Raw genomic sequence first — 56,552 nt, forward strand, 5'->3', positions numbered from 1 at the left:
GACCTCGGACAGGTTGACCGTCTCGATGGGAATGCCTGCATCCGGGGTGCGCGGCAGCACATAGGCCCGGCCCGGAAAGCTGATGCGGGGGGAGCGGTCGCGCACATAGGTGGTGATGGGCACATCCTTGACCAGCTTTTCGCCCGACGCGGCGGGCAGACCGGCGCGGAAGGTCACGGTATAGCGCGATCCGTGCTGGACACCGGTGATGCAGATGCGGCTGTCATCGGCGCTGACGGCGAGTTTCGGATCGGGCAGGCGCACATAGGGCGCATAGTCCTGACCGGCCCGCACCAGCGCCTCGGAGAATTGCGCGCAGATACGGGGCTCGGCCGAGTCCGCCTCCACCTGATGCTCGGTGATGCGGAAGCCGTATTTGCCGATGGCCTTGTCCAGCGCCTCTTCGATCTCGGCGGTGTTCGAGATATCGAACGCCATGCGCAGGGGTTCGATCATCTCGCGCCCGCGGCGGTTTTCTTCGAGCCCCAGCGCGATGCGGTGCAGGGCGCGGGCGCGCAGGGCGTCGTCGTCGGCACGTAGGTAGGCGTTGATCGCGCCATGCAGGGCGCGATCGACATATTTGTCCTGTTCCGAGCCTTTCAGCACCATCGCATAGTCCCACGACCAGTCCGCATATTGCTGCCAGTGCTCGGCCGCGTCGGTCTGGGCCAGCGCCGCGCCGGTCCAGTTGATGGCGTCATAGCGGTTGCCGGCGGTCTGCGCGTCGGCGGCGGCGGTCAGCAGGGCCTCGACCGTGTATTGCCCACCGGCATGGCGCAGGGCCAAGGCGGTGGCTTCGTTCCGGGCCTGTGCAAAGTCGCTGTCGCGCAGAAAGCGGATTTCGGCCCGGCGCAGGGCGGCGCGGGCTTGCGCTTCCTCGCCGGTCTCGATCACGCGGCCAGAGATCGCGCCGTTATAAGCCTGCCGGTCGCTGACGCCGCTTTTGGGGAAACAGGCATTGGAGCGGGTGTTGAAGGTAAAGGCGACGCATTGCGGATCGTTCAGACAAAGCCGCTCGCAAGCGCCATAGCTGGTGTCGAACAGCGCCTGAAGGTCGGAGCCGTAATAATCGATATCCCGCGTCACGACGATCCGCCGGTCCGGAATGGCGGTCTGGGCCTGCACGGTGGCCGGGCCGGACAGGCCGATCAGGGCCGCGAACAGGCCAAGAGCAAAGCGACGCATGGGAAAGCTCCTTTTCGATCAATGATCGTATGGTGGCACCACCCTAGCAAACCGGCAAGGATTCGCCGGTCCGGCATTCCATACCAATTTTGTTCCACCCCGGCGCCCATGGCGCGATCGGTGCCGGGAAAGGTACAACCTTTAAGCGGTTCTTCACCCCAATCGGGCAAAGCTGGCGACGGATTCTGGAGGACCGCGTATGGATCTGGCGGAAACGCTGGCCAAGGAACGCCGCGCGCGGCTGGCGGCGGAACGCTTGCTTGAACTCAAGCAGGCCGAGCTTTTCGAGGCCAATCGAAAGCTCGGGAAACATGCGCTCAAGCTGAGCCACGAGATCAAGGAAACGCGCGTCCTCGTCGAAGAAACCAAGTCCGAGAACATGCGCGTCAAATCCGAACTGGGGCAGGTGACCGAGCAATACGAGGTCGTCACCGAACAGCTTTGGGCGGCGCTGGAAACCGTGCAGGACGGCTTTGCCATGTTCGACGCGGAGCGCCGGATGGAACTGGCGAATCCGGCCTATCTGCAAATCTTCGAGGGGCTCGAACATGTCGGGCCGGGGATTTCCTATCCCGACCTGCTCGGCACGCTGGTCGACGAGGGGCTGGTGGACCTTCAGGGCGTTAGCGCCGAGGACTGGATGGCGCGCATGCTGACCCGCTGGGACAAGGACCCGATCCCGGTGGAAATGCTGCGGCTGTGGAACGGCCAGTTCATCAAGATGCAGGATCGCCACCTGCCCGATGGCGGCGTCGTGTCACTCTGTGTCAACATGACCGAGTTGATGCGCATGTGGTCGGCGATGCAGGAAATGCCGGATGGGTTCGTGATCTACGATTCCGATGACCGGCTGCTGATGTGCAACGAACCCTACCGCGAGATGTACAAGGCCTCGGCCCCCGCCATCGTCCCCGGCGCCACGTTCGAGGAAATCCTGCGCTACGGGCTGGAAACCGGCCAGTACAAGGACGCAATCGGCCGCGAGGAGGAGTGGCTGGAAGAGCGCCTTGAGGCGCACCGCGACGCGGAATCCGAGCTGGAACAGCAGTTGGAGGACGGGCGCTGGCTGCGCATCTACGAACGCGAGACCTCGGATGGGGGGCGGGTCGGCCTGCGGGTCGACATCACCCAGATCAAGGAGGATCAGAAGCGCCTCAAGGAGGCGATGAACCGCGCCGAGGCCGCGAACAGGGCGAAATCCGCCTTCCTCGCCAATATGAGCCACGAGATACGCACCCCGATGAACGGCGTCGTCGGCATGGCCGAGCTGATGGCCGATACCGAGCTGTCGGAGGAACAGCAGCTGTATCTCGACACGATCAAATCGTCGGGCGAGGCGCTGCTGGTCATCATCAACGACATCCTCGATTATTCCAAGATCGAGGCGGAAAAGCTGATCCTGCATGCGGAGCCCTTTGACCTCGAACGCGCCATCCACGAGGTGGTGATGCTGTTGCAGCCCACCGCGCGCGACAAGGCCATCCAGTTGCTGGTGGATTACGACATGTTCATGCCGACGCGTTTCGTCGGCGATACCGGGCGCATCCGGCAGGTGCTGACCAACCTTCTGGGCAACGCGGTGAAGTTCACCGTCGAGGGGCATGTGCTGGTGCGGGTCGTGGGCTTTGACGAGGAGGACGGGCGGACCTCGATCCATGTCACGGTCGAGGATACGGGGATCGGCATCCCGGCGGACAAGGTCGACCACGTCTTTGGCGAGTTCAATCAGGTCGAGGACGAGCGCAACCGCAAGTTCGAGGGCACCGGGCTGGGGCTGGCCATCACACGGCGGCTGGTCGAGATGATGGATGGCGAGATGTGGGTGGAGTCCGAGCTGGGCCGGGGCAGCTGTTTCGGCTTCCGCATCCTGCTGCCCGCCGACGAACCCGCCGTCTACCAGTCCGCGCGCCTGCCAGAGGGGTTGAAGCGGGTGCTGGTCGTCGACGATCACTCGGCCAACCGGATGATCCTGTCGAAGCAGCTGGATATCCTCGGGCTGGAGACGGATTATTGCAGCACCGGGTCCGAGGCCTTTGACCGGCTGGCCGTGCCGCCCGACCTGATGGTGGTGGAACAGGAACTGCCGGACATGGAGGGGATCGAACTGGTCGAGCAGATGGCGCGCGCGGGCTATTCGATCCCGGTGGTGTTGCTGTCGGACCATCCCGGCCAGATCCCGGTGGCCGAGGGGGTGCACCTGCAGGCGGTTCTGCAGAAACCCGCGCCGCGCGGGGCGCTGTTCAAGGCGCTGGAACAGGTGCAAACCGTCGCCCAGCCCGCCCGGGCCGTCAGTCGGCAGACCCCGGCCGCCCCTTCAGGCTTACCCGAGGCGGCGCTGCTCGACGTGCTGGTGGCCGAGGACAACAAGACCAATCAGCTGGTGTTTTCCAAGATGGCCAAGGGGTTCGACGTCGCCTTGCGCTTTGCCAATAACGGGATCGAGGCGGTGGAGGCGTTCCGCAAGAGGCGGCCGGACATGATCTTCATGGATATTTCGATGCCACGGATGGATGGCAAGCAGGCGACGCGGGAAATCCGCGCGATCGAGGGCGACGGGCCGCATGTGCCGATCATCGCGGTGACGGCGCATGCGATGGCGGGCGACCGCGAGGGCATTTTGGAGGCGGGGCTGGACGATTACCTGACCAAGCCACTGCGCAAGGCGGAACTGGCGAAGAAGATCGCGCTGTATGCGAAAGCCCCGCACCGGGCGGCGTCGTGACGGGGGAGTGATGCCGGGCGTGCGCTCTGCCCCGGCCCCTCGCGCATCAGGCCTCTGCCGGGCGGACGAAGACGGGGCCGTCGGGCTTGCTCAGATCGGGGCGGTAGACGTAGCCGCCGCTGTCGAAATCCTGCACGGCGGCGGCGTCGGTCAGCCGGTGCTGGATGATGAACCGCGCCATCGCGCCTCGGGCACGCTTGGCGTAGAAGGACACGATCTTCGGCCCGCCCGGCTTGTCTTCCATGAAGACGGGGGTGATCACGCGCAGCTTCAGCGCCTTGAGGTCGACCGCGCCGAAATATTCCTGACTGGCGCAGTTCACCAGAACGTCGGTCCCCAGCGTCTCGGCCTGCGCGTTCAGCGCTTCGGCGATGCGCGGCCCCCACCAGTCATACAGGTTGCGCCCGCGCGGGTTTTTCAGGCGTGAGCCCATCTCCAGCCGGTAGGCCTGCATCGCGTCGCGCGGACGCAGCACGCCATAAAGCCCCGAGAGGATGCGCAAATGATCCTGCGCCCAGTCCATTTCCTCGCCGTCCAGCGACGCGGCTTCCAACCCCTGATAGGTATCCCCGGCAAAGGCCAGCGCGGCGGGGCGCACGGCCTCGCCCGAGGGCGCCTCGCTGTAATCCTGAAACCGCTGCCAGTTCAGTTTCGCAAGGTCGTCCGAGATATGCATCAGCTTGCCCAGTGCATCCTTGGACAGGTCGCGCGCGACCTCGGCCAGCGCGTTCGCCTGATCGGCGAACACCGGTTCGGTCATCGTCTCTTTGCGTTCCGCCCAGTCCAGCTTTTTCGCTGGCGACACCACCACAAGCATCGCAATCCTCCTATATGTCGGGACGGGACTTAGTCCGCTTGCGACAGGATTTCCAGAAAGGCCGGACCGAAACGGTCAGTGCGCTTGTCGCCAAGGATGCGTTCCATCGACGACAGGCAATCGGGCCGCTGTTCCGCGACCTTCGCCAGCAGTGAAGCCGAGCAACTGAGCGGCTTGTCCGTGCCATCCGCCCCGCGCATCAGGTCGGTTTGCGCCTCCAGCAGGGCATCATATAGCGAACCCGCCTTGCGCCCGGCCAGCTTGCGGCGCATCGGGTGGACCTCTTCGACGGAGCCGGTCAGAACCTCAAGGAAGGCGGTGCCGTAGCTGTCCAGCTTCTTGGCCCCGACGCCGGAAATCCCCATCAGCGCGTCCAGTGTCTGGGGGCGCTTCTCGGCCATTTCGACGAGGGTCCGGTCGTTGAAGATCATGTAGGGCGGCAGCCCGGCCTCGCGCGCCAGCGCAGTTCGGCGGGCCTTGAGCGCCGACAGCATCGGCGCGTCATCGTCGGACACCAACGCCTTGACCGCGGGGCGGCGGTCGGCGGCGCGTGTCAGTACGTCCTTGCGCAGCTTGATGGTTTCTTCGCCCCGCAGGATCGGCAGGGCGCGGTCGGTCATCACCAGCGCGCCATGGCGGTCGGCATCGGGGCGGATCAGGTCAAAGCCCATCATCTGCCGGAACACCGCCTGCCATTGTGCCTTTTTCAGGTCCTTGCCGACGCCGAACGTGGGCAATTGGTCATGGTTGCGCTGCATGACCTTGTCCGTCTCGTTTCCGAGAAGAATGTCGATCAGGTGCCCCATTCCAAAGCTTTCCTGCGTGCGCAGCGCGGCGGACAGAGCCTTGCGGACGGGTTCGGTGCCGTCGAATGTCTCGGGCGGGGTGTCACACAGGTCGCAATTGCCGCAGGTCTCGGGCGCGTCCTCGCCGAAATAGGCGAGCAGCGCGCGGCGGCGGCAGCCCAGCGCCTCGGCGAGACCCAGAAGCGCGTTCAACCGGCCATGATCGGCGGTGCGACGTTCGGGAGGCGCGTTTCCCTCGTCGATCTGGGCGCGGCGCAGGCGGATGTCCTCTGGCCCGTACAGGGTCAGCGTCTCGGCGGGCGCACCGTCGCGCCCGGCGCGGCCGATCTCCTGATAATAGGCCTCGATCGATTTCGGCAGGTCGGCATGGGCGACCCAGCGGATGTCGGGCTTGTCGACGCCCATGCCAAAGGCGACGGTGGCGCAGACGATCAAGCCGTCTTCGGTGGCAAAGCGGTGTTCGACGTGGCGGCGCGCATCCGGGTCCATGCCGCCATGGTAGAAGGTCGCCTGATGGCCGTCCTCGGACAGGGCGCGGGCCAGTCCTTCGGTCTTGTTGCGGGTGCCACAATAGACGATCCCGGCGCGGCCCCGGCGGGCGGCGGCGTATTTCAGGATTTGCGCGCGGGGGCTGTCCTTGGGCTGAAAGGCGAGGTGCAGGTTGGGCCGGTCGAAGCCCCGCAGAAAGGTGTCGGGCTGCACACCGCCAAACAGGCGCGTGACGATCTCGGCCTGCGTCTCGGGGTCGGCGGTGGCGGTGAAGGCGGCCAGTGGCACGCCCAAGGCGTTCTTCAATTCGCCGATACGCAGGTAATCCGGGCGGAAATCGTGGCCCCATTGGCTGACGCAATGCGCCTCATCAACAGCAATCAGGCCAACTCCGGCGGTGTGCAGCATCCGCTGCGTGCCGCCTGAGGCCAGCCGTTCGGGCGCGAGATACAGCAGCTTCAGCTCGCCCGCGTGCATCAGGCGCCAGACCTCGTCGTTTTCCTCTTCGGTGTTGCCGGAGGTCAGGGCCCCCGCCGCCACACCGGCCTCGCGCAAGCCGCGCACCTGGTCGCGCATCAGGGCGATCAAAGGTGAAATGACAACGGTGATCCCGCCACGCATCAAGGCAGGCAGTTGGAAACACAGGGATTTGCCGCCGCCGGTGGGCATGATGGCCAGCGTGTTGCGGCCCTGCGCCACGGCCTCGACGATCTCGCCCTGACCGGGGCGAAAGGCATCGAAACCGAATATCTCTTTCAGAAGCGCCTCTGCCGAGGCGATGTCACGGGGCATGTCTGTCGGGCTTTGTCGCTATATCTGCTCTGCGCGCGACAGTCTCATACCATGGATAGGTTGATCAAGTCAGAACAGGTCAGAACGAGTAGAAGAACCCGGCATTGGTCGTCAGAATGATTTGCAGGGCATAGAGCCCGACCAGAAAGATCAGCGGCGCAAGGTCAAGCCCGCCCATCGGCGGCAGGACGCGGCGGATGCGCGAATAGATCGGCTCCAGCAGGCGGTTCAGGCCATCCCAGATCTGCGCGACCAGCGGCTGACGCAGGTTGAGGATCTGGAAATTGATCAGCCAGCTCATGATCACATGGGCAATGACGATGAACCAGACGATGTTCAGCAGCATCATGATGATCTTGTACAGCGACTCCATCTCCGGCCCTTCCCTAGCGTGACGTTGCATCCCACCTAAGCGCGGCGTGGCAAAATCGCAAGTCTGCCGCCGCGTCTTGGTTGACGCGGCTGCCGCGGCGCAGCAACACGGGCACAAAGGAGACCTCCGCATGTACCCGTTCTTTCGCCTGTTCAAGGACATGGCCCGCGCCCGCAAACAGCCCCGGCTGGGCCTGTATGACACCCATGTCTCGCATCACCTCTGCCTGCCTTGGGACTTGGACATGTGGAACGAGCTGAACAATGGCCGGACGCTGACGCTGTACGATCTGGGGCGCATCCCCTTTGCGCAGCGCACCGGGCTGATCGACCTGCTCAAGCAGGAGAAGTGGGGCCTGACCATCGCCGGATCGGTGGTGCGCTATCGCCGCCGCGTGCGCGGCATGGACCGGATCGAGACGCGCTCGCGCCTTCTGGGGTGGGACCGGCGGTTCATGTATATCGACCAGTCGATGTGGAAGACGAATGGCGAATGCGCCTCTCACGCGGTGTTCCGCGCGGCGGTCACCGACAAGAACGGCATCGTGACCACGGACCGCATCCTTGCGGCGTTGGGCAATGACGACCCCGCGCCAGAGCTGCCCGACTGGGTCGCCAAGTGGATCGAGGCCGAAGACATGCGGCCTTGGCCGCCGCAAACGACGGCCTGAGGATGGACGGCGCCCCCTTGCCTTAACCGTCGTCACGGGGTTCTATCGCGCCCAAGGCAAGGGGACGCGCCATGGGACAGATTTCGACACGCAAGCGCATCTGGGGTTGGGCGTTCTTTGACTGGGCGCAACAGCCCTACGCAACGCTCGGCCTGACCTTCATCTTTGCGCCGTTCTTTGCCGCCGTGGCGACCGATGCGCTGGTGGCGCAGGGCGCCAGCCTCGACGATGCCAAGGTTGACGCGCAAACCATGTGGTCCTCGGCGCAGACGCTGGCCGGTTTGGTCATCGCGTTTTCCGCACCCTTCCTCGGCGCATGGGCGGATGCCTCGGGGCGCAAGCGCCCGTGGATCACGCTCTTCACCTCGCTCGCGATCCTCTGCGCCGCCTGCCTGTGGGTCCTGCAACCGGATGGCACGAACCTGATGCTGGCGCTGACGCTGTTCTGGGTGGGCTTCGTGTTCTCCGAAGCGGCGTTCAACCTCAACAACGCCTTCCTGCCCGATCTGGGCACGCCCGAAGAGGTCGGGCGCATTTCCGGCGGGGCGACGGCGTTTGGCTATTGGGGCGGCGTGGTCTCGCTGTTCCTGATGCTGCTGTTCTTCGCCGAGAACGAGACGGGCAAGACATTGATCGACCTCGCGCCAGCCTTCGGCCTTGACCCCGAGCAGCGCGAAGGGACGCGCTTCGTCGGGCCGTTCATCGCGATCTGGTTCGCTGTCTTCCTGATCCCCTTCCTGCTCTGGACCCGCGAGAACCCCGCGATCAAGCGCACCCGGCCGAAATTCCAAGAGGTGCTCAGCCAGCTTTGGGTCAGCATTTGCCGCGTGGGCAAGCAGCCCTCGACCCGCAATTTCCTGCTGGCCTCGCTGTTCTATCGCGACGCGCTGACCGCGCTCTATGCCTATGGCGGCATCTATGCGCGGCAGGTGTTGGACTGGCAGACCATCCAGATCGGCATCTTTGGCATCATCGCCGCCATTGCCGCCGCGCTCCTGTCGTGGATCGGGGGGATGGCGGATCAGCGGTTCGGGCCCAAACCCGTCATCGCCTTCTGCATCTGGTCGATGGTCGGGGTCGGTTGCATCATCGTCGGCATGTCGCGCGAACACCTGTTCGGCATCCCGCTGACCGAGGGGTCGCTGGTGCCGGACATCTTGTTCTACTTCTGCGGCGCTGCGATCGGTGGCGCGGGCGGGGCGCTATATAGCGCGTCTCGGTCGATGATGGTGCGCCACGCGGACCGGGACTATCCCGCCGAGGCATTCGGCCTGTTCGCCTTTGCGGGCAAGGCGACTGCCTTCCTTGCCCCGGCCCTGATCACCTTGTTCGGAGTGCTCACGAACTCCAACCAACTGGCATTTTTGCCGGTGATCTTCCTTTTCCTCATCGGGTTGTTTCTGCTACGCTACGTTCATCCAGACGGAGCACGCTCTACATGATCCGCACAGTTCTTTCCCTGACCTTGATCACCGCGCTGGCTGCTTGCAGCCCCGGTCCGCGCGACATTTCCGGCGAGCGCATGGCGACGCCAAAGCTTGACCCGGTGATCGCCTCGAAATCCGCCAAGCAGCTGTTCGGCTATACCGACGGCGCGTCCCGGCAGGCCGCGCAGCCGCATGGCTCCTACGCCAAGGGCTGCCTCGCCGGGGGCGTGCAACTGCCCGAGACCGGCCCGACTTGGCAGGCCATGCGGCTGAGCCGCAACCGCAACTGGGGCCATCCCGAACTGATCGACTACGTGCAGGACCTGTCCCGCAAGGCGGCGCAGCAACCGGGGTGGAGCGGGCTCTACGTGGGCGACATGAGCCAGCCGCGCGGTGGTCCGATGCTGACGGGCCATGCCAGCCACCAGATCGGGCTGGATGCCGACATCTGGATGCTGCCCGCTGACGATCTGAATCTGTCGGCCAATGCGCGGGAAAAGATCTCGTCGATCTCGACCCGGCGCAGTTCCGGCGCCTATGTGAACAACAATTGGACCCGCGCCCATCACGAAATCCTCAAGGCCGCCGCCAGCGACCCGCGCGTGGCGCGGATCTTTGTCTTTCCCGGCGCCAAGGTGCAGATGTGCAACGATGAAAAGGGCGACCGCAGCTGGCTGCGCAAGATCCGGCCGTGGTACGGGCATCACTATCACTTCCACGTCCGGCTGAGCTGCCCCAAGGGTGCGGCGGGCTGTGTCGATCAGGCCGCCCCGCCGCCCGGTGACGGCTGTGCCGATGCGCAGGACTGGGTGAACAACATCCTCAACCCGCCGCCGCCCAAGCCCGTCGATCCGAACGCGCCCAAGCCCAAGCCCAAGCGGGAACTGACGCTGGGCGACCTGCCCGGGCAATGCGCTGCCGTGCTGGCCGCGAACTGAGGGGTTTTCATGAGGTTTCGCATCAGCGCCATTGCGGCGCTGCTCGCGCTTGGCGGGTGCATTGCCGGGCTCGATCCGTCGTATGACGGCCCGAAGGCGCGGTTTGCCGGGTCCTACGAATGGCTGCCATCCGAGCATCACCTCGGTGGGTTTTCTGGCCTTGAACTGTCCGACGATGGCGCGCGGCTTCATGCGGTCAGCGACCGCGGCGGGCTGGTAACGGCGCGGATCACGCGCAAGGAGGGCAGGATCGTGGCCGTCGAGGCCGATCCGCCACGGCCCCTGACGCGGCGCGACGGTCAGCCGATCTCGGGGTTTCGGGCCGATGCCGAGGGGCTGGCGATCCTGCCCGACGGGCACATGCTGGTCTCTTTCGAAGGGTTTCACCGGGTCTGGATGTATGACGGGTCGGGCAAGGCGATCCCGCTGAAGCTGGAAAAGTGGTTCCGCGATATGGGCGGGAATTCCGGTTTCGAGGGGCTGGCCGTGGATGCGCAGGGCCGCCCGCTGGTGATCCCCGAGAAATCCGGCCAGCTGACGCGGGCCTTTCCGGTCTGGCGGCTGGACGGCGACGCCTGGCGCAACCCGTTCGACATTCCGCGCTCGGGCGGGTTCCTGCCGGTTGGGCTGGATTTCGGACCGGACGGGCGGCTGTACCTGCTGGAGCGGCTCTTTACCGGGTTCGGCTTTGCCAGCCGGGTGCGGCGCTTCACGCTGGAGAACGACCGCATCACTGCCGAGGAAACACTGATGCGCAGCGCGGTCTGGCAGCATGACAACCTCGAAGGGCTGGCGGTCTGGCGCGACGACACCGGGGCGATCCGGTTGACGATGATCTCGGACGACAATTTCCGGTCGATCCAGCAGACCCAGATCGTCGAATATGTCCTGAACGCAAAGTAGGATGGGTGATCACCCATCCTACCCCTTGCACGACTCAGGCAACCGCTATAGGGCCACCCCGTCCGAAAGGGCCAAGTCCCCGCAACCTTGCTAAAACGGGTATACCCATGACCAGCAAATACCTTCCCGGCATCCTTGCCATGGCCGCCATCGTCGTGGCCGCGAATATCGGCGTGCAGTTCCTGCTTTTCGACGGCCTCCTGACATGGGGCGCCTTCACCTATCCGCTGACCTTCCTCGTCACCGACCTGATGAACCGCGTCTACGGCGTGCAGGCCGCGCGCAAGGTCGTGCTGGCCGGTTTCGTCACCGGCGTCATCTGCTCGTTGATCGGCAGCCAGATCATGTTGCAGGGCGACGGCTATGAATACGCCGCCGTGCCGTTGCGGATCGCCGTGGCCTCCGGCCTCGCCTTCCTCGTCGCACAGCTGACCGACATCACCGTGTTCGACCGCCTGCGCGGTGGCGCGTGGTGGCGTGCGCCTCTGGTCTCGTCCGTCGTAGGCTCTGCGCTGGACACGGCGCTGTTCTTCACCATCGCCTTTGCCGCGGTCATCACCGTGTTCGGGCCGGGTGCCGACAGCGCGATCAACTGGGCGTGGGAAAGCGTTCCGTTCATGAACTTTGGCCCGGCGCTGCCGCTTTGGGTCACGCTGGCCTTTGCCGACTGGCTGGTCAAGATGACGCTGGCGCTGATCGCTTTAATCCCGTTCCGGGTGATCGTTTCGAAGGCGGCGGTAACGGAAAATTTCGCATGAAATGAAAAAAGACTTTGTGGATCACCGAGGTCGTGCCAACATGATCTTGCGTTTCAAACAGCTGAAAGGAGGTGATCCAGTGTCTATTGAGGTATTGGAGAAAGGTGTCGGAACAGTTCGAGGAACCACGACCTAGGGCAGCCCCTGGGAACGTTTGGTCCCGAATTGGCATCGCCTAACTGGCCCTGCCTCCTACGCTTCGAAGGGTCGCCTTGAGCAGGGCGACCCTTTTCCTTTTCCGGGTTCCTGTTATGTCAAACCCATGCGCATCAACGATCAGATCAGCATCGAGGATTGGGAACTGACGGAACAGTTCGTGCGATCCTCCGGCCCCGGCGGGCAGAACGTCAACAAGGTGTCGACGGCGGTCGAGCTGCGCTTCGAGGCGGAACGCTCGCCCAACCTGCCCGGCCCGGTCAAGGCGCGGCTGAAACGCCTTGCGGGGCGGCGCTGGACGAAAGAGGGCGCGCTGATCCTTCAGGTCGAGGAGACGCGGTCACAGGCCCGCAACCGCGAGATCGCCCGCCAAAGGCTGGCCGAGCTGATCCAGAAGGCCTGCGAGAAACCCAAACGCCGCATCGCGACCAAGCCGACGCTCGGGTCGAAAAAGCGCCGCTTGAAGGCCAAGAAGGTCCGCGGCGAGGTCAAGGCGATGCGCGGCAAGGTCGATCCCGATACGTGACGCGCTTGTTCCGGGGCGCTGCCGGCCCTAGAACCCGGGAAAACGCGCACAGGGACGACCACCATGACCGACACCAAAGCCACGCTTGCCGCGATCAAGGCCCGCACCAAGCTGCCCGCGATCTGCGCGCCGATGTTCCTTGTCACCGGGCCGGAGATGGTGATCGCGGCCTGCAAGTCTGGCGTGATCGGCAGCTTCCCGGCGACCAACGCAAGGACGGAGGACCAGCTGCGCGACTGGATCGCCCAGATCGATGCGGCGGTGGGCCCGGCGGACGCGCCCTGGGCGATGAACATGATCACCCATACCAGCTATGGTCGCTTCGACGCGGAACTGGCGCTGGTCGCGGAATTTCAACCCGGCATGGTCATCACCGCGCTGGGCGGCCCGCATCGGGTGACGGATGTGGTGCATGGCTATGGCGGCTTGGTCTTCGCCGATGTGAACTCGCCCCGGTTCGCCCGCAAGGCGCTGGACAAGGGCGCGGACGGGCTGGTGCTGGTCTGCTCCGGCGCGGGCGGGCATACGGGCGACTACGCGATGATGCCCTTCATCGACGAGGTGCGCAGCTTCTTTGACGGGCCGCTGATCGTCGGCGGCGGCATCGGCACCGGGCGCGCGATCAAGGCGGTGGAAACCTTGGGCGCGGATTTCGCCTATCTCGGCACGCGCTTCCTTGCGACCGAGGAAAGCCTGATCAACGACGCCTATCGCCAGATGGTCTGGGACAGCGGGATGGAGGATCTGATCGCCTCGCGCGCGATCACCGGGGCGCTGGGCAACTGGATGCGCGCCAGTGTCGAGGCGGCGGGGCTGACGCCCGAGGATATGGCCGCCACGGCCAAGATCGACTTCTCGCAGGACATGCACAATTCGGCCAAGGCGTGGAAATCGGTCTGGAGCGCGGGGCAGGGTGTCGGCACCGTCACGGGGCGCGAGACGGTGGCCGAGGTGGTGGCAAAGCTGGCGGCGGAGTACGACGCGGCCTAGACCTGTCTGTCGGCCCATCCGGCAAAGGTCCGTTCCAGCCAGACGACGATGTAATACAGCACGATCCCGAGAAAGGCCAAGGCGATCAGCACCGCGAACATCAGCGGGTAGTCGGAGTTCGTCTTGCCTGAATCGAACAGCGCCCCAAGGCCGCGCCCATGGGGGCTGACGATCTCCATCAGGTTGGTGCCGATGAAGGCGAGCGTGACGGCGACCTTCAGCGCGCCGAAGAATTCCGGCAGGGTCTTGGGCAGGGCGATCTTGCGAAAGATCGTCATGTTCGACGCGCCAAGCGCGCGCAGGATGTCGCGGTATTCCGGCTCCAGCGTCGACAGGCCGATGGAGACGGACACGGCGATCGGAAAGAACGAGATCATGAAGGCAATCAGCACGGTGTTGAAATCGTGCTGCCCGACGAAGAGCAGCGCGACGATGGGCACCACGGTCGCCTTTGGAATGGCGTTGAAGCCCACCAGCAGCGGGTAAAGCGCGTCGCGCATGATGCGCGAAAAGCCCATGACCATGCCGATCAACACGCCGACGATCACCGCAAGGATCAGCCCGACGACGGTCCGCCACAGGGTTTGCCAGCCCATGACGATGAACAGTTCCCAGTATTTCGCGTAGGCGGGCGGCAGGTCCGAGGGCGAGGCCATGACGTAGTTGGGCCAGTTGTTCGCCCAGACGAGCAACTCCCACAGGCAGAGGAAGACAAGGACGGCGATGATCGGCGCAAGGAACGCGCGGCTGGTCAGGGCATTCATGCGGCGTCTCCTTCGCTGGCGCGGCCTTGGGCCACGGCGATCTGGTGGCGCAGGGTGGCCAGTTGGTCGGCGGATTTGGCGGTGTAGAGGTGGTCGAGGTCGCGCGGGCCCTCGGCCTGCACATCCAGCACGTATTGCGTGGTGGCGGGGCGGCCCGACAGGACGACGACCTGATCGGCGAGGAAGATCGACTCGCGCAGGTCATGGGTGATGAGGACGCCGGTGAAGGGCTCCTTTTCCTTGACCTTGTGCATGGTCTGCCAGAGGTCCTCGCGCGTGAAGGCGTCCAGCGCGCCGAAGGGCTCGTCGAGGATCAGCACCTCGGGCTGGTGGATCAGGGCGCGGCACAGCGAGGCACGCTGGCGCATGCCGCCGGACAGTTCCGACGGGCGCTTATCCTCGAACCCCGACAGGCCGACCAGCGACAGCAGGTGGCGGGCGCGGTCCTGTTGCTCGGCGCGGGTGAGTTTCGTCTGGACGATCTCCAGCGGCAAAAGGACGTTTTGCAGGATCGTCCGCCATTCCAGCAGGACGGGGTTTTGAAAGGCCATGCCCACGGTCGCGCGCGGCCCGGTGACCGGCTTGCCATGCAGCATGACGGTGCCGGTGTCGGGCTTCATCAGGCCCGCGATCAGCCGGGTCAGGGTGGATTTGCCACAGCCCGACGGCCCGACCACGGCTGTGAAGCCGCCCTCGGGCACGGAAATGTTCAGGTCATTCAACACCGGCAGCGGGCCGCTTGCGGTCTTGTAGGCGTGGGTGACGCCTTTGATCTCTATCAGGGCCATGGGGGCTTTCCGGGCAAGGGGCGGCGGGCCGTTTCCAGCCCGCCGAACAGGTCACTTCAGCGCAAAACCGCCCTCGGGCAGGTAGGCGTCGGTGAAATACAGCGCCGCGTCTGGCGCGTTGGTGAACTCATAGGTCAGGGCGATCTGCTCCAGCGCGGTGTCCATCCGCGCCGCGTCGATCCCGCCAAAGCCGTTCGCGGTGGTCCAGTCGGTCACCACATTGGCGTCGATTGCCAGTTCCAGACGGCGCTTTTCCAGATCGGCATCCGCTGCCGGGTTGCGCTCGATCAGCGAGGCAATTGCCGCATCGGGATCGGCAATCGCGTCTTTCCAGCCAGCGGCCACGGCGGCAAGGAAGCCCTTGACCAGCTCAGGGTTCTCCTCGGCAAAGGTGGTGTTCACGATCACCGCGTTGCCGTACAGCGCCAGACCGTGATCGGCCATCAGGATGGTCGAGATGTCATCCTCTGGCACGCCCAGACGGACGAGGTTCAGGTAGGACGAAAACGAAAAGCCGGTGATCGCGGCGACCGCACCTTCGGCCAGCATCGGTTCGCGCGTGGGGAAGCCCACGGGCTCGACGGTGATCTTGTCCACGTCCAGCGCGTTTTCCGAGGCAAAGATCGGGAACTGCGCCCATGCGCCATCGGGGGGCGGGGCACCCAGCACCTTGCCTTCGAGGTCCTTGGGCGCTTCGACGCCCAGCGACTTGCGGCCAACGATGGCGAAGGGCGGCTTGTCATAGACCATCATCACCGCGGTGACGGGCGCGCCGGGGTTCTGGTCGAGAAACTTGATCAGGCTGTTGATGTCGGCAAAGCCCACGGGGAAGGCACCGGTCGCGACCTTGGGGATCGCGTCGAGCGAGCCCTGCCCGGCGGAGATTTCCACCGACAGGCCGGCATCGGCGAAATGGCCCTTGTCGATGGCTGTGAAATAGGGGGCGGCGGGGCCTTCGAATTTCCAGTCGAGGGCAAAGGGCATCTCGGTTTGCGCGGCGACGCTGGTCGCCAGCACGATCCCGGCAAGGCCGGTCATGGCACGGTGCAGCATGGGGTCTCTCCTATTGTCCCGAAAGGGGATGCACCGGATATGACGGGTGTGCTGCGGAATTGGGCAGAGGGCGGACGGGCACTGTCTGTCGGATTCGACGATAAATGCCGGATTTTCAGGCGCCTCGGGCGCAGACGCCTGAAACTTGGGCAATCAGGGAATCCAGCTGTCATATAGTGGATGGCTGGCATCCAGCGGCAGGTCGACGGACAGGCCGGTGCGGCCCGAATGGTAGCAGGCGGTGACGAATTCGAGACTGCGCCGCCCGTCTTCCTGCGTGACCTCGCGCCCCGGCTTGCCGTCCAGCGCATCGGCCAGCGCGGTGAACATGCCCTCATAGCCGGAGCGGGCATTGGTGACGGTGCCCAGCACCGCGTCGATCTGCGTCTGATCGGTCGGGGCGCGGGCGGTAAACGTCCAGCCCTTTTCGGCCAGCGCGTAAGGCGCGTGGTCGGATTCGACGGTGAAGCCCTCGAACATCAGGCGCAGGCGGCTGATATTCCCGGCGCAGCCCAACGTCACCGATGATGTCAGCACCGCACCCGACTCCATGCGGATCGACAGGGCGGCGCAATCCTCGACCTCGATCTGGTTCACGCGGGTGGCGGTTTCGGCATAGACGCGGGCGACCGGGCCGATCAGCCATGTGAACAGGTCGTGGATGTGGATGGCGTGCCCCAGCAGCGCGCCGCCCTGTTCGCCCGCCCATGTGCCGCGCCAATCCACGGCGTAATAGGCGGCGTCGCGGTCCCAATGCGTCTCCAGCGACCCGGCATAGCAGCGCCCCGCCAGCCCGGCATCGATCAGCGCGTGCAGTTGCGCGGTGCCCAGCCCATAGCGGTATTGGAACACAGGCGACAGGGTGCGCCCAGTCTCGGCCTGCTTCGCCGCCAGCGCGTCGGCCTGTTTCAGCGAGGTCACGAGGGGCTTTTCGCAGATCACATCCTTGCCCGCGTCGAGCGCATCCATGCAGGCCTGAAAGTGGAGATGGGGCGGCAGGCAGATATCGACGATGTCGACCTCCGGGTCGGCCAGAACCGCGGCAAAGTCCGACGTGACGCCGACACCGTCATACTTGGCCGCGACGCCTTGGGCGCGGTCCGTGTTCAGATCGCAGATGGATTTCACGCGGAAGCGGTCGGGCAGGGCGGCAAAGCCGGCCATGTGCTGTTCGCCAATCCCGGCGCCGACGATGACAACGGTTCTGGTCATTGGGCTTCGGCCTTCATCTGGGCGGTGATCGCCACTTCCATCGTGCGGAAGGTATGGGCTTGGCTACAGGCGGTTTCGGTGCGGTCCTGCACATCGGCCACGAGGCGCGGGAAATAGGGCAGATCGGCATCGGAACAGTCGATATGACGGTTTTCGCTGCCGTTCACGAGATATAGGTTATCGGTGCGGTGGGGCTGGCCAATGTCGGTGTATTTGCGGCATTCGATGGTGCCCTCGGTCCCCAACAGGAACAGCCGCCCGTCGCCCCAAGTGGGCAAGCCGTCGGGGGTGAACCAGTCGAGCCGCAGGTAGCCGTGGCCCTTGTCGCCGACCAAGGTCATCTCGCCAAAGTCCTGAAAGCCGGGATGGTCGGGCATGGTGGTGTTTTCCACCAGCGCGTGGCCCACGGTGACAACGGTCGAGCCGGTGAAATGCAGGAACTGGTCGACCTGATGGCTGCCGATATCGCACAGGATGCCGCCATAGCGTTCGCGCTGGAAATACCAGTCGGGGCGGGTTTTGAGGTTCTGCTTGTGCGGCGCGAGCGTGACGACCTGAATGACGCGGCCAATCGCGCCTTGGTCCACCAGTTCGGTGGCGCGGGTGGTGGCGCGCACCTCGAACCGTTCAGAGAAGTTGACCGACCAGATGCGCCCGGTGCGGGCCTGACACTCCTTGATGGCGTCGAGTTGCTCCAGCGTGGTGCAGCCGGGCTTGTCGACCATCACATCCTTGCCCGCCTCCATCGCCTCGATCGCCAAGGCGGCGCGGTCGGCGGGCACGGCAGAGATCAGGACCATCGTGACATCGGGGTCGTCCAGAATGGCGCGCCGGTCGGCGACTTTTTCCAGATGGGGAAAGACTTCGTTGAACTTGTTCTCGGTGACGGCGGGGCCGTCCGTCCAGTAGTGGGTGCAGGTGCAGCCTTGGGCCGTCATGTTGGACAGCATGCCAAAGATATGTCCGTGGTCGATGCCAAGAACGCCAAGTTTGAAGGGCATGAGGGGGCCTCTTTGTGGGTCGCGTCCCGGGCGAAGACCCGGGACCTCTGGGTCGATCAAGGTGGAGGCCCCGGGTATTCGCCCGGGGCGCGTGGGTTATAGCTGTGTCGTGCGGCCTGTCCGGGCCGATGTTTCAAGCGCGTCGATCAGGGCATGGACCTGCAACGCCGTGCGGCCGGGGACCAGCGGGGGGCGGGTGTCGCGGATGGCCTCTGCGAAGTCCTCGATGACGGCACGGTGCCAGTCGGAGGTAAACGCCATCGGATCGGCGCCCGCGCCGGATGTGGCGGCGGCGCCCAGCGTCTCGGTCCGGCCATCCTGCCAGTGCAGGTGCAACTCGCCGGCTTCCAGATGGGCCGAACCTTGCGCGAAATGCAGGGTGATCGTCTCGCCCCGCCCCGGAAAGCTGGCGGTGGAGGCAAAGACCTGCCCCACCGCGCCATTCGCAAAGCGCAAGCCCGCGCAGACGAAATCCTCTGCCTCCATGTCGTGAAAGCCGGTGGTGGCGGCCATGGCCGTGACGTCGCGCACCGGGCCGGTCAGCGACAGCATCAGGTCGAGCGTGTGGATCGCCTGCGAAATCAGCACGCCGCCGCCGTCGCGGGTATAGGTGCCGCGCCCCGGCTCGTCATAATAGGCCTGCGGGCGCCACCACGGCACGTTGACCTCGGCGGCGCGCAGCGGGCCAAGCTCGGCCATGACGCGGCGCAGGTCGGCCACGACGCGCCGGGCGCGGTGTTGCAGGACGATCCCCAAGGGCACGCCGCGCGCCTCGCACATCTCGACCAGCGCAGTGGCCTGGGCCAGGGTCCGTTCCACCGGCTTTTCCATCAGGATGGATTTCCCGGCGGCGCTGAGCGTGTCGACGATCTCGGTGCGGGCATTTGGGGGCGTGGTCAGGATGACAAAATCAACGTCCGACTGCGCGATCTCGTCAACACTGGCCGCTTGCGCACCCAGATCGGGCCACGCGGCGCGGAACGCCTCGCAACTGGCGTCGGACCGCGCATGGATCAGCGACAGGTAGATGTCGCTGTTCATCAGCGCGTCGCCATAGGTCTTCGACACCATGCCAAGGCCGATCAGGGCGCATTTCATCGTAAACCGTCCTTTGTGTCACTGGCGTGGGAGAACTCCAAGGCCACCTCGTCCGGGCCGAAGATATGGAAATAGGTCGGGTCGAAGGTGACGCCGATCTTTTGCCCGCGCTGCAAGGGGATCTGCCGCGCCTGCTGAACGGTCAGCGTCTCGCCATTGTCGAAGGCTGCGTAAATATAGGTGATCGCGCCCAGCTGTTCGTAGTTCTGCACGGTCACCTGATCGTCGCCATGGCCATCAAGCGACACGCCGATCGCCTCTGGCCGGACACCCAGCGTGACCTTGTCGCCGGTGCCGGGGCGGGCAACGGGCACGTCGCTGACCACGCCGCAATCCAGCCGCAGGGTCTGGCCGTCCAGCACCCCGTTCAGGAAGTTCATCTGCGGCGCACCGATGAAGCCTGCGACGAACTTGTTCGCGGGATGGTTATACAGGTCCAAAGGCCGCCCGACCTGCTCGATCCGGCCACCGCGCAGCACCACGATGCGGTCGGCCATGGTCATGGCCTCGACCTGATCGTGGGTCACGTAGATCATCGTGTTGCCCAACTGGGCGTGCAGGTTGGAAATCTCGACCCGCATTTGCAGGCGCAACTCGGCATCGAGGTTCGACAAGGGTTCGTCGAACAGAAAGATGATCGGCTCGCGCACGATGGCGCGGCCAATGGCGACGCGCTGGCGCTGGCCGCCCGACAGTTGACCGGGGCGGCGGTCCAGCAATTGGTCGATCTGAAGCAGCTTGGCGGCGTCATCCACCCGCGCGTTGATCTCGGCGCGGGGCATATTGATGTTCTCAAGGCCGAAGCTCAGGTTCGCGCGCACCGACATATGCGGATACAACGCGTAGCTTTGGAACACCATCGACAGGCCCCGCTCGGACGCGGGGACGTTGTTCACGCGGCGATTTTGCAGCAGGATATCGCCCGAGGTCGGGTCATCCAGCCCGGCGATCAGCCGCAAGAGCGTGGACTTGCCACAGCCCGAGGGCCCGACGAAAACGACGAATTCGCCCTCTTCGATTTGCAGGTCGATGCCGTGGATCACATCGACGGCGCCAAAGCTTTTGCGGATTTGGCGCAGTTCCAGCGCGTGGGTTTGGTCGGTCATTTCAGCCCCGTTGTGGCGATGCCGGTGGTGATGAAGCGTTGCAGCCAGACGAAGACAAGCGTGATCGGCAACAGCGTCACCACGGTCATGGCGAGGATGTAGTGGAAGTCGGTGTTGAACTCGCCCGCGAACTGGGTGAGGCCCAGTTGCAGCGTGTGGGCGTTCGGGTCGGAAATCAGCACGATCAGCGGCCAGAGGAAATCATTCCAGCGCCAGATCACGGACAGGATCGCCAGCACGCTGAGCGCGGGCAGCGACAGGGGTAGGACGATCCGCCAGAAGATGCGCCATTCGCTGGCGGCGTCCATGCGCGCGGCCTCCAACAGCTCATCGGGGATGGTCAGCATGTATTGCCGCAGCAGGAAGACCCCCGTGGGTGTCGCGGCGGCGGGGATGATCACCCCCCAAAGCGAGCCGAAGATGCCAAAGGACCAGACCACGAAGAACAGCGAGACAAGGATGATCGAGGACGGGATCAGCAGCGTGGCCACGATCAATATGGTAAAGGTCAGCCGCCCCCTGAACCGGTATTTCGACAGGGCGAAAGCCGCCATGGCGTTGATCAGGAGGGTGATCAGCGTGGCGACCACCGTGACGAAGACCGAGTTGTAGAGATAGGTCGGGAAGTTGAAATTCTCCTGCCCGTTCCGTTTCAGCAGCGGGTCGAGGTAGTTTTCCGTGGCGATGCGCACGACTTCTTGCGGTTCGAGCGTGTCACGCGGCACGCCAAAGACCTCGTCGGGGTTGTCCAGCGTTGCCACGTCGGTCACGGACCGGGTCGGGCCGGCCTTGTAGACCAGCGTTTCGGTGCCGGTTTCGTCCGTGTAGATCCAAACCGGTTTCTCACCCACGCCGGGGATATCGGTTTCGACCTGCGCATAGGGCAGCAGGCGGGTGTCGAAATTGTCCACCGCGCGTTCCGGCTTGATCGAGGTGAAGAAGGTCCACGCGACCGGCACCAGCACGATCAGCACGCCGAACAGCAGATAACTGTAGGCGAGGAAATCCTGCATGCCGAACCTGTCGGCGGTGTCGCGATTGCCCTTTGTGCGGGTCAGGAAGGTTCCGATACGGCTCATGTCACAGCTCCGACTGGCGCCGTGTGATCCACAGCTGGAAGAAGGTGAACACGGCGATGATCACCGCCATCAGGACCGACCCGGCGGCGGCTTCGCCGTAATCGGGTTGGCTGTTGGTAAAGGCGACCTCGTAGATGTTCTGGACGATCATGTAGGTTTCGCGCCCCGGCCCGCCGCCGGTCAGCAGGTAGACCTCGTCAAAGATCTGGAAGCTGCGGATCAGCGACAGCACGATGACCACGGTCAGGGTGGGCATGACCAGCGGCAGCGTGATCTTGCGGAAGGCGCGGAATGGCTTGGTCGAATCCATCTTGGCGGCCTCGTACAGGTCGCGCGGGATCGCTTGCAGCCCGGCCAGCAGGATCAGCATGTAGAAACCCATATGCGACCAGCAGAACACGAAGACCAGCCAGAAGAACGGCCACCCGGTGTTGGGCGTCACCAGCCAGTTGTTCGGGCGATAGCGGCCCATGTCGAATACGGTCGAGAACTGGATCGACAGCAGCATGACGGCAGACAGTGCTGCGGCGACCAGCAGGGTGATGCGCGCGGTGCGGCCGCCTTGGGCCACGACCCAGAGCAGCCCAAGCGCCAGCACGCAGCCAAGCCAGAAGCTGCCACCCATTTCGATCAGGCTCATCGGGTTGGCCCATGTCACCAGCAGGGCAAAGATCACCGCAAAGACGGTGGTCCATGCCAGCGAGGGTTCCTGCCCGCTGCGCAGCGCGCGTTCGGTGACGACGATCAGGATCACGGCCAACAGGATGGTGGCCATCATGTCAAAGCCTGTCAGCCCGGCCAGCGCGTTCAGCCCGCCCTGAAGCTCCCCCAAGGTCGAGTTCAGCACGCCTTTGCGGTTCAGCACCCAGTTCCAGATATTGGCGATCACCACCGGTGACAGCATCACGGGGTAGAAGAACATCGCGCGCCAAAACCCGCGCCCCTTGATGTTGCGATTGACCACCAGCGCGGTCAGCAGCGCCACACCGCACATGATCGGCACCTGAATGGCGACGAACCACAGCGTGTTATAGAGCCCGGTGAAAAAGTTGTAGCCCGCGTTCGAGCAGGTCTTCGGCACGAGGTAATCTTCGCAGGTGAAGATTTCGGCGTATTTCTCCAGCCCGATCCACGGGCGGTCGAACAGGATGATCGACGAGCCGCCGGTAAACGACACGTAGAAGTTCAGGATCATCGGCGAAAAGGTGAACAGGCCGAAGATCAGCATGTTGGGCAGCAGCAGCGCATAGGGCACGCCGCCCCGGCCAAACAGGCTTTGCGCCAGTTCCACGGGAAACCCCAGCAGGTCCATGGCAAAGCGCCCGGTCTGCGTCACGCGGTAGCGTCGGGTGGTCAGCAGCCAGATCGCGCCGCCGCCGATCCAGGCCAATAGCAGACCAAGCATAAGGCTGGATGCCAGCGTCATGTCACGTCCAGATCATCAGGGGGAAAGGAAAGGCGCCGGAGAGGTCCCCGGCGCCCGTGTTCGGTCAGCCTGCGCTTATTTCACCGCTTCGCGGATCTTATCCAGCGCCTCGTCGACGGTCAGGTCGCCATTCAACGCCGCCGACAGGTATTCGACGGTGGAGTTGTAGACCTTGAAGCCTATCGGGCTGCCCTGAAGCTGGTAGGCCTGCGGGGTCTGCTCGGCGGCGACGGCGGCCATCTTGGTGAAGGCATCCAGACCGTCGGCGACGTTCTGGCTGGCGCCCGCGCCGGTATAGTCCAGCCCCTCTTCCTGAAGGGTCGCATGCGCGGGGATCGCGTAGGTGCGGGTGTACCACTCACGCGCCTGCTCAAGCTCGCCCATCCATGCGACGAAGCCCGCCGCGGCGGCTTCCTTCTCGGCATCGCCCGACTTGAACGCGACCAGACCCGCGCCACCCGGCATCACGCCGCAGCCAGCGGGGCCGCAGGGCACCGGCACCACGGTCCAGTCGAAGTTGTCGCCCACGTTGCTTTGGACGTTGCCGGTGTTCCACGAGCCGGACATGTAGAAGGGCACGTCCTGACCAAAGAACATCTCGTTGCCATTGGCATATTTGGACCCGGACACGGCGGGCCAGACATCCGGCGGCATCAGCCCTTCCTTGTGCCAGTCGACCAGCATCCGGGCGAATTGCTCGTACCCTTCGTCGATCACGAGGTTGCCTTCGTCGTCGAAATACTTGGCGCCGTAGGACATGGCCGGCCCGGCAAAGCGGTGGCCCGAACGGTCCATCACCATCCCGGCATAGGACCCGGTTTCCTCCATCACCTGACGGGTGGCGTCGGCCCAGTCTTCCCATGTCGCACCGGGGCCGGGGACCTCGACACCGGCCTCTTCGAACATGGTCAGGTTCACATAGGGTCCGGTCACGGTCATTTCCGTGTGGAAGCCATAGATGCCGCCCTCATTGCCCGCGCGATACCACGGCAGGACGGCGCCATAGGCAGCTTCCCATGCGGCGGCATCCACATGCGGGGTCAGGTCGACATAGTAGGGATGCATGCCGCCGAGGTCGGTGACAAAGGCGATATCTGGGCCGGTCCCGGCCTCCAGCTGAACGGGCAGCTGTTCGCGGATGACGTTGTAGCCCACCGTGTTCAGCGTGATGTTCACGTCGGGGTTGATTTCCTTGTAGCGCTCGGCGAACTCGGCGATGATGTTGGCCTTGCCGTCCACGTCCGAGATCATGAAATCCAGATCGACTGCAAAGGCCGGAACCCCGGTCAGGGCCGCCACAGAGACGGCTGTCGCAAGACGCAGGTCACGTGTCAGTTTCATTCTTGGGTCTCCTCCCATTGGCTTGTTTTGGCTGGGGGCTTGCACCCCTTCCAACACTAATATTTTAATTCTCCCATCTGCGACCTTCCGTCCAACCGGGCGTCAGGTCAAGGGGCGCGGGTCGGAATTTCTGCACCAGCCCGCCGCAGACAGAGCGTGCAGGCAACTCGGAAATAGGTCAATCCTGTATCAATTTTATCGGACGCGAGGGAAACGATGGCCGAATGGCGCACAGTAGCAGAGGGCCAGCCGATCCTGCGCTGGCAGATGAGCCAGCCAGAGGCGCGGCTTTTCCCGGGCGCCGCGCGGCCCATGCCGGATACGGTGACCTACCGCTTCGTCAACGGTTGGGTGGCGACCGGCGACCTGCCCTGCCGCGAGGCGTTGAAGGCGGGGTTGCCGGGGCGCGCGGTGGCCTGCCCCGAGGGGCCATTCGACGCGTTGGCGGTGGGTTTCGACGGGCGGGACCTCGATTTCTCGCGATTCTGCCATCTGCCGACGTTGATCGCGCGGGGGTTCCGATGCGTGGTGCGCGGCGCGCCGGTGCGGCTGCGATTGCGGACCTGTGGCGGGGTGCGTCTGTGGCTGGACGGCGCGCCGGTGGCGGTGTTCGAGCCCTTCACCCGCAACACGCCCGCCGAAACCGTTGTCGATCTGCCGCTGACCGGCGCGGCGCAGGTGCTGACCCTGCGGCTGGAGGACCTGCATGAACGCGACACGACCTGCTTTTTCTCGCTGGAGGTGATCGACGGCACGCTGGACACGGCGCTGCTCGGCGCGGTCGATTCGGCCCGGCTGGACGAGGCGGCGCAGGTGCTCGGCAGCTTGCGCACCGACCGGGTGTTCTACAGCGACGGGCAGGCGGTGCGGCTGATCGCCGATCACCCACCTGCGCAGGACATGGCGTTGGTGGTGCGCGGGCTTGGCCCCTTTGGACGGGGCGGGCTGACGGTCGATCCCGACACGCTGCGCGATGTTGCGGTGACGCTACCGCCGGAGGGCGCGGTCACGCTCGCCGCGCCAGAGGACCTTTCGGCGGGTTGCCTGTCGTTGAAGATCGAGACGCAGGTGGACGGCGCGACGCTGACCCGGCCGCTGGGCACGACGGTGCTGCGCAAAGGGGTGCCGCTGACCGGCGGCTGGCCCGCGCGCCAGCGCCGCGCGCTGGAGCTGATCGCCGACAGCGACGGGTTCGAGGCGACGGTGGCCTTGTGCCGGGCCGCGCTGGGGCGGCAGAGCGTCCGCATGATCGAGGCCTGTCTCGACACGATCGAGGCGCGGTTTGACTGTTCGGACTTCACCATCCTGCCGCTGCTCTGGCTGTATCGCGACTTTGCCGAAACGCTGCCCGAGGCGCTGCGCGCCCGGATGAAGGCCGCGTTTCTTGGCTATCGCTACTGGCTGGACGAGCCGGGCAATGACGTGATGTGGTTCTGGTCGGAAAACCACGTCCTGTGTTTTCACACCGCGCAACTGATCGCCGGAGAGCTGTTCCCCGACGCGGTTTTCCCGACCTCGGGACGGACCGGCGCGCAGCAGGCCGAGATCGCCCGCGCACGCCTGACCCGCTGGTTCGCCGCCATCGACGAGGACGGGCTGTGCGAGTGGAACTCTGCCGCCTATTACCCGATCGACCTGCTGGGCCTCGTGAGCCTGTTCCACATGACCGGCTTTCGCGCGGATGCGGGGCGGGTGATCGACCGGGTTCTGGTCATGGCGACGTTGCATACGCTGGGTGTGCCTGCAGGGGTGCAGGGCCGGTGCTATGAGAAAGAGCTGCTGGCCGGGCCGCATACGGAATTGGGCTCGGTCTTGGCGCTGGTCTGCGGGGGCGGTTTCGTGCCGGGCTATGACCGGGCGGCGGGGCTGTTGGCACTGTCCGACTACCAGCCGCCGGACCTTGCTGCGCTGGTCGCACCCGCGCGCCCGCTGCGCGCTGCCTATACTCAAGGGCACGGTCACGCGGGCCGAATGACCCTGTGGAAAAGCGCCGAGGCGCAGTTGTCCACGACCCGCCCGCCATCGCCGGGGGGCAAGGGCCATCAGGCGCAATGGCTGGACGTGCAACTGGCCCGCCACTCGATGGCGCGGCTCTGGATCAACCATCCGGGCGAGGCGCGCCCTTGGGGCGAGCGCCGCCCCTCGCTGCTGGCGGGCAGCGCGGTGACGCCCGCCGTGGCACAGGACGGGCCGCGCGCGCTGATGGTCTATGACCTGCGCAAGGACTGGACGGATTTGCGGTTCGCGCAACTGTTCGCCGCGCCCGAGGCGTTCGGCGACGTGCAGCGCGCGGGCGATTGGCTGATCTTTAGCGATTGCGTGGGCGTGTGGTGTTCGACCTCGCTGGAGGTCATGACCGACGGGTTCTATCGCGGGGCGCTATGGCGGGCGCATTCGGATCAGGTTGGGTTTGCCGTCGTGATCCGTCAACCCGGCGAGCCGGACTTTGCCGACCGGCTGATGCAGACGGCTCCGGGCTTTGCGGACGGGATCGTGACGCTGGACGACCTGTCGCTCGACAGCGCCGGGATGTTCCAGAAAGACGGGCAAGTGCAGCCCTTTGCGCCGCTATCGACCACGCCGCATGTGGCGTGGGAGGATGAGGAATGGATCCCGTGGGAGGATGGACATGGACCAGATTGACGAGGCGATCCGCCTTTTGGCGCAGGGCTTTGCCAGCCTGAAGGGGATCGGCGCGACCGAAGCCGCGTCGGATGAGATCCTGTTCGACGAATGGGATTGGGAGGTTGGCGTGGGCCTCTACGGTGCCTTCCGCGAGGCGCAGGCGCGCGGGGACGCGGCGGGCTTGGCCCGGTTGGGGCGCTGGTATGACCGGCAGATCGCGCGCGGCCTGCCTGCGCGTCAGGTCAACTCCACCGCGCCAATGCTGGCGCTGGCCTGCCTGACCGAGGTCGCGCCGCGTGACGACCTTCGTGCGCTGTGTCTGGACTGGGCCGAGTGGCTGATGACCGACCTGCCCAAGACCGAGGAAGGCGGGTTCGAGCACGTCGTCAAAGAGGGCCGCCGCCCCGGCCAGCTTTGGGATGATACGCTGGTCATGGCGGTGCTGTCCCTCGCCCAGACGGGCCGGATGTGCGACCGCCCCGACATGGTCTCCGAGGCGCATTACCAGTTCCTGACGCATCTCCGCTTTCTCGCCGACCCCGAGACCGGGCTGTTCTTTCACGGTTGGACCTTCGAGGGACGGCACAACTATGCCCGCGCGCGCTGGGCGCGGGGCAATGCATGGGTGTCGATTGCCATCCCCGAGCTGTTCCGGATCGCGCCGCCCACCGACCCTGCCGTGCGCCGCTACCTGACCGAAGTCCTGCGCACCCAACTGACCGCCGTCGCGCGGCTGCAACGGCCTGACGGCATGGTTCATACGCTGCTCGACGACCCCACCGGCCCGGTCGAGGCCTCGGCCACGGCGGGTTTTGGCTATGCGGTGCTGGCGGGGCTGCGGGAAGGGCTGTTGCCAGAGGCCATGCGCGCGGTCGCGGACAAGGCACAAGGCGCGATCCTGTCCCGCGTGGGCGACGACGGCATCCTTGCCGATGTGTCCGACGGCACGCCAATGGGCGACACATGGGCGTTCTACAATGAACTGCCCAACGTCGCCGCGCCCTATGGGCAGGCGCTGGCGCTGTTGTTCCTGACCGAAGTGCAGCGCTAAGCGCGCGGCCCAACCCCAAGCGGCGTGGCCGGTGTCTGATCCGGCACGCGCCCATAGGCATGCGGCAGAGAGCAGGTCTTGAGCTCGGGCAGGACGCGTTTGGCGAAATGCTCGGCCTCGTCCAGATGCGGATAGCCGGAAAAGATGAAGGCCCGCATGCCCATCTTCTGATAGCGCTCGATCTTGGACAGGACCTGATCGGTCGACCCGACCAGCGCCGCCCCGCAGCCCGACCGTGCGCGCCCGACGCCGGTCCACAGGTTGGGCTCGACATAGCCGAACTTGTCTGCCAACTCGCGGTTCTTCGCCTGATGCGAGACACCCAGAGAGGTCGAATCCAAAGCCCGGTCACGGATCATCCGCCCGTAGTCATCGTCCAGCTTGGACACGATGTAATCGGCGTATTCACGGGCCTCGGCCTCTGTGTCGCGCACGATCATGTGGACGCGCAGGCCGTAATCCAGCGTCCGGCCCTGCTGGTCGGCCACCGCATGCACCGCCTTCATCCGCTCGGCCAGCAGGTCCTCGGTTTCGGGCCACATCAGGTAGACATCGCAATGCTCGCCGCACAATTGCAGCGCGTCGGGCGAGTAGCCGCCGAAATACAGCAAAGGCCCGCCGGTCTGATAAGGCTTGGCCGGGGCGGTGGTCAGCCCCTCGAAATTGTAGACCTCGCCCGCAAAGTTGATCTCATCCCGGGTCCAGGCTTGTTTGAGGATCTGCACCACCTCGCGCGAGCGTTGGTAGCGGTACTTGCTGTCGGCCTTCTCGCCGGGGAAATCCGACGAGATGATGTTCACCGTCAGCCGCCCTTGCAGCATGTGATCGAGCGTGGCGATGGTCCGGGCCAGCATGATCGGCTGCATCTCGCCGCAGCGCACGGCGGCCAGCATGTTGATTTTGTCGGTGATCGGCGCGCAGCCCGCGACGAAACTCAGCGTGTCCTGCCCGACCTGATATGAAGATGGGCACAGGATGTTGCGAAAGCCCAAGGCTTCGGCCGTCGTCACGATCTTTGAACAATGCGCCCAGCTGGACCGCAGCGCGCCGTCGGGCACGCCAAGGAACTGGTAGTCGTCGGAACAAAGCGCCGAGAACCACGACACTTCGGCAGTGTCCAGATCGGGCGAGGTGATGGGCACAACGGTCATGGCAGGTCCTTCGCGATGCGGAATACCCCTTGCGTAGCAAGCGCGTTTAGGTAAATCAATAGTGTATCAATTTGCGCGCGGGAGAATGGAATGCGATACGGTGTGATCGGTTGCGGCATGATGGGCCAGGAACACCTGCGCAACATCGCCCTGCTGGACGGGGCCGAGGTCGCCGCCATCTTCGAGCCGGACGCAGACATGGCGGCGCGCGCGCAGGCGCTGGCGCCGGGGGCGCGGATGGTCGGGTCACTGGACGCGCTCTTGGCCGTCGAGGCGCTGGATGCGCTGGTGATCGTCAGCCCCAACCAATGCCACGCCGCGCAATTGCGCCAGATCGCGGCGCAGCGCGCGCTGCCGGTGCTGGTGGAAAAGCCGCTTTTCACCGACCCCGCCGACCATGGCGCGCTGCGCGCGCTGGCGGCGGACTATCCCGCGCCGATCTGGGTCGCGATGGAATACCGCTACATGCCGCCGATCGCTGCGCTGGTGGCCGAGGCGCAAGAGGCAACGGGTGGCGTGCAGATGCTGACCATCCGCGAACATCGCTTTCCCTTCTTGGACAAGGTGGGGAACTGGAACCGCTTCAACCGCAATACCGGGGGCACCTTTGTCGAGAAATGCTGCCATTTCTTCGACCTGATGCGGCTGATCCTCGGGTCGGATCCGGTGCGCGTGATGGCCAGCGCCGGGCAGGCGGTGAACCATCTGGATGAGCAATATGGTGGCGAAGCGCCCGACATCCTCGACCACGGCTATGTCATCGTCGATTTTGACTCGGGTGCACGGGCCATGCTGGAACTCTGCATGTTTGCCGAAGGGGCAGAGTACCAAGAGGTCATCTCGGCGACCGGCCCCAAGGGCAAGATCGAGGCACTGGTGCCCGGCCCGACCCGGTTCTGGCCCGACCAACTTGGCGCGCCGCCGGAACCGCGCGTCATCGTCAGCCCGCGCGACCCGAAAGGCCCGCAGGAACGGGTGATCCCGGTGGATCCCACCCTGCTTGAAGCCGGGGATCACAACGGGTCGACCTATTACCAGCACCTGCGTTTCCTGCACTTGCTGCGCGACGGTCAGGGCGTGCCCGAGGTGACCGTTCAGGACGGCACATGGGCGGTGTTGATGGGAATGGCGGCGCAAATCTCCGCGTCCGAGCACCGCGTCGTGTCGATGTCCGACCTGCTGTAGGTCGGGCCACGGCCCGACACGCCGAGCCAACGACCGAAGGGAGGCAGGCGAGACAATAAGCGCGCGCCAGCGCCCCTTTGGATGACAGCCGCCTAGAAGCGGTCGAGCAGCCGTTCGAGGTAGTTCCGTTCCTCTTCGGACCGATCCGCCTCACCGGAACGGCGGCGCAACTCGCCCAGCAATTCCTCGGCGCGGCGATACACGTCCTCGCCCTGCAACAGCCCCTCATCGGTGCCGACCCGGCCCGAGGTGCCCTGATTGCGGCCCAGCGGGTCGCGTTGCTCTTGCGGATCACCCCCCTCGGCAAAGCCCTGCTCCCCGGCGCGCTGCTGCTGCGCCTGTTCCTGCATCGCCTCGCCCAGATTGCGCAGACCCTCGCGCAAGGCCTCCATCGCCTGGCTCTGCTGGTCGATGGCGCGGCCCAACTCGCCCTCGCGCAGCGCATCCTCGGCGCGGTCCATCGCGCCCTCGGCATCTTCGAGCGAGCGCATCGCGCGTTCGCCTGCCTCGGTTCCCTGACCGGGCAGGTTGCGGCGCTGGCGGGACAGCTCGTCGCGCAGGGCCTGCTGGCGATCCGCCAGCGAATCTTCCAGCGACTCGCCCCCTTGGCCCTCGGCCTGTTCGCCGCCCTGACCTTGACCGGGGCCTTGCTGACCCGGCTGTTGCTGGCCCTGTCCCGGGCCGGGCTGCTGGCCCGGCTGGTTCTGTTGACCCTGCTGCTGACCGGGTTGCTGGCCGTCCTGACCTTCGCCGCGGTTCAGATCGCGGAAGGCTTCGTCCGAGAGTTCCTGCTGATCGCGCAGGGTTTCCGACAGACCTTCCATGGCCTGCTCTCCGGGCGATTGACCGCCCTGACCCTGGCCTTGGGTGATCTGCATGTTCTCCATCATCTCCTGGAATTGGCGCATCGCCTCCATGGCTTCGTCCATGCGGCCCTGTTCCATCAGTTCCTGAATCCGGTCCATCATGGCTTGGATGTCGTCCTGCGACATCTCGATCATGTTGTTCGGATCGCCCTGTTGCGGCTGCTCGCCGTTTTGTTCGGCCTGCCGCTGCTGCTCGCGGCTCAGCTGGCGCATGTAATCCTGCGTCGCCTCGCGCAATTCCTGCATCAGCTCGGCGATCTCGTCCTCGGAGGCACCGTTCCTCATCGCCTCTTCGAGCCGCTCTTGCGCGCGCTGCATCCGCTGGCGGGCATCCTCAAGATCGCCCTCTTCGAGTTCCAGCGCCAGATCCCACAGCGCCTGCGACAGCTCCTCGACCTGTGCATCGGTCAAACCGTATTCGGACAGGGACTCGATCCGGTCCAGCAGGGTGCGCAGGCGCAGCGCCTGCACGTCCTTGCGGAACAACTCGTCACCCCGGTTCGTCACGGCGCGCAGCACCTGCGCGATCATCGCGGCGTTGTCGCGGTTCCACAGCAGCGCCTGACGCTGCTCGATCACCGCCCGCGCCACCGGGTCAAAGAAGCGACGGCCCGGCAGGTTCAACGCCTCCGGTTCGCTCAGCGCCTGCTGCCCGCGCGCATCCTCGACCGAGAGTTCCAGCTTGACCGGAAGGTTCGCCCAAGGGTGCTGCGAGAAATTGGCAACCAGCGGTTCACTGAACTCCGTCCGCCCGCCGGTGACCGGCATCGGCAAGGGGACCTCCAGCACTTCTCGGGTCTCGGGCGCAATCGCGCGGCCATAGCGGCGGTCGACCGCGTCCAGATCCAGCACAAAGCGTGCCGTGCCGGCCACCACCCCGTGATCGTCCGAGGCATGGAATGGGATCGAGGATTCGCCCTCGTATTTGACTTCGATTTCGCCGTCGCGGCGCACGCTGGGGGCCTGATCGGGGATCATGGCGATCTGCCAGGCGCGCCCGCCCTCGCCGTCGATGGCCAGCCGGCCCGAGCGCAGCACGGCAAAGTCCTGAATGGTGGCGGCGGCGAGGTCTTCGGTCTGGTCGCGATCCGACACGTCCTCATCGATGCTCAACGCACCGACCTCGCCATAAAGCCGCAGAGCAATCTCGGACCCTTCGGGCACGTCCAGCGACGGGGCGGTGATGTCGTTCAGGTAAACCGTCGGTTTGCCCGTATAGCCGGGGGGCTGCATCCAGCCCTCCCATGTGGGACCGGTGGCCAGACCATCGCCACCGCCGCCCATGACGGCCACGGATTGCACGCTGCCGATGGAGCCGAATACCAGCGCGGTTGCCAGCGTCACAAGCCCGACATAGCGCAGCGCATAAGGGTCGGCGCGGTTCTGGCGCAGGTCCGGGGCAACGACACGGGCATTGTCGAGCGAGCGCAACATCCGCTGCCGATGCGCCGCCCAGACCGCGACCGAGGCATCGTCCTGCTTGCCGACGGCCTGACTGTCGAGAAGCGCTTGAAACGGATTGTTGGGCAGGGTGCCATCGACCCGGAACATCGCCTCGCGTCGTTTCGGCAGGCGAAAGCGCCGCACCCCCCAAATCGTCGCCGCGATGGCCAGAACGGCGAACACCCCGGCCAGCACCCAAAGCATGTCGATCCCGATCAGATCGTGCAGGCCCAGCATCAGCGCGCCGATGACAAGACAGATCAGCGTCCACAAGGGCCAGAACGCCCGGGCCACCTGTTCCGCCACCATGCCCAGATGGGTCAGCGTCAGGATATTGCTCAGACGTTCGCGCAGATCGGCGCTGAACAGCGACTTGTCATCAGGCATCTCAGGCTCCCGGTCGTGACCCCGGGCGCAGGATAGCGCCTAGAGCCATTCCGGAAGGTTATCGCGATTGATGATTTCGTCAAAGGTCGGGCGCGCCCGGATGACCGAGAATTGATCGTCTTTCACCAGAACCTCGGGGATCAGGGGCCGGGTGTTGTATTCCGAGGACATCACCGCGCCATAGGCCCCGGCGCTGCGGAAGGCGACGAGGTCATCGGCCTGCAGCGGCGGCATTAGGCGCCCCTTGGCAAAGGTATCGCCGGTCTCGCAGACCGGGCCGACGATGTCATACGGCGTCAATTCGGTGGCGGCCTCGGGTTCGATCACGGGGACGATCTCGTGATGCGCGTCGTACATGGCGGGGCGGATCAGGTCGTTCATCGCCGCATCCAGAATCAGGAAATCGCGCCCCTCGCCGTTCTTCACATAGATCACCTTGCTGACGAGAATGCCGGCATTGCCGACGACCAAACGGCCCGGCTCGATCTCGATCTCGCAGCCCAGATGGCCCAGCGTGCGCTGGATCAGCGCGCCATAGTCGGAGGGCAGCGGCGGCGCCTCGTTGCTGCGCGCATAGGGGATGCCCAAGCCACCACCAAGGTCCAGACGGGTGATCTCGTGCCCGTCGGCGCGCAAGGCTTCGGTCAGGTCGGCGACCTTTTGATAGGCCTGTTCAAAGGGTTCGAGCTGGGTCAACTGGCTGCCGATATGCACGTCGATGCCGACGACCTTCAGCCCCGGCAGGCGGGCGGCCTCGGCATAGACCTCGCGGGCGCGGGAAATCGGAATGCCGAACTTGTTCTCGGACTTGCCGGTGGCGATTTTGGCGTGGGTCTTGGCATCGACATCGGGGTTCACACGGATGGTGATCGGGGCGACGGTGCCCAATTCGGTGGCGACCTGCGAAATCGCCCGCATCTCGGGTTCCGATTCGACGTTGAACTGACGGATGCCGCCGGTCAGCGCGGCGCGGATTTCGTCCGCCGTCTTGCCGACACCGGAAAACACGATCCGCTCACCGGATACGCCTGCAGCAATCGCCCGGGCATATTCGCCGCCCGAGACCACATCCATCCCGGCGCCCTCTTGCGCCAAGGTCTTGAGGATCGCCTGATTGGACGCGGCCTTCATCGCGTAGCAGACCAGATGCGGCCCCCAAGACAGCGCCTCGTCAAACAGACGGAAGTGGCGGACGAGCGTGGCGGTCGAATACAGGTAGAAGGGCGTGCCGACCGTTGCTGCGATCTCGGCTATGGAGACGTCTTCGGCGCGCAGCGTGCCGTCCTGATAGATGAAATGGTCCAAGGCGGTCTCCTCGCGCGGTTTGCGCCGATGTAGCGCAGCTGTCCGGCGGTGGGAAGGGGGCGCTGCCCCCTCGGCCTTCGGCCTCACCCCCGAGGTATTTTGAGACCAAAGAAGATGCTGCGACGGTCTGAGCTTCTTTGGTCCACAAATACCTCGGGGGTTTGGGGGCAGCGCCCCCAAGGCGATTCAGATCGGCCGGGAGCGGAAGAAGAGGTAGAGCGGCAGGCCGCAACTGACTCCGATCAGGAAGGTGGCCGGGATGGCCAGCAGGGCGAGCCAGTTGCGGCGCACCGCGACCTCGGCCAAAATCCAAAGCGTCAGGGTGATGGCAGCGATGGTCAGATCCCAGGTCAGGCCGGTGGTGGAGTCGTTGACATACCACGCATCGATCATCAGCCCGATGTCCCAGTTGTTGGCCATCAGGTACTGCGAGAAGTAATACATCGGATGCACCGCGCCCCAGAAGGCGAGCGCCAGCCAGAGTGCGCGCAGCAGCATCAGCCGGTGATCCCGATTTCGGCTTTGCCGGTGATGGAGATGCCGGGTTTCGGCGCATCCGGGCGTTCGGGTTCGCCATCCGCGCCGCAAGCGGCGAGGGTCAGCAGGGCAATTGCGGCGATGTATTTCATACCAATTCCTTCCAGCGGGCCACCTGTTCGCGCACGCGGGCGGGGGCGGTGCCGCCATAGCTCATCCGGCTTGCGACGGAATTATGCACGCCGAGCACGTCAAAGATACCCATCGTGATCGTGTCCTTAACCGATTTCATGTCTTCGAGGCTCAGGTCGGGCAGGTCGCAGCCTTTCTGCTCGGCCATGGCGACCAGCGCGCCGGTGACGTGATGCGCCTCGCGGAAGGGCAGGCCGGTTTCGCGCACCAGCCAATCGGCGAGGTCGGTGGCGGTGCTGAAGCCGCTGGAGGCGGCGGCCTCAAGCTGGGGCGTGTTGGCGGTCATGTCCTTGACCATGCCTTCCATCGCGGCCAGCGCCAGCATCCAGTTGTCGGCAGCGTCAAAGACCTGTTCCTTGTCTTCCTGCATGTCCTTGGAATAGGCGAGCGGCAGCCCCTTCATCACCATCATCAGCGCGACATTGGCGCCAAAGATGCGCCCGATCTTGGCGCGGATCAGTTCTGCGGCGTCGGGGTTCTTCTTCTGCGGCATGATGGACGAGCCGGTCGAGAAGCGGTCCGACAGGGTGACAAAGCGGAACTGGGCCGACGACCAGATCACCAGTTCCTCGGCAAAGCGGGAGAGGTGCATCGCGCTGATGCTGGCGACCGACAGGAACTCAATGGCGAAGTCGCGCGCCGACACGGCGTCGAGGCTGTTCGCCATCGGGCGGTCGAAGCCCAGCGCCTCGGCCGTCATGTGGCGGTCGATGGGGAAGCCCGTGCCCGCCAGCGCCGCCGCACCAAGGGGCGATTCGTTCATGCGCACACGCGCATCGCGGACACGGGACAGGTCACGCCCGAACATTTCCACATAGGCCATCATGTGATGGCCCCATGTCACCGGCTGCGCGGTTTGCAGATGGGTGAAGCCGGGCATGACCCAATCCGCCCCTGCCTCGGCCTGCGCCAGAAGCGCACGGATCAGGGCCAGCAGGCCTTGTTCGGCGGCGTCCAATTGGTCGCGCACCCACAGGCGGAAATCCGTCGCCACTTGGTCGTTCCGGGACCGACCCGTGTGCAGACGCCCCGCCGGTTCGCCGATCACCTCTTTCAGGCGGGCCTCGACATTCATGTGGATGTCTTCCAGCGCGGTGGAAAATTCGAACGTGCCGCCTTCGATCTCTGACAAGACCGTGAGCAAACCTTCCCGAATGGCCTTTGCGTCGCTATCACTTATGATGCCCTGCGCGGCCAACATCGCGGCGTGGGCCCTCGACCCGGCGATATCCTGTGCCGCCATCCGCTGATCGTATCCGATCGAGGCGTTGATCGCCTCCATGATCGCGTCCGGCCCGGCGGCAAAGCGGCCGCCCCACATCTGGTTCGAGGTCTTGTCCGACATATCGCGTCCTTCGGAGGGAATATGAAAAATCTTTGTCTTGCGGCTCTGTATACCGGCCTGCTGGCGCTTGCAAATCCGGGGCTGGCCGATGTCGACGCGGCCAAGGCCGCCGTGGCCGGTGACATGAAGAAGCTGAGCTTCTCCGACCCGCAAGAGATGGGCGATGGCGCGTTCATCAGTTTCGAAGGCGAACCGATGAACATCGCCGACAGCAATGGCAAATGGCGGCTGGTGAATTTCTGGGCGACATGGTGTGCGCCCTGTCGGCATGAAATGCCGATGCTGTCCGAGTTGCAGGCCGAGATGGGCGGGGATGCGTTCGAGGTCATCACCATCGCCACGTCCCGCAACGCGCCACTCAAGATGAAGGCGTTCTTCGACGAGATCGGCGTCGACAACCTGCCGCTGCACCGCGATCCGCAAAGCCAGTTGGCCCGCCAGATCGGGGTGATGGGCCTGCCGGTGACGCTGATCCTGAACCCCGAGGGGCAAGAGGTGGCGCGGCTGACCGGAGACGCCGATTGGGCCTCGGACGAGGCGAAGGCGGTGATTTCCGCGCTGATCGGATCGCAGCCTGACAGCTGAAACGGTTGTGGAAAACGGGAAAGGGGCGGCCCGGAGAGGAGCCGCCCCTTTGTCCTTGGGCGCTGGAGAGAGAGAAGAGAGAGACAGCGCCCTGAGAGAGTGAGAGATCTGAGCGAGAGAGCAGAGAGAGAGTTTCGAGAGACCTTCAGTTCATGGCGATGCGGGTGCGCTTGACCTTGCGCTTTTTCTTGCCCTTGGCCTGCACCCAGCCGCCCTCCGACGCGCCCAGCGTGTCCAGTGACAGAACGCCTTCCCGCTCCATCCCGTTCAGGCCGTATTCGGTGTAGCGCAGACCGTTGCGGGTCGGCTCTGTCACGCGGACCTTGCGCTCGGCAAAGCCATCGGGATGCGTAACGACATACGAACATTCCCCCAAAACCCGGGCGCAGTTATGCGGGGCAAAGCGGGTCACGGCACCATCCGCCGCGATGCTTTCCACCACGTTGCCCGTCGCGGTCACCTTGTAGCTGCCAAGAAAACCTGCGTTTTGTCCCTGACCCTCGAACACGTCGAAGACGTGCAGCATGCCATCGAAGCCGCGCTTGACATGGCTGGTGGCCGACACGCGATCCTTCATGACCATGACCGATCCCGCACCCAGACGATCCACCTTCCAGGTGATGTCCGCATGGGCCGCAACTGCTGTGAAAGACAGGGCGAGGGCGATCATGATGTGGCGCATTGTCTGCTCTCCGGGTCGTCGGCCCCCACCGACATGAATAGATTTGGGCCAAATCTGGGCGCGGTGCAACGCTTTCGTGCCACAATCCCGTCATTGTCCCCGGCTGGCGTGGCAATGCGGAGTTATACGAAAAACCGTTTCCGTGATCTCGCGCAATACGGCGGGCATCCGGTCGAATCGCGTGTGAATTCGGGCAAAAACATGGGCGGTCCGGCGGTCAAACGCGCGAATCATGACCGGGGGCTTTCGGCTTTGCGGCGCAAATGTGACGCAACGCGCCCCTTTGACAGGCTGCCCGCCGCGCGCAAGACTCCGATCCAGGAGGAGACACATGCCGCTGCATTGGCTTGTCATCTTGGTCGTGACCGGTATCGCCGGGATCGCCCTGATCACGCATCGGCTGGGCTGGTCCGCGCCGCGCCGCTTCACGACCGAGGCCGAGGCCCGCGCCGCATGGGCGCGCGAGTTCCCGGACCTGCCCGCAGGTACGGTCGCCCTGACACGGCAAGGCGCGGCGGCGCTGGTGATGACGGCGCAGGGGCCGGGGCTGGTTTGGCCGATGGGGGCGGACAGCGCGGCGCGGCTGCTGACCGGGGCCAAGGCGCGACCGACGACAAAGGGGCTGGATCTGCACTTGCCTGACCCGTCCGCGCCGCATCTGCGGCTGGTGCTCGACCCGGACGAGGTCAAATCCTGGGCGCGCGTCATAGACGGAGGAGACACATGGCTGAGCTGAGCTACCCTGACGTGACGCAACTGGCGGTGCCCGTGTTCATCGCGGCGATCCTCATCGAGGTCTGGTGGATTTCATCGAAGAAGCGCGGCGGCCGGTACGAGACACGGGATGCGGTCACGTCGCTGATCATGGGCGCGGGCAGCGTCGTGGCAGGTATTCTGCTGGGCTTTGTCGCGTGGGGGTTCTTCAGCGCGCTGTGGGCCGTGACGCCGTTGGACCTCGGGACATCGGTCTGGGTGATCGCGCTGTGTTTCGTGCTGGACGACCTGCGTTACTACTGGGTGCACCGGTTCGGGCACCGGGTGCGCTGGGTCTGGGCGAGCCATGTGAACCACCATTCCAGCCAGCATTACAACCTGACCACGGCGCTGCGACAGACATGGACGGGCACGTTCACCTTCATGATGGTGCTGCGCGCGCCGCTGATCCTGCTGGGGTTCCACCCGGCCATGGTGCTGTTCGTGGGCGGGCTGAACCTGATCTACCAGTTCTGGATTCACACCGAGGCGATCACCAAGATGCCGCGTTGGTTCGAGGCGGTGATGAACACGCCGTCGCATCACCGCGTTCATCACGGGCGCAATGCGCGCTATCTGGATGCGAATTATGCCGGTGTGTTTATCGTCTGGGACAAGATGTTCGGGACATTCGTGCCGGAGCAGGACGAAAAGGTGGATTACGGCCTTGTTCGCAATATCGGCACGTTCAACCCGCTTCGCGTGGCCTTCCACGAATGGCAGGGCATCTGGCGTGACGTGACCCAACAGGGTCTGACATGGCGCGAGCGGCTGATGTATTGCGTCGCTCCGCCGGGCTGGAGCCATGACGGATCGCGCGACACCTCCGAGACGATCAAGGCCAAGCATCTGGCCCGCAATCCGCAGGACAAGGGCACGCCCGGGTTTTCCTGAGGTAGGATGGGTGATCACCCATCCTACTTGCGGTCGCCCGGTTTTCCCGACTTTCCGCGCCCGGAAATTTCAGTCATCCTATGTTCAAATCGATTTCCCAAGCCGGTTTTTGCAACCATAAGTCTTGTAACGCATTCGTGAGCTGACCATATGTTCTGTATACAAACGCATACAACCTGAAAACCGATGATGACATTTCTTGCGGAAGGCTTCTTTCCGTTCACCCTTGCGCTTGCGCTCTTGTTTGGCCTGCTCCTGCTGGAACTGGTCTTTGCCCTTTTGGGCGGGACGTTGCTGGGCGCGGGCGGCGAGGTCGACGCCCCCGAACTGGATGTCGACGCGCCCGATCTTGGCGATCTCGACATCGATCTGGACCTTGACGGTCTGGACATTGACGCCGCCGATCTGGAACTGCCCGATCTAGATGCTGCCGAAGGCATCGACGCGCCGGAAGCCCCCAGCGGCATTGCCGCGTGGCTGGGCTTTGGCAAGATGCCCGCGCTGATCTGGCTGGCCTGCGTGCTGATGGTCTTTGGCCTTGTCGGCTTGGCCGTGCAGGTCGCGGCCTTGCGCCTGTTGGGGTGGGTTCTGCCGGCCTCTCTGGTCGCCATCCCGGCCATCGTCGGTGCGCTGTGGTTCGCCAAGCAATTCGGGGCGCTCTTTGCGCGCCTCTTGCCCAAGACCGAAACGCAGGCGCTGTCGGAACGCCATCTGGGCCGCCGCTCTGGCGTCGTCAGCCAAGGCACCGCCTCCCGTGGCCGCCCCGCCGAGGTCCGCGTGACGGATCGCTACGGCAACATCCATTACCTGCGCGCCGAGCCGCTTCGCGACGAGGCCGTTATCCCGCAGGGCACCGAAGTGCTTGTCCTGCGTCACAGATTTGAAGGCGGCTACCTGCTGGTGCCGCTGCCCACCGCCGATTGATTGGAGACACGATGGAAATCACACTTCTCATCACAGCCGTGGTGGCGTTTCTCGCCTTCCTGCTGTTCATCGGGCTGGTTCTCGCCCGCCTGTATCGCCGCGCCACGCGCGAGGTCAGCCTTGTCCGCACCGGTGCGGGCGGCAAGAAGGTGATCATGGACGGCGGCACCTTGGTCGTGCCGCTGCTGCACGAGGTCAGCCCCGTCAACATGAAGACCCTCCGGCTGGAAGTGAAACGCGATGGCGAGGCCGCGCTGATCACCCAAGACCGGATGCGCGTCGATGTGGGCGTGGAATTCTACGTCTCGGTCAGCCCCACCGAAGAGGGCATTGCCCGCGCCGCGCAGACCCTTGGCGCGCGCACCTTCGACATCGACCAGTTGCGCGAGATGATCGAGGGCAAGCTGATCGACGGTCTGCGCGCCGTGGCCGCGCAGATGACCATGGACAATCTGCACGAAAACCGCGCCGACTTTGTGCAGGAGGTGCAGAACACCGTCTCCGAAGACCTGACCAAGAACGGCCTGTCGCTGGAATCCGTCTCGCTCACCGCGCTGGACCAGACCCCGTTCGAGGCGCTGGATGAAAACAACGCCTTCAACGCGGTCGGTATGCGCCGTCTGGCCGAGGTGATCGCGAACTCCAAGAAAGAGCGCGCGCAGATCGACGCCGAGGCCGAGGTTGCCGTGCGCCGCGCCGGGATGGAGGCAGAGCGTCAGCGCCTTGCCATCGAACGCGACGAAAAGCAGGCCAGCATCGAACAGATCCAGCAGGTTCAGACGATGCAGGCCGCGCAAGAGGCCGAAATCGCCGCCCGCCGCGAAGATTCGCTGCGCGAGACCGAACGCGCCCGCATCGCGCGCGAAGAGGCGATCCGCAACGCCGAGATCCTGCGCGAAAAGAACATCCGCGAGGCCGAGATCACCAAGGAACGCGAGTTGGAGGTCGCCGATCAGGAACGCCAGATCATCATCGCGCAGAAGTCCGAGGAAGAGAGCCGCGCCCGCGCCTCCGCCGATCTTGCCCGCGCCGAAGCGACGAAAGCGATGGAAGCGGTGACCACCGCCAAGCAGGTCGCCGAGGCCGAGCGTCTCAAGCAGATCGCCCTGATCGAAGCGGCGCGTGAGGCCGAGCGTGAGGCTACCAAGGTCCGCCTTGCCGCGCAGGCTGAAAAGGACGCGGCGCAGGACCGCGCCGAGGCCCGCCGCGAAGAGGCGCAGGCCGATGCCGACGCGATCACCATCCGCGCCGAGGCCAAGAAGAAGGACATGCTGGCCGAGGCCGAGGGTACGCGCGCCATCACCGATGCCGAAAACGCCCTGTCTGCCGAGCTGATCGCGATGAAGATCCAGTTGGCGCGGATCGAGGCCTTCCCGCGTATCCTCGCAGAGGCGGTGAAACCGGCTGAAAAGATCGACACGATCCGCATCCACCAGATCACCGGTATGAACGGCGCGAATGGTGGCTCGGGCGGTGGCGACAAGCCCCCGGTCAATCAGGCGCTTGACTCGATCATGGGCATGGCCGTGCAGATGCCCGCGCTGAAAAAGCTGGGCGAGGATCTGGGTCTGTCGATGGACGGCACGCTGGCGGGGCTGATCGACGACACCCCCAAACCCGCGAACGAAGCGAAACCTGCTGCCGGGCAGGACGGCGAAATCGCGGAGTGACATGGCGGAGGGCGGGGGTTCTCCCCGCCCTCCCTCGCCTTACCTCGGACGGCAGTAGGGGCCGTTGCCGTGGCGGGCCACGTCGAGATGAATGTGATCGCGGTGAAACCCGTCCGAGCCCGGCCCAAGCACCGTACCAAACGTCCCGCAAGCCTCGGCATGCATCTTCTTCAACGCCTTGCCACGCTTGCCCCCGCCCCAATCCGTTAGAACGGTCAGTTCTGTCCCGTCCTGCAGGATGAAAGCCGAGATATCGATGGCATTGCCCTTCCCATGCTCGGAAATCCGCGCGCCGGCCTGATGATTGCGCGTGCGGCAGGCATAGCTGGCCGCTACCTTCAGCCCCGCCAGCTTGCCCAGTTTCTTCGTCGCGGGCTTCGCCGACCGGTCGACCCATGTCTTCAGCTGACGCGCCGTGGTGCAGTTGATGACCGCCGGTTGGCTGAGCGCGACGCCAGAAACCATGCGCAGGCTCACCGCATTCTCGATGCCGCAAGCGCCCTCGCCGGGCACGTCGCCGATCACTTCGCCCACCAGCGCGGGATCGCCGCACAGCCCGCCGCCCGCGTAGCTTTGCTCACCGGACCCGGCAAAGGCGTTTTTCAGGAACCCTCGGACGCCGTCCAGATCGGATTGCGCCTTGGGCGCCTCGCGGCCACCGCCGCAGGCCGCCAGAGCCATGCAAAAAAGGATCGCTTTTCTCACCGGTCTACCTTCACCCGCCCGAAATCCGGTTTATCCGTATCCTGACCGGCCTCCAGAATGCTACGGCGGATGGCGCGGGTGCGGGTGAAATAGGCATGAAGCTGCTCACCGTCGCCCGTTCGGATGGCCCGCTGCAAGGCGAACAGCTCTTCGGTGAAGCGGCCCAGCATTTCGATCGTGGCGTCCTTGTTGGTCAGGAAAACATCGCGCCACATGGTCGGATCGCTGGCGGCGATGCGGGTGAAGTCGCGGAACCCGGCGGCCGAGAACTTGATGACTTCTTGATCGGACACACGGCGCAGGTCGTCGGCCACGCCCACCATCGTATAGGCGATGAGGTGGGGGATGTGGCTGACCACGGCGCAGACCAGATCGTGATGCTCCGGGTCCATGCGTTCCGTGTCGGCGCCAAGCGCCTTCCAGTAGGTTTCGACCTGTGCCACGGCGTCGCTGTCATCCACCGGCACGATCAGGCACCAGCGGCCATCGAACAGCGTGGCAAAGCCCGACTCCGGCCCGGAATGCTCGGTTCCGGCCATCGGATGGGTGCCGACGAAATGCACGCCCTCGGGGACATACGGGGTGACCTCGTCGATGATGGTCTGCTTGACCGAGCCGACGTCGATCACCGTCGCACCGGGTTTCAGATGCGGGGCGATGGCCTGCATCACCGCGCCCATCGCGCCCACGGGCGTGGCCAGCACGATCAGGTCGGCATCCGCGACGGCCTCTTCGGCGCTGTCACAGACCTCGTCGCACAGGCCGATCCGGCGGGCAGTGTCGCGCGTCGCCTCGGACCTTGCATAGCCCGCCACGGTGCCCGCCACGCCGCCGCGTTTCATCGCCCAGAACATGGACGAGGCGATCAGCCCCAGACCGATCAGTGCGACCTTGCCATAGACCTGCGTCATCGCTCACCTGCCTTGAACTGGCCGATGCAATAGGCCACGCGCCGCACGCTGGGTTCATCGCCCACGGTGATCCGCAGGCAATTCGGCAGGTTGTAGCCCGCCACGCGCCGCACGATCAGCCCCTGCTTTTGCAGATACAGATCACAGGCCTCTGCCTCGGACTGCGAGGCAAAGCGCGCCAGCACGAAATTCGCGCATGACGTATCGGTTGGCACGCCATGTTCCATCAACTGTTCCGACAGGATGGCGCGCAGGCGGGTGTTTTCGTCCCGGCACTTGTCGGCATAGGCGATGTCGCGGATGGCGGCCTCGGCGGCGGCAAGGGCGGTGTTCGACAGGTTGAAGGGCCCGCGCAACCGGTTGAGCACGTCGATGATGGCTTTAGGCGCATAGCCCCAGCCGATCCGCAGCCCGCCCAGACCATAGAGTTTGGAAAACGTCCGGGTCATCACCACGTTGTCGCGCATCTCGACCAGCTTGGCACCGCCATCATAGCCCTCGACATATTCCGCATAGGCCCCGTCGAGCACCAGCAGACACTGATCCGGGATGCCTTCGGCCAGACGCTCGATCTCGGCCATGCCGATCATCGTGCCGGTGGGGTTGTTCGGATTGGCGATGAACACCAGCCGGGTCTTGTCGGTGCAGGCCTCAAGGATCGCGTCCACATCGGTGACGCGCTCGCGTTCCGCGACCTCGACCGGGGTGCCGCCCGCCGCCAGCGTGCTGATCTTGTACATGGCAAAGCCGTGCTCGGTGTGGATCACCTCGGTGCCCGGCCCGACATAGGCCTGACAGAGAAAGGTGATGATCTCGTCCGAGCCCACGCCACAAATGATCCGATCCGCGTCCAGCCCGTGGATCTCGGCAATGGCCGCGCGCAGGTCGGCATGGTCGGTGGACGGGTAGCGGTGCAGCTCATGGACCGAGCGCCGCACGGCCTCCTGCGCCGCCGGGCTGGGGCCAAACGGGTTCTCGTTCGAGCTGAGTTTCACCACATTGGTGACGCCCTCGACCTTGGATTTGCCGCCTTCATACAGCGCAATGTCCATGATACCGGGCTGGGCTTCGATCTTTGTCATGTCGCTCTCCTGCACGGGGTGTGATTACCCGCATGGGACGCACAAGAAAAGCGGGAAACCTGACTTCCCTTCGTGGTCCAGACCCTTAGCATGGCAGCAATTGTTTTTCGGGACCGGGTTCATGTTCAAGCATATTGTCGGGGCGATCGTGTCGCTGATGGTCTTTGTCGTGTCTGCCGGGCTGCTGGTGTCCGGGGATTACCGCCCGCGCGTGGTGCTGAGCCTGCTGGCCAGCGACCTGTACCAAGGGCGTGAGGCCGAGTTGATGGAACTGGCCGAGGCAAACCGGATCGACCTGACGGTGACATGGGTCAATGCGCGGCGGATGCGCACGGCGATCCGGATGGGGATCTACACCGATGCGATCTGGCCCGCCTCGTCGCTGTGGATCGAGGGGGCCGACCTGTTGCATGTGACCCCCGTTATGAGCGACCCCGTCGGGCTGGCCGTGGCGCAGCCGATTGCCGAGGGGCTTGGCTGGACCGGGCGCACCGATCTGACGGTAGACGAGGTCTTCGAGGCCGCGCGTTCGGGTGCCTTTACCCTGACCCTGCCGTCCCCGAGCCAGACCGATATCGGTGCGCTGGCCTATCTGGGGGCGATGCAGGCGGCATGGGGCAGCGAGCCCCTGACGACCGAGGCACTGGCGTCGCCGGGCTTGCGGGACGCGCTCCGGGGCATGCTGGCGCAGGTCGACCGCGCGCCGGCCGAGGCGAATTGGCTGCGCCTTCCAGCTGCGGCGGGCCGCATGCAGGCGGTGTTCGCCACGGGTGCGCAAGTCTCGGCCTACAATAGCGTGTCGGATGTGCCGCTGATCCTGATCCGACCCGCAGACATGCAGATCGTGGCCGATGCGCCCATGGCCTTCGTGCCGGGCCATGACGCCGCGCAGGAAGCGGCGTTCCTGACCCTGCGCGATGCGCTTGCCGGGCCAGCGGACCCGGTCGCCCTGCCGCCACTGGATGTCGCGCTGGAGGCGTTGGACCTGTACCAGACCACGCTGCGCAGGCCGTCTTTGACGGCCTGGCTGGTCGATGCCTCGGGCGAGGGGGCGGACTGGGCCAAGGGGGCGCTTCAGGGGCAGTTCAACCCCGAGCAACTGGCCGTTGCCGGGACACAGGCGACGGCGCGTGACGTGTCCATCGTGATTCCCTTTGCCGAGAATATCGGCGCGCCCATCGTGGTCTCGGGCAACGACCCGACCGATATGGCCCATGCGCGCCGCCAGATCGCCAGCCTCGCGGCCCAGCCGGGTGCGCGCGACCTTTGGTACGCGCTCTACGAGGGTTTCGAGGCGATGACCCCCTATCAGCAGGGGCACACCTTGGGCGACCACCTGCCCGCGATCATCGTGATGAGCCGGGGAGGCTCGATCCCCGACACGCGCGAGGCGCTGTTTGCGCATCTGGCGCAGGTGCCGTTTTCCCGGCAGGTGCCGGTTCAGGGACTCTGGGCCGAAGGCACGCCGCCGCCCGCGCTGGTCGAGATCACGACCGTCACGGGTGGCCAATTGATCGACGGCACGGTCGCCACCACGCGGATCGACGCGTTGAACGCCGCCCGGGCGGGGAATTAGACGACCACGTCCATCGCTTCTTGTTGACCGACATCGAAGACGCGCTTGTAACGCGCGATCTCGTCCTCGGGGCCCATCGCCTTGTTCGGATTGTCGGACAGTTTCACCGTCGGCTTGCCATTGGCGCTGATCGCCTTGCAGACAAGGCTGAACGGCGCCAGCGCGTCATCCGGCGCGAGACCCCGGAAATCATTGGTCAACAGCGTGCCCCAGCCAAAGGACACCCGCACGCGCCCGGCGAACTGTTCGTACAGTTCGAGGATCTTGTTCTCATCCAGCCCGTCGGAAAAGATGATCAGCTTGTCGCGCGGGTCCTCGCCCCGGTCGCGCCACCACTTGATGGCGATCTCGGCGCCGGTGGCGGGGTCGCCGCTGTCGATGCGGATGCCCGTCCACCCGGCCAGCCAGTCGGGCGCGTTCCTCAGGAAACCCTCCGTCCCGTAGGTGTCGGGCAGGATGATGCGCAGGTTGCCATCGTGTTCCTCGTGCCAGTCGGCGAGCACGTCATACGGCGCGCGGGCAAGCGCGGCGTCATCCTGCGCCAGCGCGGCGTAGACCATGGGCAATTCATGGGCGTTGGTCCCGATGGCCTCCAGATCGCGGTTCTTGGCGATCAGGCAGTTCGAGGTGCCGACGAAGCTGGAGCCCAACCGTTCCAGCATGGCCTGCACACACCAGTCCTGCCACAGGAAACTGTGGCGCCGACGGGTGCCGAAATCGGCGATGCGCAGGCCGGGATTGGCGCGCAGCCCCTCGATCTTTTCCCACAGCTTGGTCATGGCGCGGGCATACAGAACCTGAAGCTCGAACTTGCCCATATCATTCAGCACGGCGCGACCGCGCAGCTCCATCAGCACCGCAAGGGCGGGGATTTCCCACATCATGACCTCGGGCCACTTGCCCTCGAAGGTCAGCTCGTACTGGTCGCCGACGCGCTCCAGATGGTAGGCGGGCAGGCGCAGGTTTTCGAACCATTCCATGAAATCGGGGCGGAACATCTGGCGCTTGCCGTAAAAGGTGTTGCCGCGCAGCCATGTGCTTTCGCCGCGGCTGAGCGACAGCGACCGGATGTGATCCAGCTGTTCGCGCAGCTCGCCCTCGTCGATCAGCTTGGCCAGCGGCACGTGGGACGACCGGTTGATGAGGCTGAAGGTCACGTTGGTGTCCGCCTTGTTGCGGAAGACCGACTGGCACATCAGCAGCTTGTAGAAATCCGTGTCGATCAACGATCGGACGATCGGATCGATTCTCCACTTGTGGTTCCAGACCCGGGTGGCGATGTCCAAGATGGTGTCCCCTTCGCAGCGTCAGGTCGTGATACGCCATCGGAAGACGGGTTTGAAAGCGGTTTTTCCACAGGGCCAGCCTGTATCAGCGCCGCCAGAAGCTGTTTTCGCCGCACGGGTTTCGCAAGGAAGTCATCCATCCCCGCATCGATGCAGGCCTCGCGGTCCGAGGCAAAGGCATTGGCGGTCAAGGCGATGATCCGCGGTTGCGGCATGTCCAGCAACCGGATGGCGCGCGTGGCCTCGAGCCCGTCGAGCTTTGGCATGGACATGTCCATCAGGATCACGTCCGGGGCGATGTCTGCGGTCATCTCCACGGCCTCGCGGCCATTTTCGGCCTCGTGCAGGTCCACCTCCTGATCGCGTAGAAAGCGGCGGATCAGCAGGCGGTTGGTTGCGTTGTCCTCCGCCAGCAGGATCGACATGCCGGGCGGAAGGGTCAGCGTATCGGCGTCCTGCCCCGCGACCAGTTGATCCGTCTGCCGGGCCCGGCCCAAGCGCAGGGTCAGCCGAAAGCACGATCCCTGCCGGTCGCCGGGCGGCAACAGGACGATATCGCCACCCATGCGCCGCGCCAGCGCGCGCGAGATCGGCAGGCCCAGCCCGGTGCCGCCGAACCGCCGCGTGGTTGCGGCATCCGCCTGTTGGAATTCCTCGAAGATCTGCTCGGCGCGCTCTGGCGGCACGCCGATCCCGGTATCCTCGACATCCACCGTCAGGCGCCAGCCCGAACCGTCGCGTTCGGTTGCCGCACGCAGCGTGACGCTGCCGGTTTCGGTGAACTTCACCGCATTGCCGAGCAGGTTCACGAGGATCTGCCGGACTCGCCCGGCATCGCCCAGTGCCAGCGGGGTGAGCCGGTCAGTTCCGATCCTGATCAGGTCGAGCCCCTTTTCATCCGCCATCGGCCGCAGCAACTGGGCGCAATCGTCGATGCATTGGCCCGGCGAAAATGGCAGCGCCTCGAAGGCGACCTTGTCGGCGTCGAGCCGCGACAGTTCCAGCACGTCGTTGATGATGGTCAGCAACGCGTTCGAGGCGCTGCGGATCGTGTCGACATATTCGCGCTTTTCGCCCGACAAGGTCGAATCGGCGAGGATATCGGCCATGCCGATGATCGCGTTCAACGGGGTCCGTATCTCGTGGCTCATGGTGGCGAGAAAGATCGACTTGGCGCGGGCGCCATCTTCGGCGCGCTGGATCGCTTCGGCCAGTTCGCGTTCGCGGCGGATTTCCTGCGTCACGTCGCGCTCGACGGAAATCAGCGTCTCGACCGCGCCATTCGGGCCAATGACGGGGACACGGTTGATATCCAGCCAGATCGCCTCCCCATCCTTGCGATAGTTCAGCATCCGCGCCCGCCAGCTGCGCTTTTCACGCACAGCGGCCACGAAGCCATCGGACACCTCGCGATCGCTGCGCGGCCCGCCCAGCAGGTGCCACGGCTTCTGACCGACGGCCTCGTCCCTCGAATAGCCGGTCAGCTTGGTAAAGGTGTCGTTGACCCAGAGGATGCGCAGGTTCGGGTCAAAGATGATGACGCTGTCATTGGCATGTTTGGCCACGAGACTGAGTTCGCGCATTTCCTTCTGGCTGCTGGCGAGTTCCTGATTGGCGGCATCCAGATCGGCCGCCGCCGACAGCAGCGCCAGTTCCTTGCGCGTGCGTCGCCGCCAGGTGGTGACGGTGAACGTCACGAAGGTGACTGTGATGAACCCCATGGTCAGGGCGATCAGCATGTTCGTGGCCTGCATGCCGCCGATCTGACCGGCACTGCGGATATCGACGATGAAATAGCCGATCACCGTCAGCGCATAGATGCACAGCCGCGCATAGGCGGCGGTGCCGTGATGCGTCAGCGTGAACCCGGCATTGATCGACGCCGCCATCAGCAGGCAGAACGACAACTGGACGGCGGCATCGGACTGGTCCTGAAACAGCATCATCTGCATCGCGACCGAGATCGTGACCGCCTGAAAAATGGCCGAGGCCGTGGACCATCGCAGGACCCGTTTGATCGGTGTGCCCCGCGCCAAGGCCCGCTGGCCATGGTGCAGTACGAGGATATCCACCAGTTCCCCCAGCACGGCCAGCCCGCCCCCAAGCATCGCCACCAGCGGTGAAATCACCAGTCCGACAAAGATCGTGGCAAGCAACACGGGCACCTGCCGGACCGGGAATTCCCGAATGCGCACATGGGCATAGCGCCCGAACAACGCCGTCCGGCCAAAGCGTTCCTCGAACGCGGTGTGGGTGGTGTCGTCGTCCAGCGGCTGGGCGGGTGGCATGCTGACCCTCTTTCAGGTGGAAAGAGGTGTAGCGCCCGAGGGTTTAGAAATGCCGAATCCCGTCAGACCAATTTCACACCGGCCGCGCGCATGCCGTCCTGCGCGGCTTTCAGTGACCCGTCGAGGTCGATGGCGCGGCAAAGCTCTTGGCGCACGGTCACGTCGAAGCCCAGTTTCGCCGCATCCACAGCGCTGAAATTGACGCAGAAATCGGTGGCCAGCCCGACCAGCATCAGGGTGTCGATGCCGCGCGTGCGCAGATAGCCTTCGAGGCCGGTGGGGGTTTCGTGGTCATTCTCGAAGAACGCGCTGTAGCTGTCGATCGCCGCGCGAAAGCCCTTGCGCAGGATCAGGTCGGCGCGGTCGACCTCCAGCGCCATGTGGAACTGCGCGCCGGGGCTGGCTTGGACACAGTGATCGGGCCACAGCACCTGCGGGCCGTAAGGCATCTGGGTCAGGCTGAACGGCTCGGCCCCGTCATGCTGCGAGGCGAACGAACTGTGCCCTGCCGGATGCCAATCCTGCGTCAGGATCACGGCGTCGAATTCGGCCATCAGGGCGTTGATCGGCTGGACGATCTCGTCGCCACCCGCCACGGCCAGCGCGCCGCCGGGGCAGAAATCGTTCTGAACGTCGATGACAAGCAATGCGTGCATTTTGGCCTCCATTTGCCGGAAGCCTAGGGTGCAAGCGGGGGAATTGCCAGAGCGGGACTTTGCCGCTATGTCCGCCGCTTTGGCGATGGGGGCGATGATGGCGCGGCTAGGTCTGGATTTCGGAACGTCGAACACGGCGGCAGGCGTCAGCGTCAATGGCACGCCCTACGTGATCCCGCTGGAGCCGGGCGAGCAGACCTTGCCCACGGCGGTCTTCGTCGACTTTGCGGCACAACGCTATGTCTACGGCTCGGTAGCGGCGCGGGCGATGCGCGAAGGGGCCGAGGGGCGCTTCATGCGGGCGTTGAAGTCGATCCTTGGCACGCCGCTTGCGCGCGAGCCGCGCCGCGTGCTGAACGAACGCATCACCCTGATCGAGGTCATCGCGCGCTTTCTGGCGGAGATCAAAGCACGGGCCGAGGCGCATACGCATATGACCTTCGACACGGCGCTGTCGGGCCGCCCGGTCCGGTTCCATTCCGCGTCCGATGAACGCGATGCGCAGGCCTTGGCCGACCTGACCGAAGCCTACAGGCTCGCGGGTTTCAAGGCGGTGGATTTTCTGCCCGAACCCGAGGCAGCGGCCTTGGCGGCGGATGCGCAGGGGCGGTTCCTGATCGTCGATATCGGCGGCGGCACGTCCGACTTTACCCTGTGCGACCGGGACGCGCAGGGGGTCAAGGTGCTGACCAGCACCGGCCTGCGTCTGGGCGGCACGGATTTCGACAAGGCTTTAAGTTTGGCCAAAGCCATGCCCCTGCTGGGTTACGGGGCCGAGATCGGGGCCGAGCTAGGCTCTCGCACCCATACCGCGCCGCGGTCCCTGTTTCAGGACCTCGCAAGCTGGGAAAAGATTCCCTTTGTCTATGATGCAGCGCTGTTGCGCGATGTGCAGCGCTGGGTCCGGCTGGCGCCCGATCCCGCGCCGTTCGAACGGCTGGCCGAGGTGTTGGAAAGCCATCTGGGCCATGACGTGGCCTATGCGGTCGAGGCCGCAAAGATCGCCGCGAATGACGCCGACAGCGCCCGGATCGACTTGCGCGTGATCGAAAAGGGGCTGTCGGCGGACCTGACCCATGCCGTGATGACAGAGGTCCTGTCCGGCTTTGCCGACCAGATCGCCGCGCAGGCGCTGGCGACGCTGGAGCAGGCCGGATGCGCGCCCGAGACGGTCGATCAGGTGGTCTATGTGGGCGGGTCCTCGGCGCTGACGGCGGTGCGTCAGGCGATGCAGGCCGCACTGCCCGAGGCGCGCGCGGTCGAATCGGAACGGTTTACCGCTGTCGTGCATGGCTTGGCGCTTGCGGCAGAATAACGTCTTGTCCGACGCCCCGCGCGGGCGTATCGGAACGCCCATGTTTACCGTCTGCGCTCTCTATCACTTCACCCGCTTTCCCGACCCCGCCGCGCTGCAAGCCCCGCTGCTGGACCTGTGCCGCGCGCATCAAATTACCGGCACGCTGTTGCTGGCCGGTGAGGGGATCAACGGCACCGTCGCCGGGCCACGCGCCGGGATCGACGCGCTGCTGGCACATATCAAGGGCCTTCCGGGTTGCGATGACATCGTCTGGAAGCTGTCCACGGCGTGCGAGCGCCCTTTTGCCCGGATGAAGGTCCGGCTGAAGCGCGAGATCGTCACGATGGGCCAGCCCGACGTCGATCCGCGCGCCAAGGTCGGTCATTATGTCGAGCCCAAGGACTGGAACGACCTCATCCTGTCCGACGATGTGGCCGTGATCGACACGCGCAACGATTATGAAATCGCCATCGGCACCTTTCAGGGCGCGGTCGATCCGCAGACCGAGACCTTCCGCGAGTTCCCCGAATGGTGGGAACAGAACAAGGAGCGCTTTCACAACAAGCGTATCGCTATGTTCTGCACCGGCGGCATCCGCTGTGAGAAATCCACCAACTGGCTGCTGCAACAAGGTGTCGAAGAGGTCTATCACCTCAAGGGCGGTATCCTGAAATACCTCGAAGAGGTGCCGCAGGAGGACAGCACTTGGGAAGGCGAATGCTTTGTCTTTGACGGGCGCGTGTCGGTCGGGCATGGGCTGGTCGAGGGGCCGCATCTGCTGTGCCACGCCTGCCGCAAGCCGATCCTGCCCGAGGACCGTGACCGCCCCGAATATGAACACGGCGTGTCCTGCCACCTGTGCATCGACGAGACGTCAGACGAGGACAAGGCGCGCTTCCGCGAGCGGCAGAAGCAGATCAAGCTGGCCCATGAACGTGGCGAACGCCACCTGCACGCCGACGTGCCCGAAGACCTGCCCGAGGAACTGTAGCCCATGTATATCGTGTCCCTGATCGCGCGCCCCGGCACGCTGGAGCCCGCCTTGGTCGAGAATCTGCGCAACGCCTTTGGCGGCGGTGACGCGGTCTGGCTGTCCGTGGATGAGGCGGCGGAGTTCTCCTTGCCGGTTGTGCCGTCGCATTTCGACGAGGTCCGCGCCTCGCTGCTGGATCAGGTCGACCTGAACGTGCTGCCCGCCGAGGGCCGCCGCAAGCGGATGCTGCTGGCGGATATGGACAGCACGATGATCCAGCAGGAATGCATCGACGAGTTGGCCGAGGTCGCGGGCGTCGGCGCGCATGTCAAGGACATCACCGCGCGCGCCATGAACGGCGAGTTGGACTTCGAAGGCGCGCTGACCGAGCGCGTGGCGCTGCTCAAAGGGCTGGATGAGGGCGTGATCGATCAGGTCATGGCCGAGCGCATCACCTTGATGCCGGGCGGCAAGACCCTTCTGGCGACGATGCACGCGGCGGGCGGGCATTGCGCGCTGGTTTCGGGCGGGTTCACCGCGTTCACGGCGCGGGTGTCCGAACTGCTGGGCTTTGACGAGAACCGCGCGAACACGCTGATCGTGGCGGATGGCAAGCTGACCGGAGAGGTCGGGCGGCCCATCCTCGGGCGCGAGGCCAAGGTACAGGCCTTGGTCGAGATTTCCGCGCGGCTGGGGATCACTGAGGCAGAGGTTCTTGCCGTGGGTGACGGCGCGAATGATCTGGGCATGCTGGGCCGCGCGGGTCTGGGCGTGGCGCTGCACGCCAAGCCCACCGTGCAGGCGCAGGCGCAATGCCGGGTCAACCACGGCGACCTGACGGCGCTGCTATATCTTCAGGGCATTTCGAAAACGGATTTCGTCGCGTGACCTAAAGTAGGATGGGTGATCACCCATCCTACCCCAACTCGGCCACCGGACAGATCCGTCCCGTCACCAACCCGTCCCAGTTCTTCACTTCCGGGGTCAGGAACCGCGCCACATCCGGGTGCGCCGCGTCCAGAACCCCGAGTCGCACCAACAGCGCCGCCATCACGCATTCCGAGGCCCGCGTCGCCCCATCGGCAATTTTCAGCGCAATTCCGATGCCCCGCTGCGGCAGGATCGCGATGAAAAACCCTTCGGCACCGGTCTTCACAGCCACCGGTTCCCGCGCCGCGCGCATCAGAAGCGTGCAGGCCCGACCCTCGCCCGCGACCAGATCGGGGTGCTTGATCATCGCCTGCACCAAGGCCGCCGCCGCCCGCGACAGCGCATCCTCACGCCGATGCGCCGTGGCGAAAAAGCTCATCGCCCGCGCCATGCCGTGCAATGTCGAGGCAAAATTCGGGGCCGAACAGCCGTCGATGCCGAAACCGGGCGAGACCTCATCTGTGACCGCCTCGAACAGTTCCTTGCAGGCGGTCTGAACCGGGTGGCTTGGGTCCACGTAATCCGGCCCGGCGCCCAAGTGTTTGGTCAGAGTCAGGAAACCAGCATGCTTGCCCGAGCAGTTGTTGTGCACGCGGCTAGGGGATTCGAAATCCCGGATCATCTGCAGTTTCAAAGACTTGTCCCGCGTCACCTGCGGCCCGCAGATCAGGTCCCCATCGCTCAGCCCCAGATCGGCCAGCCACGCGTTCACCGCCGCCACATGCAGCGGCGCGCCCTCGTGCGAGGCGCAGGCCAAGGCGAGCCGTTCGGTCGACAGGCCATTGGCGGCACCCGATGCCACCAGCGGCAAGGCTTGGATCATCTTGGCGGACGAGCGCGGCAGGATCACGGCCTGCGGGTCTCCCCATGCCTCCATGATCTGTCCCGCGCCGTCGCAGATCACCGCGTGCCCGGCATGCAGGCTTTCAAGGATCGGGCCGCGGTAAACCTCGACCAAAGGAACGGCGGATACGGTCATGGGCTCTCCTCTCTTCACCTCTAAGCGATATTCTGCCAACGGGGCTTTCGCCTTGCGGTTCTTTCAGGCTATTGTCCAGCCGTCGAGAGGAAATTCCCTCGCCGCGAGAAGGGCCGCCAAGGCCGGGTGCGGGACAGTGTTTGAGGCTAAGGACAGCTGGAGGCTGCGAATATGATTTCAGGTCTTGGGCGGATGATGGGTGCGGCCGCGTTTTGTCTGGCCGGTCTGGCAAGCGTTGCCAGCGCACAGGAATCCAGCACAAATCGCGTGGATGCGATGACCGACTGGTCGGTGTTCGAGGGCAACGAGCCCCGCGAATGCTGGGCCGTCACCACGTATAAGGAAAGCGTGAACACCAAGGATGGCCGCGTCGTCGCCGTGACGCGCGGGGAAATCCTGCTGATGGTGTTCTATCGCCCGAATGCCGGTGTGACCGGGCAGGTCGCCTTTACCGGCGGCTATCCGTTTGCCCCCGGCTCGACCGTGAACGTCAATGTCGATGGCACGGAATTCGAGCTGTATACCGAGGGTGAATGGGCGTGGCCGTCGACCCCGCAGGAAGACGCCAAGCTGATCACCGCGATGAAGCGCGGCTCGAATGCCGTCCTGACCGCCGTGTCGGCGCGCGGCACGACGACCAAGGACACGTTCAGCTTGCTCGGCTTTACCGCCGCTGTCGAGGACGCGGAGAAGCGCTGCCAATAACGGTGGTTTGATCGTGATGCGACAAGGGCCGGTTTCGATCGGCCCTTTGTGTTTTTTGCCGAATCCTGTATAGCGCAGGCTTCTTTTCCCGAGGATGGTGCCATGAGCGATACGCCGATCACCCAGGACGTGCTGACGATCCCCCGCAAGCTGCCGGAGGGATTGAAGAATCTCGTCGGTCTGACGCGGGACGAACTGCGCGAGGCCCTGATCGAGATCGGTACGCCGGAAAAGCAGGCCAAGATGCGGGTTAACCAGATCTGGCAATGGCTGTATCACTGGGGCGTGCGCGACTTTGCCGACATGACCAATCTGGCGAAGGACTACCGCGCGAGGCTCGCGGCGAACTTCGTCATCGCCTTGCCGGAAATCGTGTCCAAGCAGGTCTCGGCGGATGGGACGCGCAAGTATCTGGTCAAGATCGCCGGCGGTCACGAGGTCGAGACCGTCTACATCCCCGAGGAAGATCGGGGCACGCTTTGCATCTCGTCTCAGGTGGGCTGCACGCTGACCTGTTCGTTCTGCCACACCGGCACGCAGAAACTGGTCCGCAACCTGACCGCCGGGGAAATCGTCGGTCAGATCATGCTGGTGCGCGACGATCTGGGCGAATGGCCGGAGCCGGGCACCGGGACGGGCGAGAATGGTCCGCGCCTGCTGTCGAACATCGTGCTGATGGGCATGGGCGAGCCGCTGTATAACTTCGATAATGTGCGCAACGCGATGAGGATCGCCATGGATGGCGAAGGCATCGCCCTGTCGCGCCGCCGGATCACCTTGTCGACCAGTGGCGTCGTGCCGGAAATCGCCAAATGCGCCGAGGAAATCGGCTGTCTGATGGCGGTCTCCTTTCACGCCACCACCGACGAGGTGCGCGACAAGCTGGTGCCGATCAACAAGCGCTGGAACATCGAGACGCTGCTGAACGCGCTGCGCGAATATCCCCGCCTGTCGAATTCCGAGCGGATCACCTTCGAGTATGTCATGCTCAAGGATGTGAACGACAGCGACGCCGACGCCCGCCGTCTGGTCAAGCTGATCCAGGGCATCCCGGCCAAGATCAACCTGATCCCGTTCAATGAATGGCCCGGCGCGCCGTATCAGCGCAGCGACTGGGAGCGGATCGAGAAATTCGCCGACATCGTCTACAAGGCCGGTTATGCCAGCCCCATCCGCACACCGCGCGGCGAGGATATCATGGCCGCCTGT

At 64.8% G+C, this 56,552-nt stretch carries 50 protein-coding genes (2 of these 50 only partly in view); 22 read left to right on the forward strand and 28 right to left on the reverse strand.

Annotation, left to right across the window (positions count from 1 at the left end; all coding sequences use genetic code 11):
* Positions 1 to 1,185: the 5' end (the start) of an alpha-2-macroglobulin family protein gene (locus D8Z78_RS07325; protein WP_121629484.1), read on the reverse strand. 4,239 nt of this gene lie to the left of the window's left edge; the window shows 1,185 of its 5,424 coding nt (coding positions 1-1,185); its start codon is at positions 1,183 to 1,185; the stop codon falls past the left edge of the window.
* Positions 1,186 to 1,384: 199 nt separating this feature from the next.
* Here D8Z78_RS07325 and D8Z78_RS07330 point away from each other — a divergent pair, with 199 nt between their 5' ends.
* A complete protein-coding gene (locus D8Z78_RS07330; protein ID WP_121629485.1) occupies positions 1,385 to 3,907 on the forward strand; it encodes a response regulator in 2,523 nt (840 codons plus the stop codon).
* A 46-nt stretch (positions 3,908 to 3,953) separates the two neighbouring features.
* Here D8Z78_RS07330 and yaaA read toward each other — a convergent pair whose 3' ends face one another.
* The 3 genes from yaaA to D8Z78_RS07345 all read right to left on the reverse strand — a co-directional run bounded on the left by yaaA (position 3,954) and on the right by D8Z78_RS07345 (position 7,184).
* Complete coding sequence (gene yaaA, locus D8Z78_RS07335) at positions 3,954 to 4,724, reverse strand: peroxide stress protein YaaA (protein WP_121629486.1); 771 nt, start codon at positions 4,722 to 4,724, stop codon at positions 3,954 to 3,956.
* A 29-nt stretch (positions 4,725 to 4,753) separates the two neighbouring features.
* The gene (gene recQ / locus D8Z78_RS07340; RefSeq protein WP_206169649.1) at positions 4,754 to 6,811 is read right to left on the reverse strand and encodes a DNA helicase RecQ; all 2,058 of its coding nucleotides are present in this window, start codon (positions 6,809 to 6,811) and stop codon (positions 4,754 to 4,756) included.
* Between the two features lie 79 nt (positions 6,812 to 6,890).
* Positions 6,891 to 7,184 (reverse strand): YggT family protein, encoded by a 294-nt coding sequence (locus D8Z78_RS07345; RefSeq protein WP_121629487.1) that lies wholly within the window; start codon positions 7,182 to 7,184, stop codon positions 6,891 to 6,893.
* Between the two features lie 130 nt (positions 7,185 to 7,314).
* Here D8Z78_RS07345 and D8Z78_RS07350 point away from each other — a divergent pair, with 130 nt between their 5' ends.
* The 7 genes from D8Z78_RS07350 (at position 7,315) to D8Z78_RS07380 (ending at position 13,552) form a co-directional block, all read left to right on the forward strand.
* Positions 7,315 to 7,854, forward strand: a complete 540-nt coding sequence (locus D8Z78_RS07350) for an acyl-CoA thioesterase (RefSeq protein ID WP_121629488.1) — start codon at positions 7,315 to 7,317, stop codon at positions 7,852 to 7,854.
* Between the two features lie 71 nt (positions 7,855 to 7,925).
* Positions 7,926 to 9,296: an MFS transporter gene (locus tag D8Z78_RS07355; RefSeq protein ID WP_121629489.1), complete on the forward strand. Its 1,371-nt coding sequence runs from the start codon at positions 7,926 to 7,928 to the stop codon at positions 9,294 to 9,296.
* Positions 9,293 to 10,219 (forward strand): penicillin-insensitive murein endopeptidase, encoded by a 927-nt coding sequence (mepA, locus tag D8Z78_RS07360; protein WP_121629490.1) that lies wholly within the window; start codon positions 9,293 to 9,295, stop codon positions 10,217 to 10,219. Before D8Z78_RS07355 ends, mepA begins: the two co-directional genes overlap by 4 nt.
* Before the next feature lie 9 nt (positions 10,220 to 10,228).
* Positions 10,229 to 11,122 carry an esterase-like activity of phytase family protein gene (locus D8Z78_RS07365; protein ID WP_121629491.1) on the forward strand — a complete coding sequence of 298 codons (894 nt, stop codon included), beginning with the start codon at positions 10,229 to 10,231 and terminating at the stop codon, positions 11,120 to 11,122.
* Between the two features lie 107 nt (positions 11,123 to 11,229).
* Entirely contained in the window at positions 11,230 to 11,880 is a 651-nt protein-coding gene (locus tag D8Z78_RS07370) for a queuosine precursor transporter (protein WP_121629492.1), read from the forward strand.
* Between the two features lie 262 nt (positions 11,881 to 12,142).
* The gene (arfB, locus tag D8Z78_RS07375; protein ID WP_121629493.1) at positions 12,143 to 12,562 is read left to right on the forward strand and encodes an alternative ribosome rescue aminoacyl-tRNA hydrolase ArfB; all 420 of its coding nucleotides are present in this window, start codon (positions 12,143 to 12,145) and stop codon (positions 12,560 to 12,562) included.
* A 63-nt stretch (positions 12,563 to 12,625) separates the two neighbouring features.
* Complete coding sequence (locus D8Z78_RS07380; protein ID WP_121629494.1) at positions 12,626 to 13,552, forward strand: NAD(P)H-dependent flavin oxidoreductase; 927 nt, start codon at positions 12,626 to 12,628, stop codon at positions 13,550 to 13,552.
* On the opposite strand, the gene D8Z78_RS07385 is transcribed toward D8Z78_RS07380, so the two are convergent.
* The 10 genes from D8Z78_RS07385 to D8Z78_RS07430 form a co-directional block, all read right to left on the reverse strand.
* Entirely contained in the window at positions 13,549 to 14,316 is a 768-nt protein-coding gene (locus tag D8Z78_RS07385; protein WP_121629495.1) for an ABC transporter permease, read from the reverse strand. The two genes, D8Z78_RS07380 and D8Z78_RS07385, sit on opposite strands and share 4 nt — an antisense overlap.
* Positions 14,313 to 15,104: an ABC transporter ATP-binding protein gene (locus D8Z78_RS07390; RefSeq protein WP_121629496.1), complete on the reverse strand. Its 792-nt coding sequence runs from the start codon at positions 15,102 to 15,104 to the stop codon at positions 14,313 to 14,315. The genes D8Z78_RS07385 and D8Z78_RS07390 overlap by 4 nt, the downstream gene beginning before the upstream one ends.
* 51 nt (positions 15,105 to 15,155) lie before the next feature.
* Positions 15,156 to 16,157 (reverse strand): ABC transporter substrate-binding protein, encoded by a 1,002-nt coding sequence (locus tag D8Z78_RS07395; protein WP_121629497.1) that lies wholly within the window; start codon positions 16,155 to 16,157, stop codon positions 15,156 to 15,158.
* 153 nt (positions 16,158 to 16,310) lie between these two features.
* Positions 16,311 to 17,369 carry a Gfo/Idh/MocA family protein gene (locus D8Z78_RS07400; RefSeq protein ID WP_121629498.1) on the reverse strand — a complete coding sequence of 353 codons (1,059 nt, stop codon included), beginning with the start codon at positions 17,367 to 17,369 and terminating at the stop codon, positions 16,311 to 16,313.
* A complete protein-coding gene (locus D8Z78_RS07405) occupies positions 17,366 to 18,370 on the reverse strand; it encodes a Gfo/Idh/MocA family protein (protein WP_121629499.1) in 1,005 nt (334 codons plus the stop codon). The genes D8Z78_RS07400 and D8Z78_RS07405 overlap by 4 nt, the downstream gene beginning before the upstream one ends.
* A 96-nt stretch (positions 18,371 to 18,466) precedes the next feature.
* Positions 18,467 to 19,468 carry a Gfo/Idh/MocA family protein gene (locus tag D8Z78_RS07410; protein WP_121629500.1) on the reverse strand — a complete coding sequence of 334 codons (1,002 nt, stop codon included), beginning with the start codon at positions 19,466 to 19,468 and terminating at the stop codon, positions 18,467 to 18,469.
* On the reverse strand, positions 19,465 to 20,574 hold the full coding sequence (locus D8Z78_RS07415; RefSeq protein ID WP_121629501.1) for an ABC transporter ATP-binding protein: 1,110 nt from the start codon (positions 20,572 to 20,574) through the stop codon (positions 19,465 to 19,467). The genes D8Z78_RS07410 and D8Z78_RS07415 overlap by 4 nt, the downstream gene beginning before the upstream one ends.
* A complete protein-coding gene (locus D8Z78_RS07420) occupies positions 20,571 to 21,653 on the reverse strand; it encodes a carbohydrate ABC transporter permease (RefSeq protein WP_121629502.1) in 1,083 nt (360 codons plus the stop codon). The genes D8Z78_RS07415 and D8Z78_RS07420 overlap by 4 nt, the downstream gene beginning before the upstream one ends.
* Before the next feature lies 1 nt (position 21,654).
* Positions 21,655 to 23,079, reverse strand: coding sequence for a carbohydrate ABC transporter permease (locus D8Z78_RS07425; RefSeq protein WP_240672036.1), 1,425 nt, complete (start codon positions 23,077 to 23,079; stop codon positions 21,655 to 21,657).
* Positions 23,080 to 23,154: 75 nt separating this feature from the next.
* The gene (locus D8Z78_RS07430) at positions 23,155 to 24,420 is read right to left on the reverse strand and encodes an ABC transporter substrate-binding protein (RefSeq protein WP_164932909.1); all 1,266 of its coding nucleotides are present in this window, start codon (positions 24,418 to 24,420) and stop codon (positions 23,155 to 23,157) included.
* Between the two features lie 216 nt (positions 24,421 to 24,636).
* Between D8Z78_RS07430 and D8Z78_RS07435 the strand changes: the two genes are divergently transcribed.
* Positions 24,637 to 27,063 (forward strand): hypothetical protein, encoded by a 2,427-nt coding sequence (locus D8Z78_RS07435; RefSeq protein WP_121629504.1) that lies wholly within the window; start codon positions 24,637 to 24,639, stop codon positions 27,061 to 27,063.
* Positions 27,050 to 28,096: a beta-galactosidase BglB gene (gene bglB, locus D8Z78_RS07440; protein WP_240672037.1), complete on the forward strand. Its 1,047-nt coding sequence runs from the start codon at positions 27,050 to 27,052 to the stop codon at positions 28,094 to 28,096. Before D8Z78_RS07435 ends, bglB begins: the two co-directional genes overlap by 14 nt.
* On the opposite strand, the gene D8Z78_RS07445 is transcribed toward bglB, so the two are convergent.
* A complete protein-coding gene (locus D8Z78_RS07445) occupies positions 28,093 to 29,247 on the reverse strand; it encodes an LLM class flavin-dependent oxidoreductase (protein ID WP_121629506.1) in 1,155 nt (384 codons plus the stop codon). The genes bglB and D8Z78_RS07445 overlap by 4 nt on opposite strands.
* A 90-nt stretch (positions 29,248 to 29,337) precedes the next feature.
* Here D8Z78_RS07445 and D8Z78_RS07450 point away from each other — a divergent pair, with 90 nt between their 5' ends.
* On the forward strand, positions 29,338 to 30,432 hold the full coding sequence (locus tag D8Z78_RS07450) for a Gfo/Idh/MocA family protein (protein WP_121629507.1): 1,095 nt from the start codon (positions 29,338 to 29,340) through the stop codon (positions 30,430 to 30,432).
* Between the two features lie 92 nt (positions 30,433 to 30,524).
* Here D8Z78_RS07450 and D8Z78_RS07455 read toward each other — a convergent pair whose 3' ends face one another.
* The 5 genes from D8Z78_RS07455 to argH form a co-directional block, all read right to left on the reverse strand.
* Positions 30,525 to 33,128: a DUF4175 domain-containing protein gene (locus D8Z78_RS07455; protein WP_164932910.1), complete on the reverse strand. Its 2,604-nt coding sequence runs from the start codon at positions 33,126 to 33,128 to the stop codon at positions 30,525 to 30,527.
* Between the two features lie 39 nt (positions 33,129 to 33,167).
* Entirely contained in the window at positions 33,168 to 34,433 is a 1,266-nt protein-coding gene (lysA, locus tag D8Z78_RS07460; protein WP_121629508.1) for a diaminopimelate decarboxylase, read from the reverse strand.
* Between the two features lie 186 nt (positions 34,434 to 34,619).
* A complete protein-coding gene (locus D8Z78_RS07465; protein WP_164932913.1) occupies positions 34,620 to 34,934 on the reverse strand; it encodes a DUF2834 domain-containing protein in 315 nt (104 codons plus the stop codon).
* Positions 34,931 to 35,062, reverse strand: coding sequence for a hypothetical protein (locus tag D8Z78_RS25215; RefSeq protein ID WP_255446341.1), 132 nt, complete (start codon positions 35,060 to 35,062; stop codon positions 34,931 to 34,933). The genes D8Z78_RS07465 and D8Z78_RS25215 overlap by 4 nt, the downstream gene beginning before the upstream one ends.
* The gene (gene argH, locus D8Z78_RS07470; protein WP_121629510.1) at positions 35,059 to 36,447 is read right to left on the reverse strand and encodes an argininosuccinate lyase; all 1,389 of its coding nucleotides are present in this window, start codon (positions 36,445 to 36,447) and stop codon (positions 35,059 to 35,061) included. The genes D8Z78_RS25215 and argH overlap by 4 nt, the downstream gene beginning before the upstream one ends.
* Positions 36,448 to 36,468: 21 nt before the next feature.
* On the opposite strand from argH, the gene D8Z78_RS07475 reads away from it, so the two are divergent.
* A complete protein-coding gene (locus tag D8Z78_RS07475; protein ID WP_121629511.1) occupies positions 36,469 to 37,032 on the forward strand; it encodes a TlpA family protein disulfide reductase in 564 nt (187 codons plus the stop codon).
* Between the two features lie 145 nt (positions 37,033 to 37,177).
* Here D8Z78_RS07475 and D8Z78_RS07480 read toward each other — a convergent pair whose 3' ends face one another.
* On the reverse strand, positions 37,178 to 37,714 hold the full coding sequence (locus D8Z78_RS07480) for a hypothetical protein (protein ID WP_121629512.1): 537 nt from the start codon (positions 37,712 to 37,714) through the stop codon (positions 37,178 to 37,180).
* 331 nt (positions 37,715 to 38,045) lie between these two features.
* Between D8Z78_RS07480 and D8Z78_RS07485 the strand changes: the two genes are divergently transcribed.
* The 4 genes from D8Z78_RS07485 to D8Z78_RS07500 all read left to right on the forward strand — a co-directional run bounded on the left by D8Z78_RS07485 (position 38,046) and on the right by D8Z78_RS07500 (position 41,955).
* Positions 38,046 to 38,450, forward strand: a complete 405-nt coding sequence (locus D8Z78_RS07485; RefSeq protein ID WP_121629513.1) for a hypothetical protein — start codon at positions 38,046 to 38,048, stop codon at positions 38,448 to 38,450.
* Positions 38,438 to 39,361 (forward strand): sterol desaturase family protein, encoded by a 924-nt coding sequence (locus tag D8Z78_RS07490; protein ID WP_121629514.1) that lies wholly within the window; start codon positions 38,438 to 38,440, stop codon positions 39,359 to 39,361. Before D8Z78_RS07485 ends, D8Z78_RS07490 begins: the two co-directional genes overlap by 13 nt.
* Before the next feature lie 189 nt (positions 39,362 to 39,550).
* Positions 39,551 to 40,285, forward strand: a complete 735-nt coding sequence (locus D8Z78_RS07495; protein WP_240672038.1) for an OB-fold-containig protein — start codon at positions 39,551 to 39,553, stop codon at positions 40,283 to 40,285.
* Between the two features lie 11 nt (positions 40,286 to 40,296).
* Entirely contained in the window at positions 40,297 to 41,955 is a 1,659-nt protein-coding gene (locus D8Z78_RS07500) for a flotillin family protein (protein WP_121629516.1), read from the forward strand.
* Between the two features lie 39 nt (positions 41,956 to 41,994).
* Here D8Z78_RS07500 and D8Z78_RS07505 read toward each other — a convergent pair whose 3' ends face one another.
* Genes D8Z78_RS07505 through hisC form a run of 3 tightly spaced genes read right to left on the reverse strand, consistent with a single transcriptional unit; the run spans position 41,995 to position 44,653 of the window.
* A complete protein-coding gene (locus D8Z78_RS07505) occupies positions 41,995 to 42,636 on the reverse strand; it encodes an extensin-like domain-containing protein (RefSeq protein WP_121629517.1) in 642 nt (213 codons plus the stop codon).
* Positions 42,637 to 42,656: 20 nt separating this feature from the next.
* Positions 42,657 to 43,571 (reverse strand): prephenate/arogenate dehydrogenase family protein, encoded by a 915-nt coding sequence (locus tag D8Z78_RS07510; protein ID WP_121629518.1) that lies wholly within the window; start codon positions 43,569 to 43,571, stop codon positions 42,657 to 42,659.
* Entirely contained in the window at positions 43,568 to 44,653 is a 1,086-nt protein-coding gene (gene hisC, locus D8Z78_RS07515) for a histidinol-phosphate transaminase (RefSeq protein WP_121629519.1), read from the reverse strand. The genes D8Z78_RS07510 and hisC overlap by 4 nt, the downstream gene beginning before the upstream one ends.
* Before the next feature lie 121 nt (positions 44,654 to 44,774).
* Between hisC and D8Z78_RS07520 the strand changes: the two genes are divergently transcribed.
* Entirely contained in the window at positions 44,775 to 46,229 is a 1,455-nt protein-coding gene (locus tag D8Z78_RS07520; protein ID WP_128910745.1) for a substrate-binding domain-containing protein, read from the forward strand.
* Here the strand turns inward: D8Z78_RS07520 and pncB are convergent.
* The 3 genes from pncB to pncA form a co-directional block, all read right to left on the reverse strand.
* Positions 46,226 to 47,515, reverse strand: coding sequence for a nicotinate phosphoribosyltransferase (gene pncB / locus D8Z78_RS07525; RefSeq protein ID WP_206169650.1), 1,290 nt, complete (start codon positions 47,513 to 47,515; stop codon positions 46,226 to 46,228). The two genes, D8Z78_RS07520 and pncB, sit on opposite strands and share 4 nt — an antisense overlap.
* Positions 47,452 to 49,803 carry a PAS domain-containing hybrid sensor histidine kinase/response regulator gene (locus tag D8Z78_RS07530; protein WP_121629522.1) on the reverse strand — a complete coding sequence of 784 codons (2,352 nt, stop codon included), beginning with the start codon at positions 49,801 to 49,803 and terminating at the stop codon, positions 47,452 to 47,454. Before D8Z78_RS07530 ends, pncB begins: the two co-directional genes overlap by 64 nt.
* Before the next feature lie 62 nt (positions 49,804 to 49,865).
* On the reverse strand, positions 49,866 to 50,459 hold the full coding sequence (pncA, locus tag D8Z78_RS07535; protein ID WP_121629523.1) for a bifunctional nicotinamidase/pyrazinamidase: 594 nt from the start codon (positions 50,457 to 50,459) through the stop codon (positions 49,866 to 49,868).
* A gap of 67 nt (positions 50,460 to 50,526) precedes the next feature.
* Between pncA and D8Z78_RS07540 the strand changes: the two genes are divergently transcribed.
* The 3 genes from D8Z78_RS07540 to serB are packed head-to-tail and all read left to right on the forward strand — an operon-like array spanning position 50,527 to position 53,617.
* The gene (locus D8Z78_RS07540; RefSeq protein ID WP_240672039.1) at positions 50,527 to 51,774 is read left to right on the forward strand and encodes an Hsp70 family protein; all 1,248 of its coding nucleotides are present in this window, start codon (positions 50,527 to 50,529) and stop codon (positions 51,772 to 51,774) included.
* A gap of 40 nt (positions 51,775 to 51,814) precedes the next feature.
* Positions 51,815 to 52,747, forward strand: a complete 933-nt coding sequence (gene trhO / locus D8Z78_RS07545; protein ID WP_121629524.1) for an oxygen-dependent tRNA uridine(34) hydroxylase TrhO — start codon at positions 51,815 to 51,817, stop codon at positions 52,745 to 52,747.
* A gap of 3 nt (positions 52,748 to 52,750) precedes the next feature.
* Complete coding sequence (serB, locus tag D8Z78_RS07550; protein ID WP_121629525.1) at positions 52,751 to 53,617, forward strand: phosphoserine phosphatase SerB; 867 nt, start codon at positions 52,751 to 52,753, stop codon at positions 53,615 to 53,617.
* Between the two features lie 28 nt (positions 53,618 to 53,645).
* Here serB and D8Z78_RS07555 read toward each other — a convergent pair whose 3' ends face one another.
* A complete protein-coding gene (locus D8Z78_RS07555) occupies positions 53,646 to 54,638 on the reverse strand; it encodes an asparaginase (RefSeq protein ID WP_121629526.1) in 993 nt (330 codons plus the stop codon).
* A 171-nt stretch (positions 54,639 to 54,809) separates the two neighbouring features.
* Here D8Z78_RS07555 and D8Z78_RS07560 point away from each other — a divergent pair, with 171 nt between their 5' ends.
* Both D8Z78_RS07560 and rlmN read left to right on the forward strand, forming a co-directional pair.
* Positions 54,810 to 55,343 carry an invasion associated locus B family protein gene (locus D8Z78_RS07560; protein WP_121629527.1) on the forward strand — a complete coding sequence of 178 codons (534 nt, stop codon included), beginning with the start codon at positions 54,810 to 54,812 and terminating at the stop codon, positions 55,341 to 55,343.
* 102 nt (positions 55,344 to 55,445) lie between these two features.
* Positions 55,446 to 56,552: the 5' portion of a dual-specificity RNA methyltransferase RlmN gene (gene rlmN / locus D8Z78_RS07565; protein ID WP_121629528.1), read on the forward strand. It continues 72 nt past the right edge of the window; 1,107 of the gene's 1,179 nt are visible here — the first part of the coding sequence; its start codon is at positions 55,446 to 55,448; its stop codon lies beyond the right edge, outside the window.

The sequence above is a fragment of the Tropicibacter alexandrii genome (assembly GCF_003667315.2).
In the GTDB taxonomy this organism is placed as follows: Bacteria; Pseudomonadota; Alphaproteobacteria; order Rhodobacterales; family Rhodobacteraceae; genus Tropicibacter; species Tropicibacter alexandrii.

Coding starts and splice junctions, on each gene's coding strand:
- D8Z78_RS07485 (WP_121629513.1), top strand. CDS start 38,046: ATGCCGCTGCATTGGCTTGTCATCTTGGTCGTGACCGGTATCGCCGGG.
- D8Z78_RS07390 (WP_121629496.1), bottom strand. CDS start 15,104: ATGGCCCTGATAGAGATCAAAGGCGTCACCCACGCCTACAAGACCGCA.
- serB (WP_121629525.1), top strand. CDS start 52,751: ATGTATATCGTGTCCCTGATCGCGCGCCCCGGCACGCTGGAGCCCGCC.
- argH (WP_121629510.1), bottom strand. CDS start 36,447: ATGTCGGACAAGACCTCGAACCAGATGTGGGGCGGCCGCTTTGCCGCC.
- trhO (WP_121629524.1), top strand. CDS start 51,815: ATGTTTACCGTCTGCGCTCTCTATCACTTCACCCGCTTTCCCGACCCC.
- D8Z78_RS07350 (WP_121629488.1), top strand. CDS start 7,315: ATGTACCCGTTCTTTCGCCTGTTCAAGGACATGGCCCGCGCCCGCAAA.
- D8Z78_RS07425 (WP_240672036.1), bottom strand. CDS start 23,079: ATGACGCTGGCATCCAGCCTTATGCTTGGTCTGCTATTGGCCTGGATC.
- D8Z78_RS07355 (WP_121629489.1), top strand. CDS start 7,926: ATGGGACAGATTTCGACACGCAAGCGCATCTGGGGTTGGGCGTTCTTT.
- D8Z78_RS07555 (WP_121629526.1), bottom strand. CDS start 54,638: ATGACCGTATCCGCCGTTCCTTTGGTCGAGGTTTACCGCGGCCCGATC.
- D8Z78_RS07405 (WP_121629499.1), bottom strand. CDS start 18,370: ATGCCCTTCAAACTTGGCGTTCTTGGCATCGACCACGGACATATCTTT.
- D8Z78_RS07435 (WP_121629504.1), top strand. CDS start 24,637: ATGGCCGAATGGCGCACAGTAGCAGAGGGCCAGCCGATCCTGCGCTGG.
- D8Z78_RS07365 (WP_121629491.1), top strand. CDS start 10,229: ATGAGGTTTCGCATCAGCGCCATTGCGGCGCTGCTCGCGCTTGGCGGG.
- arfB (WP_121629493.1), top strand. CDS start 12,143: ATGCGCATCAACGATCAGATCAGCATCGAGGATTGGGAACTGACGGAA.
- D8Z78_RS07560 (WP_121629527.1), top strand. CDS start 54,810: ATGATTTCAGGTCTTGGGCGGATGATGGGTGCGGCCGCGTTTTGTCTG.
- D8Z78_RS07540 (WP_240672039.1), top strand. CDS start 50,527: ATGTCCGCCGCTTTGGCGATGGGGGCGATGATGGCGCGGCTAGGTCTG.
- D8Z78_RS07520 (WP_128910745.1), top strand. CDS start 44,775: ATGTTCAAGCATATTGTCGGGGCGATCGTGTCGCTGATGGTCTTTGTC.
- mepA (WP_121629490.1), top strand. CDS start 9,293: ATGATCCGCACAGTTCTTTCCCTGACCTTGATCACCGCGCTGGCTGCT.
- D8Z78_RS07495 (WP_240672038.1), top strand. CDS start 39,551: ATGACATTTCTTGCGGAAGGCTTCTTTCCGTTCACCCTTGCGCTTGCG.
- D8Z78_RS07530 (WP_121629522.1), bottom strand. CDS start 49,803: ATGCCACCCGCCCAGCCGCTGGACGACGACACCACCCACACCGCGTTC.
- D8Z78_RS25215 (WP_255446341.1), bottom strand. CDS start 35,062: ATGAAATACATCGCCGCAATTGCCCTGCTGACCCTCGCCGCTTGCGGC.
- D8Z78_RS07395 (WP_121629497.1), bottom strand. CDS start 16,157: ATGCTGCACCGTGCCATGACCGGCCTTGCCGGGATCGTGCTGGCGACC.
- D8Z78_RS07415 (WP_121629501.1), bottom strand. CDS start 20,574: ATGACCGACCAAACCCACGCGCTGGAACTGCGCCAAATCCGCAAAAGC.
- D8Z78_RS07385 (WP_121629495.1), bottom strand. CDS start 14,316: ATGAATGCCCTGACCAGCCGCGCGTTCCTTGCGCCGATCATCGCCGTC.
- D8Z78_RS07500 (WP_121629516.1), top strand. CDS start 40,297: ATGGAAATCACACTTCTCATCACAGCCGTGGTGGCGTTTCTCGCCTTC.
- D8Z78_RS07400 (WP_121629498.1), bottom strand. CDS start 17,369: ATGACCAGAACCGTTGTCATCGTCGGCGCCGGGATTGGCGAACAGCAC.
- D8Z78_RS07345 (WP_121629487.1), bottom strand. CDS start 7,184: ATGGAGTCGCTGTACAAGATCATCATGATGCTGCTGAACATCGTCTGG.
- D8Z78_RS07330 (WP_121629485.1), top strand. CDS start 1,385: ATGGATCTGGCGGAAACGCTGGCCAAGGAACGCCGCGCGCGGCTGGCG.
- D8Z78_RS07420 (WP_121629502.1), bottom strand. CDS start 21,653: ATGAGCCGTATCGGAACCTTCCTGACCCGCACAAAGGGCAATCGCGAC.
- pncA (WP_121629523.1), bottom strand. CDS start 50,459: ATGCACGCATTGCTTGTCATCGACGTTCAGAACGATTTCTGCCCCGGC.
- D8Z78_RS07370 (WP_121629492.1), top strand. CDS start 11,230: ATGACCAGCAAATACCTTCCCGGCATCCTTGCCATGGCCGCCATCGTC.
- yaaA (WP_121629486.1), bottom strand. CDS start 4,724: ATGCTTGTGGTGGTGTCGCCAGCGAAAAAGCTGGACTGGGCGGAACGC.
- hisC (WP_121629519.1), bottom strand. CDS start 44,653: ATGACAAAGATCGAAGCCCAGCCCGGTATCATGGACATTGCGCTGTAT.
- D8Z78_RS07455 (WP_164932910.1), bottom strand. CDS start 33,128: ATGCCTGATGACAAGTCGCTGTTCAGCGCCGATCTGCGCGAACGTCTG.
- D8Z78_RS07445 (WP_121629506.1), bottom strand. CDS start 29,247: ATGACCGTTGTGCCCATCACCTCGCCCGATCTGGACACTGCCGAAGTG.
- bglB (WP_240672037.1), top strand. CDS start 27,050: ATGGACCAGATTGACGAGGCGATCCGCCTTTTGGCGCAGGGCTTTGCC.
- D8Z78_RS07430 (WP_164932909.1), bottom strand. CDS start 24,420: ATGAAACTGACACGTGACCTGCGTCTTGCGACAGCCGTCTCTGTGGCG.
- D8Z78_RS07490 (WP_121629514.1), top strand. CDS start 38,438: ATGGCTGAGCTGAGCTACCCTGACGTGACGCAACTGGCGGTGCCCGTG.
- D8Z78_RS07380 (WP_121629494.1), top strand. CDS start 12,626: ATGACCGACACCAAAGCCACGCTTGCCGCGATCAAGGCCCGCACCAAG.
- recQ (WP_206169649.1), bottom strand. CDS start 6,811: ATGCCCCGTGACATCGCCTCGGCAGAGGCGCTTCTGAAAGAGATATTC.
- D8Z78_RS07410 (WP_121629500.1), bottom strand. CDS start 19,468: ATGAAATGCGCCCTGATCGGCCTTGGCATGGTGTCGAAGACCTATGGC.
- D8Z78_RS07450 (WP_121629507.1), top strand. CDS start 29,338: ATGCGATACGGTGTGATCGGTTGCGGCATGATGGGCCAGGAACACCTG.
- D8Z78_RS07475 (WP_121629511.1), top strand. CDS start 36,469: ATGAAAAATCTTTGTCTTGCGGCTCTGTATACCGGCCTGCTGGCGCTT.
- D8Z78_RS07510 (WP_121629518.1), bottom strand. CDS start 43,571: ATGACGCAGGTCTATGGCAAGGTCGCACTGATCGGTCTGGGGCTGATC.
- D8Z78_RS07505 (WP_121629517.1), bottom strand. CDS start 42,636: ATGGCTCTGGCGGCCTGCGGCGGTGGCCGCGAGGCGCCCAAGGCGCAA.
- D8Z78_RS07480 (WP_121629512.1), bottom strand. CDS start 37,714: ATGCGCCACATCATGATCGCCCTCGCCCTGTCTTTCACAGCAGTTGCG.